Annotated in this window: 52 protein-coding genes (2 of these 52 only partly in view); 22 read left to right on the top strand and 30 right to left on the bottom strand. The window is 64.8% G+C overall.

From position 1 onward, the window contains the following. The 8 genes from pyrC to ACSQ27_RS15435 form a co-directional block, all read right to left on the bottom strand. Positions 1-645: the 5' portion of a dihydroorotase gene (gene pyrC / locus ACSQ27_RS15470; protein ID WP_436156392.1), read on the bottom strand. It extends 423 nt beyond the left edge of the window; only the first 645 of its 1068 coding nucleotides appear in the window; it begins with the start codon at positions 643-645; its stop codon lies off the left edge, out of view. Between the two features lie 165 nt (positions 646-810). Further along, positions 811-1548: an amino acid ABC transporter ATP-binding protein gene (locus ACSQ27_RS15465; RefSeq protein ID WP_431098314.1), complete on the bottom strand. Its 738-nt coding sequence runs from the start codon at positions 1546-1548 to the stop codon at positions 811-813. 52 nt (positions 1549-1600) lie between these two features. Continuing rightward, positions 1601-2290 (bottom strand): amino acid ABC transporter permease, encoded by a 690-nt coding sequence (locus ACSQ27_RS15460; protein WP_436156391.1) that lies wholly within the window; start codon positions 2288-2290, stop codon positions 1601-1603. Between the two features lies 1 nt (position 2291). Next, entirely contained in the window at positions 2292-3014 is a 723-nt protein-coding gene (locus ACSQ27_RS15455; protein WP_436156390.1) for an amino acid ABC transporter permease, read from the bottom strand. Positions 3015-3126: 112 nt separating this feature from the next. After that, entirely contained in the window at positions 3127-4017 is an 891-nt protein-coding gene (locus ACSQ27_RS15450; protein WP_436156389.1) for a transporter substrate-binding domain-containing protein, read from the bottom strand. Between the two features lie 242 nt (positions 4018-4259). Further along, on the bottom strand, positions 4260-5666 hold the full coding sequence (locus tag ACSQ27_RS15445; protein ID WP_436156756.1) for an aspartate ammonia-lyase: 1407 nt from the start codon (positions 5664-5666) through the stop codon (positions 4260-4262). 176 nt (positions 5667-5842) lie between these two features. Continuing rightward, positions 5843-6808, bottom strand: a complete 966-nt coding sequence (locus tag ACSQ27_RS15440) for a LysR substrate-binding domain-containing protein (RefSeq protein ID WP_436156388.1) — start codon at positions 6806-6808, stop codon at positions 5843-5845. 371 nt (positions 6809-7179) lie between these two features. Continuing rightward, on the bottom strand, positions 7180-9027 hold the full coding sequence (locus tag ACSQ27_RS15435; protein WP_436156387.1) for an ABCB family ABC transporter ATP-binding protein/permease: 1848 nt from the start codon (positions 9025-9027) through the stop codon (positions 7180-7182). A gap of 48 nt (positions 9028-9075) precedes the next feature. Here ACSQ27_RS15435 and ACSQ27_RS15430 point away from each other — a divergent pair, with 48 nt between their 5' ends. After that, entirely contained in the window at positions 9076-9513 is a 438-nt protein-coding gene (locus tag ACSQ27_RS15430; RefSeq protein ID WP_436156386.1) for an acyl-CoA thioesterase, read from the top strand. Between the two features lie 3 nt (positions 9514-9516). Here the strand turns inward: ACSQ27_RS15430 and ACSQ27_RS15425 are convergent, their stop codons facing one another. From ACSQ27_RS15425 to ACSQ27_RS15415, 3 genes are read right to left on the bottom strand one after another with little or no spacing between them, the layout of a single operon-like run. Beyond that, positions 9517-10314: a crotonase/enoyl-CoA hydratase family protein gene (locus ACSQ27_RS15425; protein WP_436156385.1), complete on the bottom strand. Its 798-nt coding sequence runs from the start codon at positions 10312-10314 to the stop codon at positions 9517-9519. Beyond that, entirely contained in the window at positions 10311-10685 is a 375-nt protein-coding gene (locus ACSQ27_RS15420) for an AtuA-related protein (RefSeq protein WP_436156384.1), read from the bottom strand. The genes ACSQ27_RS15425 and ACSQ27_RS15420 overlap by 4 nt, the downstream gene beginning before the upstream one ends. Further along, entirely contained in the window at positions 10682-12067 is a 1386-nt protein-coding gene (locus ACSQ27_RS15415) for an acyclic terpene utilization AtuA family protein (protein WP_436156383.1), read from the bottom strand. The genes ACSQ27_RS15420 and ACSQ27_RS15415 overlap by 4 nt, the downstream gene beginning before the upstream one ends. Positions 12068-12176: 109 nt before the next feature. On the opposite strand from ACSQ27_RS15415, the gene ACSQ27_RS15410 reads away from it, so the two are divergent. From ACSQ27_RS15410 to ACSQ27_RS15375, 8 genes are all read left to right on the top strand, one after another. Next, complete coding sequence (locus tag ACSQ27_RS15410; RefSeq protein WP_436156382.1) at positions 12177-13052, top strand: branched-chain amino acid ABC transporter permease; 876 nt, start codon at positions 12177-12179, stop codon at positions 13050-13052. Positions 13053-13059: 7 nt separating this feature from the next. Next, a complete protein-coding gene (locus ACSQ27_RS15405) occupies positions 13060-14136 on the top strand; it encodes a branched-chain amino acid ABC transporter permease (protein WP_436156381.1) in 1077 nt (358 codons plus the stop codon). Continuing rightward, positions 14133-14930, top strand: a complete 798-nt coding sequence (locus ACSQ27_RS15400; RefSeq protein WP_436156380.1) for an ABC transporter ATP-binding protein — start codon at positions 14133-14135, stop codon at positions 14928-14930. Before ACSQ27_RS15405 ends, ACSQ27_RS15400 begins: the two co-directional genes overlap by 4 nt. Then, positions 14927-15724: an ABC transporter ATP-binding protein gene (locus tag ACSQ27_RS15395; protein WP_436156379.1), complete on the top strand. Its 798-nt coding sequence runs from the start codon at positions 14927-14929 to the stop codon at positions 15722-15724. Before ACSQ27_RS15400 ends, ACSQ27_RS15395 begins: the two co-directional genes overlap by 4 nt. Positions 15725-15727: 3 nt before the next feature. Further along, positions 15728-17581 carry an AMP-dependent synthetase/ligase gene (locus ACSQ27_RS15390; protein WP_436156378.1) on the top strand — a complete coding sequence of 618 codons (1854 nt, stop codon included), beginning with the start codon at positions 15728-15730 and terminating at the stop codon, positions 17579-17581. A 41-nt stretch (positions 17582-17622) separates the two neighbouring features. Further along, positions 17623-18798, top strand: coding sequence for an ABC transporter substrate-binding protein (locus ACSQ27_RS15385; RefSeq protein WP_436156377.1), 1176 nt, complete (start codon positions 17623-17625; stop codon positions 18796-18798). A 249-nt stretch (positions 18799-19047) separates the two neighbouring features. Next, entirely contained in the window at positions 19048-19632 is a 585-nt protein-coding gene (locus ACSQ27_RS15380) for a YdeI/OmpD-associated family protein (protein ID WP_436156376.1), read from the top strand. Positions 19633-19722: 90 nt separating this feature from the next. Continuing rightward, a complete protein-coding gene (locus ACSQ27_RS15375) occupies positions 19723-20274 on the top strand; it encodes an MgtC/SapB family protein (protein ID WP_436156375.1) in 552 nt (183 codons plus the stop codon). Between the two features lie 11 nt (positions 20275-20285). Here ACSQ27_RS15375 and ACSQ27_RS15370 read toward each other — a convergent pair whose 3' ends face one another. Then, positions 20286-20729, bottom strand: coding sequence for a hemerythrin domain-containing protein (locus tag ACSQ27_RS15370; protein WP_436156374.1), 444 nt, complete (start codon positions 20727-20729; stop codon positions 20286-20288). 183 nt (positions 20730-20912) lie between these two features. Between ACSQ27_RS15370 and ACSQ27_RS15365 the strand changes: the two genes are divergently transcribed. Beyond that, positions 20913-21869 carry a complex I NDUFA9 subunit family protein gene (locus tag ACSQ27_RS15365; RefSeq protein WP_436156373.1) on the top strand — a complete coding sequence of 319 codons (957 nt, stop codon included), beginning with the start codon at positions 20913-20915 and terminating at the stop codon, positions 21867-21869. Positions 21870-21887: 18 nt separating this feature from the next. On the opposite strand, the gene ACSQ27_RS15360 is transcribed toward ACSQ27_RS15365, so the two are convergent. After that, positions 21888-22631, bottom strand: coding sequence for a class I SAM-dependent methyltransferase (locus ACSQ27_RS15360; protein ID WP_436156372.1), 744 nt, complete (start codon positions 22629-22631; stop codon positions 21888-21890). A gap of 469 nt (positions 22632-23100) precedes the next feature. Here ACSQ27_RS15360 and ACSQ27_RS15355 point away from each other — a divergent pair, with 469 nt between their 5' ends. The 6 genes from ACSQ27_RS15355 to otsA are packed head-to-tail and all read left to right on the top strand — an operon-like array spanning position 23101 to position 29563. Then, positions 23101-23784 carry a glutathione S-transferase family protein gene (locus tag ACSQ27_RS15355; RefSeq protein WP_436156371.1) on the top strand — a complete coding sequence of 228 codons (684 nt, stop codon included), beginning with the start codon at positions 23101-23103 and terminating at the stop codon, positions 23782-23784. A 12-nt stretch (positions 23785-23796) separates the two neighbouring features. Further along, complete coding sequence (locus ACSQ27_RS15350) at positions 23797-24102, top strand: NIPSNAP family protein (protein WP_436156370.1); 306 nt, start codon at positions 23797-23799, stop codon at positions 24100-24102. A 45-nt stretch (positions 24103-24147) separates the two neighbouring features. Beyond that, the gene (locus ACSQ27_RS15345; RefSeq protein ID WP_436156369.1) at positions 24148-25443 is read left to right on the top strand and encodes a multifunctional CCA addition/repair protein; all 1296 of its coding nucleotides are present in this window, start codon (positions 24148-24150) and stop codon (positions 25441-25443) included. 57 nt (positions 25444-25500) lie between these two features. Next, positions 25501-26328 carry a trehalose-phosphatase gene (gene otsB, locus ACSQ27_RS15340; RefSeq protein ID WP_436156368.1) on the top strand — a complete coding sequence of 276 codons (828 nt, stop codon included), beginning with the start codon at positions 25501-25503 and terminating at the stop codon, positions 26326-26328. Further along, the gene (locus ACSQ27_RS15335) at positions 26325-28184 is read left to right on the top strand and encodes a glycoside hydrolase family 15 protein (protein ID WP_436156367.1); all 1860 of its coding nucleotides are present in this window, start codon (positions 26325-26327) and stop codon (positions 28182-28184) included. The genes otsB and ACSQ27_RS15335 overlap by 4 nt, the downstream gene beginning before the upstream one ends. Beyond that, positions 28181-29563 (top strand): alpha,alpha-trehalose-phosphate synthase (UDP-forming), encoded by a 1383-nt coding sequence (gene otsA / locus ACSQ27_RS15330; RefSeq protein WP_436156366.1) that lies wholly within the window; start codon positions 28181-28183, stop codon positions 29561-29563. The genes ACSQ27_RS15335 and otsA overlap by 4 nt, the downstream gene beginning before the upstream one ends. Before the next feature lie 650 nt (positions 29564-30213). On the opposite strand, the gene ACSQ27_RS15325 is transcribed toward otsA, so the two are convergent. The 8 genes from ACSQ27_RS15325 to cadR form a co-directional block, all read right to left on the bottom strand. After that, entirely contained in the window at positions 30214-30705 is a 492-nt protein-coding gene (locus ACSQ27_RS15325) for a thioesterase family protein (RefSeq protein ID WP_436156365.1), read from the bottom strand. Beyond that, positions 30702-31877, bottom strand: a complete 1176-nt coding sequence (locus tag ACSQ27_RS15320; protein ID WP_436156364.1) for an acyl-CoA dehydrogenase family protein — start codon at positions 31875-31877, stop codon at positions 30702-30704. Before ACSQ27_RS15320 ends, ACSQ27_RS15325 begins: the two co-directional genes overlap by 4 nt. Beyond that, complete coding sequence (locus ACSQ27_RS15315; protein ID WP_436156755.1) at positions 31874-33808, bottom strand: acetyl/propionyl/methylcrotonyl-CoA carboxylase subunit alpha; 1935 nt, start codon at positions 33806-33808, stop codon at positions 31874-31876. Before ACSQ27_RS15315 ends, ACSQ27_RS15320 begins: the two co-directional genes overlap by 4 nt. Positions 33809-33836: 28 nt before the next feature. Continuing rightward, positions 33837-35015 (bottom strand): acyl-CoA dehydrogenase family protein, encoded by a 1179-nt coding sequence (locus tag ACSQ27_RS15310; RefSeq protein ID WP_436156363.1) that lies wholly within the window; start codon positions 35013-35015, stop codon positions 33837-33839. 31 nt (positions 35016-35046) lie between these two features. Beyond that, complete coding sequence (locus ACSQ27_RS15305; protein ID WP_436156362.1) at positions 35047-36660, bottom strand: acyl-CoA carboxylase subunit beta; 1614 nt, start codon at positions 36658-36660, stop codon at positions 35047-35049. Further along, a complete protein-coding gene (locus tag ACSQ27_RS15300) occupies positions 36657-37541 on the bottom strand; it encodes an SDR family oxidoreductase (RefSeq protein ID WP_436156361.1) in 885 nt (294 codons plus the stop codon). Before ACSQ27_RS15300 ends, ACSQ27_RS15305 begins: the two co-directional genes overlap by 4 nt. Further along, on the bottom strand, positions 37538-38269 hold the full coding sequence (locus ACSQ27_RS15295; protein ID WP_436156360.1) for a TetR/AcrR family transcriptional regulator: 732 nt from the start codon (positions 38267-38269) through the stop codon (positions 37538-37540). The genes ACSQ27_RS15300 and ACSQ27_RS15295 overlap by 4 nt, the downstream gene beginning before the upstream one ends. Before the next feature lie 74 nt (positions 38270-38343). Beyond that, positions 38344-38880 (bottom strand): Cd(II)/Pb(II)-responsive transcriptional regulator, encoded by a 537-nt coding sequence (cadR, locus tag ACSQ27_RS15290; protein WP_436156359.1) that lies wholly within the window; start codon positions 38878-38880, stop codon positions 38344-38346. A 93-nt stretch (positions 38881-38973) separates the two neighbouring features. Between cadR and ACSQ27_RS15285 the strand changes: the two genes are divergently transcribed. Both ACSQ27_RS15285 and ACSQ27_RS15280 read left to right on the top strand, forming a co-directional pair. After that, complete coding sequence (locus ACSQ27_RS15285; RefSeq protein ID WP_436156358.1) at positions 38974-41226, top strand: heavy metal translocating P-type ATPase; 2253 nt, start codon at positions 38974-38976, stop codon at positions 41224-41226. Between the two features lie 267 nt (positions 41227-41493). Further along, complete coding sequence (locus ACSQ27_RS15280) at positions 41494-43341, top strand: calcium-binding protein (RefSeq protein WP_436156754.1); 1848 nt, start codon at positions 41494-41496, stop codon at positions 43339-43341. A gap of 7 nt (positions 43342-43348) precedes the next feature. Here ACSQ27_RS15280 and ACSQ27_RS15275 read toward each other — a convergent pair whose 3' ends face one another. From ACSQ27_RS15275 to ACSQ27_RS15245, 7 genes are read right to left on the bottom strand one after another with little or no spacing between them, the layout of a single operon-like run. Next, the gene (locus tag ACSQ27_RS15275) at positions 43349-44416 is read right to left on the bottom strand and encodes an ABC transporter substrate-binding protein (protein ID WP_436156357.1); all 1068 of its coding nucleotides are present in this window, start codon (positions 44414-44416) and stop codon (positions 43349-43351) included. 54 nt (positions 44417-44470) lie between these two features. Continuing rightward, complete coding sequence (locus tag ACSQ27_RS15270; RefSeq protein WP_436156356.1) at positions 44471-45628, bottom strand: NAD(P)/FAD-dependent oxidoreductase; 1158 nt, start codon at positions 45626-45628, stop codon at positions 44471-44473. Next, positions 45625-47007, bottom strand: coding sequence for an FAD-dependent oxidoreductase (locus tag ACSQ27_RS15265; protein WP_436156355.1), 1383 nt, complete (start codon positions 47005-47007; stop codon positions 45625-45627). The genes ACSQ27_RS15270 and ACSQ27_RS15265 overlap by 4 nt, the downstream gene beginning before the upstream one ends. Further along, positions 47004-47327, bottom strand: a complete 324-nt coding sequence (locus ACSQ27_RS15260) for a (2Fe-2S)-binding protein (protein WP_436156354.1) — start codon at positions 47325-47327, stop codon at positions 47004-47006. The genes ACSQ27_RS15265 and ACSQ27_RS15260 overlap by 4 nt, the downstream gene beginning before the upstream one ends. Further along, positions 47324-48118: an ABC transporter permease gene (locus ACSQ27_RS15255; RefSeq protein WP_436156353.1), complete on the bottom strand. Its 795-nt coding sequence runs from the start codon at positions 48116-48118 to the stop codon at positions 47324-47326. Before ACSQ27_RS15255 ends, ACSQ27_RS15260 begins: the two co-directional genes overlap by 4 nt. Before the next feature lie 10 nt (positions 48119-48128). Continuing rightward, positions 48129-49019 carry an ABC transporter permease gene (locus ACSQ27_RS15250; protein WP_436156352.1) on the bottom strand — a complete coding sequence of 297 codons (891 nt, stop codon included), beginning with the start codon at positions 49017-49019 and terminating at the stop codon, positions 48129-48131. Continuing rightward, positions 49016-50086: an ABC transporter ATP-binding protein gene (locus tag ACSQ27_RS15245; RefSeq protein ID WP_436156351.1), complete on the bottom strand. Its 1071-nt coding sequence runs from the start codon at positions 50084-50086 to the stop codon at positions 49016-49018. Before ACSQ27_RS15245 ends, ACSQ27_RS15250 begins: the two co-directional genes overlap by 4 nt. Before the next feature lie 208 nt (positions 50087-50294). Here ACSQ27_RS15245 and ACSQ27_RS15240 point away from each other — a divergent pair, with 208 nt between their 5' ends. Further along, positions 50295-51116, top strand: a complete 822-nt coding sequence (locus ACSQ27_RS15240; protein ID WP_436156350.1) for an IclR family transcriptional regulator — start codon at positions 50295-50297, stop codon at positions 51114-51116. A gap of 114 nt (positions 51117-51230) precedes the next feature. Here ACSQ27_RS15240 and ACSQ27_RS15235 read toward each other — a convergent pair whose 3' ends face one another. Continuing rightward, complete coding sequence (locus tag ACSQ27_RS15235; RefSeq protein WP_436156349.1) at positions 51231-52142, bottom strand: LysR family transcriptional regulator; 912 nt, start codon at positions 52140-52142, stop codon at positions 51231-51233. 80 nt (positions 52143-52222) lie between these two features. On the opposite strand from ACSQ27_RS15235, the gene ACSQ27_RS15230 reads away from it, so the two are divergent. The 3 genes from ACSQ27_RS15230 to amaB are packed head-to-tail and all read left to right on the top strand — an operon-like array spanning position 52223 to position 56007. Continuing rightward, the gene (locus ACSQ27_RS15230) at positions 52223-53251 is read left to right on the top strand and encodes a DUF1338 domain-containing protein (protein ID WP_436156348.1); all 1029 of its coding nucleotides are present in this window, start codon (positions 52223-52225) and stop codon (positions 53249-53251) included. Continuing rightward, the gene (locus ACSQ27_RS15225; protein ID WP_436156347.1) at positions 53248-54465 is read left to right on the top strand and encodes a PLP-dependent aminotransferase family protein; all 1218 of its coding nucleotides are present in this window, start codon (positions 53248-53250) and stop codon (positions 54463-54465) included. Before ACSQ27_RS15230 ends, ACSQ27_RS15225 begins: the two co-directional genes overlap by 4 nt. A 30-nt stretch (positions 54466-54495) precedes the next feature. Further along, positions 54496-56007, top strand: a complete 1512-nt coding sequence (gene amaB / locus ACSQ27_RS15220) for an L-piperidine-6-carboxylate dehydrogenase (protein ID WP_436156346.1) — start codon at positions 54496-54498, stop codon at positions 56005-56007. An 80-nt stretch (positions 56008-56087) separates the two neighbouring features. On the opposite strand, the gene ACSQ27_RS15215 is transcribed toward amaB, so the two are convergent. Continuing rightward, positions 56088-56303: the final stretch of an enoyl-CoA hydratase gene (locus ACSQ27_RS15215; protein ID WP_436156345.1), read on the bottom strand. The gene runs 582 nt beyond the window's last position; only the last 216 of its 798 coding nucleotides appear in the window; the start codon falls outside the window, past its right edge; the stop codon is at positions 56088-56090.

Raw genomic sequence — 56303 nt, 5'->3', positions numbered from 1 at the left:
GAAAATCGCGTTGCGGTTGTAAAGCAGGTGGTGGGCGGTGACCGTGGCTCCGGTGAAGGGGCCGGCGTCGCGCACATAATGCGCCGCTTCCCGCGTGGTGATGTGCTCGAAAACGATCTTGAGTTCAGGGAAATCGCGGCGCAGCGGAATCAACTGGGTGTCGATGAAAACGGCCTCGCGGTCGAACAGGTCGATGTCGGAGGAGGTCACTTCGCCGTGCACCAGCAGCAGCAGGCCGGCTTTCTGCATGGCTTCCAGCGTCTTGTAGGTCTTGCGCAGGTCGGTCACGCCGGCGTCGCTGTTGGTGGTGGCACCTGCCGGGTAGAGCTTGGCCGCGACCACGCCGGCGTCTTTGGCGCGGGCAATTTCGTCGGGCGGCAGGTTGTCGGTCAGGTAGAGCGTCATCAGCGGCTCGAAGCGCACGCCGGCCGGCACGGCGGCCTGGATGCGCTCACGATAGGCCACGGCCTGGGCGGCGGTGGTGACCGGCGGGCGCAGGTTGGGCATGATGATGGCGCGGCCGAATTGCGCCGCCGTGTGCGGCACCACGGTGAGCAAAGCCTCGCCGTCGCGCACGTGCAGGTGCCAGTCGTCGGGGCGGGTGAGGGTCAGGGTCGTAGCGGGGGTGCGGGTGGCGGAAGTCATGGCCTGAATTGTCGCACCGCCGGGCATCCCAAGCGCTTTTCCACGGCCCGCCTGGCGCCAAGCCGCCCGGAAACGCTCTGCTCCCACACAGCGCCGCCATGAAAAAAGCCCCGCATGCGGGGCTTTTTTGTTTCTTCTTCTTTTTTGCAGTTGCGGTGATCTCTCTCAGTGCGACAGGATCTTGTTGAGGAAGTCCTTGGTGCGCGCCTGGCGGTTCTCGGGATGGTTGAAGAACTCGTCTTTTGAGCAATCTTCCAGGATTTTGCCGCCCACGTCCATAAAAATCACGCGGCTGCCGACCTTGCGGGCAAAACCCATTTCATGGGTCACCACCATCATGGTCATGCCTTCGACGGCCAGGCCCATCATGCAATCCAGCACCTCGCCGACCATTTCGGGGTCGAGCGCGGAGGTGGGTTCGTCAAACAGCATGGCGATAGGGTCCATGCTGAGCGCCCGGGCAATCGCCACGCGCTGCTGCTGGCCGCCCGACAGCTGGCCGGGGAATTTGTCCTTGTGCGCCATCAGGCCCACGCGGTCCAGGTACTTGAGGCCGTGCTTTTTGGCTTCGTCGGGCTTGCGGCCCAGCACCTTGACCTGCGCCAGCGTCAGGTTTTCGGTGACGCTCAGGTGCGGGAACAGTTCGAAGTTCTGGAACACCATGCCGACGCGGCTGCGCAGCTTGGGCAGGTCGGTCTTGGGGTCGTGCACGGCCTTGCCGTCGACGAAGATCTGGCCCTTCTGGAAGGGCTCCAGCGCGTTGATGGTCTTGATCAGGGTGGACTTGCCGGAGCCGGAAGGCCCGCAGACCACGACCACTTCACCCTTTTTGATGCTGGTGGTGCAGTTGTTGAGAACCTGCACGTCGCCGTACCATTTGGAAACTTCTTTCAACTCAATCATCTTCTTCTCCAGTGTGCTCTTTGAGGTTTGCCCGCTGCGATGCGCGGCGCTCTCAGCGAATGATGGCGATTCTGCTGTTCAGGCGCTTGACCATGAAGGACAGCCCGAAGCAGATCACGAAATAAACCACGGCGGCCAGCAGGTAAGCCTCTTCAGGGCGGCCGTAAATCTTGCCGGCGGTGCTGAAACCCTTGAGCAGGTCGTAAGCGCCGATGGCATAGACCAGCGAGGTGTCCTGGAACAGGATGATGGTCTGCGTCAGCAGGATGGGCACCATGTTGCGGAAGGCCTGCGGCAGGATGATCAGCTTCATGTTCTGCGCGTAGCTCATGCCCAGGGCGCGCCCGGCATTGACCTGGCCGCGCGAGATGGACTGTATGCCCGCGCGCATGATTTCGCTGAAGTAAGCGGCCTCGAAAGCGACGAAGGTGATGATGGCCGAGATTTCGGCGCGGTAGTTGGAGCCCCAGCTGCCGAAGGTCGTGTAGAACGACGCCGGCACCAGCAGGAAGAACCACAGGATCACCATGACCAGCGGCACGGAACGCATGCCGTTGACGTAGATGGTCGCGGGGACCGTCAGGAAGGATTTGCCGGAAAGGCGCATCAGGGCCAGCACGGTGCCGAAGATGATGCCGCCTATGGTGGCGATGATGGTCAGTTCTATGCTGAAAATAAAACCCTTGACCACGAACTGGGAGATCATGTCCCAGTTCAGGAAACTCATGTCGAGTCCAAGCATGTCAGTGACCTCCGCCCGTTGAGCCGGCGACGACGAAGCCGGGGATTTGCACCCGCTTCTCGACGAAGGCCATGACGCGGTTGACCGCGAAGGCCGAGACGGCGTACAGCGCCGTCACCGCCAGGTAGATTTCAATGCCGCGCGAGGTTTCTTCCTGCGCCTGCATGGCGAACATGGTGAGTTCGGCGATGGACACCGCGAAAGCCACGGAGGAATTCTTCAAGAGGTTCATCGACTCGCTGGTGAGCGGCGGGATGATGATGCGAAAGGCCATCGGCAGGATGACGTAGCGGTAGGTTTGAAAGGTCGTGAAACCCATGGCCATGCCGGCATAACGCTGGCCGCGCGGCAGCGCCTGGACACCCGCCCTGACCTGCTCGGCGATACGCGCCGAGGTGAAAAAGCCCAGGGCGAACACCACCAGGATGAAGCTGGGCAGCTCCTTCATGGCGGGGAAAATCTTGGGAACCACAAAGTACCAGATGAAAATCTGGACCAGCAGGGGAACGTTGCGGAACAGCTCGACCCAGGCATTGGCGAAACGCACAAGCCAGGGGCTGTTGGGCAAAGTGCGCAGCGTGCCGATGAGCGCGCCGCACAGCATCGCGATCACCCAGGATGCGCCGGCGACGGACAGCGTCCAGCCCCAGGCATCAAACATCCACTGCAGGTAGGTTCGACCGCTACCGTCATCATTCAAAAATACCTGCCAATCCCAAGTCATCACGGCTCCAGCAAATGGTTGTTATGTTGTTTTCCCTGCAACGCTAACGGTAAACGTGAAACCCCGCCAGTGCAAGGCGACCGGCGGGGTTGTTCAATTTACCTGCCCGGAATTACTTCTGGACGTACTCTTCCATTGGCTTGTCGTTCGGGTTGTCCCAGGCGGCCTTGGTGCTGGCGCTCAGGGCCAGGCCGACCTTGGTGTTCTTCGGAGGAATCGGCGACAGGAACCATTTGGTCCACAGCTTGTTCATCTCGCCCGACTTGATCATGCCCTTGACCGTGTCGTCGGCCAGGCGCTTGAGCAGGGGGTCGTCCTTGCGGATCATGATGGCGATGGGCTCGACGCTGAGCACTTCACCGACGATCTTGAAGTCGGAAGGCTTCTTGGCGGTGGCGATGTTGCCGGCCAGGATGGAACCGTCCATCACGAATGCATCGGCGCGGCCGGACTCGAGCAGCAGGAAGCTGTCGGAGTGATCCTTGCCGAAGATTTCCTTGAACTCGACGCCGGTGGCGCGCTTGTTCTTGCGCAGCGTCTGCACGGAGGTGGTTCCGGTGGTGGTGGCCACGGTCTTGCCGCTCAGTTGGGCCACCGAGGTGATGCCGGAATTGGCCTTCACGGCGATGCGGACTTCTTCCACGAAGGTGGTCACGACGAAAGCCACGTCTTTCTGGCGGGTCGCGTTGTTGGTGGTGGAGCCGCACTCGATGTCGACGGTGCCGTTCTGCACGAGGGGGATGCGGTTCTGCGACGTCACGGGCTGGTATTTGATTTCCAGCTTGCGTTCAGCGGCTTTTTCGAGGCCGGCCAGGATGCGCTGGCAGATTTCGACGTGGTAGCCGGTGTACTTGCCGTCACCCAGGGTATAGGACAGCGCGCCGGAAGAATCGCGAACGCCCATGGTGACAACGCCGGAAGCCTTGACTTTGGAAAGGGTATCGGCGAATGCTGCGCCGGTGGCGAGCAGAGCGACGGACAAAGCGACGAGTTTGAGTTTCATGGAATCTCCTGTAATGAATGAAACGGTTAGCGAACTATTTTAGAGAGATGGTACCCGGGGCTAGCCTAGGTTTACCCGGCCTCTAAGACGGGGAAAACGAAGTGTTTGCGAAGTGTTTGGGACGATAGTTGCCGGCGAACCCGGGGAAGCCTTGGCAATTCCTGGGGTTTTCCAAAGTGGTGCACGCATGAAGAAGTCCGGAACTATACGGCAGATGTAAGCAGTCTTTGTGCCAGCGGCCGTCAGGCAAGCAGCGGCAGAGGCTGGGTGAGCTTGTCAGGCACCAGCAGGGCCTCGACTTCGGCTTGCGTCATGATGCCCAGCGATTCCGCGATCTCGGCAATCGGCGCACCGGTGGCGATCGCCGTCTTGGCAATCAGCGCGGCTTTTTCGTAGCCGATGATCGGATTGAGCGCGGTGACCAGGGTGACCGATTCGCGCACGCGTTTGGCCAGCAGTTCGCGGTTGGCCTCGATGCCGGCCACACAATTGGTTTGTAGCGTGAGGCAGGCCTGGCTCAGGTGTTCGATGCTCTTGAAAAGGCTCCAGCCCATGATGGGCTCGAAGGCGTTGAGCTGCAGCTGGCCGGCCTCGGAAGCCATGGTCACGGTCATGTCGTTGCCTATCACTTCAAAGGCGACCTGGTTCATGACCTCGGGGATCACCGGGTTGACCTTGCCGGGCATGATGGAAGAGCCCGCCTGGCGCGGCGGCAGCCGGATGTCGCCGAAGCCGGCCTGCGGGCCGCTGGAGAGCAGGCGCAGGTCGTTGCAGATCTTGCTGAGCTTGGTGGCCACGCGCTTGAGCACGCCGGACAGCTGGACGAAAGCGCCGGTGTCCTGCGTGGCTTCGATCAGGTTGGCGGCTTTTTCGACCGGCACGCCGCACTCCTCGGCGAGGTGGCGGCAGACGATGTCGGCATAACCGGCCGGCGCATTGATGCCGGTGCCTATGGCCGTGGCGCCCAGGTTGATTTCCTGGATCAGCGCGCGCGCTTCGCGCAGGCGGGCCTCGTCCTCGCCGATCATGACCGCGTAGGTCAGGAATTCCTGGCCCAGTGTCATGGGCACGGCGTCCTGCAGCTGGGTGCGGCCGATTTTCAGCACATCGCGGAACTCATGGGCCTTGGCTTCAAAGCCGGCACGCAGGATGGCCATGGAAGCCAGCAGGCGCTCGAGGGCGAACCACAGGGCGATGCGCACGGCCGTGGGGTAGACGTCATTGGTGCTTTGCGAGGCGTTGACGTGGTCGTTGGGGTGCAACACGTCGTAGCGGCCTTTTTCCAGGCCCAGCTTTTCCAGCGCGAGGTTGGCGATGACCTCGTTGGCATTCATATTGGTGGAGGTGCCGGCGCCGCCCTGGATCACGTCGACCACGAACTGCTCGTGATACTGGCCGGCAATGAGTTTTTCGCAGGCGCTCATGATGGCGGCCGCGCGCCTGGCATCCAGCGCACCGAGCTGCTGGTTGGTGCGCGCCGCGGCTTTTTTGACGAAACCCAGCGCGCGTATCAGGTCGGGCATGGCCGAGATGCGGGTGCCGGAAATCGGGAAATTTTCGACCGCGCGCGCCGTGTGCACACCCCAGTAAGCCGCAGCGGGAATCTGCTTTTCACCGAGGAAGTCGTGCTCGGTGCGCGTGGCCGCCACCGGGGTGGGGACGGGCTCGGCAAGCGGGGTGAAAGAAGAATCAGGGGGCACAGGCAACCATCAAAATTTGGACGTCACGAACTGTAAGTTTGCGGGTTTGAAAACACCAATGCTGTTTCAACGATCTTCTATGCATTTTTCTTATAACCACTTAGGGTTACTACTAGTGCACCTGCCTAGCCCTGTCGCGCGGCCGGGGCCGCACCTCCCCGCGAGGCGATCTTTTCCTTGTTGGTCTGCGCCTGCAGGTAGCTCCACAGGGCCTGGGCATGGCTTTTGGCGGAATCCTTGGAGGTCGGCCGCTCGCGGTAGACGCGCACGTCCATGGTCATCTCCAGGTTGCCGCCGGCGCTCACGAGTTTTTTGGCCCGCAGCTCCTTTCTGACGGCGCTGAGCGGCAAAAACGCGATGCCGTGGCCTTCCAGGGCCATGGCCTTGAGCCCTTCGGCCATGTCGGTCTCATAAACGCGGTCCAGGTGGATTGCGGTGCTGGACTGCTTGAGGATCATGTCCACCATGCGGCCCAGGTAGGCGCCGGGCGCGTAGCCCAGGTAAGGCAGGGGCTGGCCGGGCCGCCCCGGCAGGCTGTACTCGGGGTCGCCCGCGGCCGTGGCCCGTACGAAAGGCGCCAGCACTTCCTGGCCCAGCGACACCATTTCGTAACGGTCCGGGTCCAGCTGGAAAGGCTGGGAGTCATGGTGGTAGGCGATCAGCAGGTCGCAGCTGCCTTCCACCAGGCGCAGCACCGCGTCGTGCACATTGAGCGCGATCAGCCGGCTTTTGATGGGACCGAACTTCTCGCGCAGGCTGCTGACCCAGGCCGGGAAAAAAGTGAAAGCCAGCGTGTGCGGCACGGCGAATTCGATGACGTCCTGCCCGGCTGAAGTGTGGCCGCGCAGCATGGCACGGGTGGACTGCAGGCCCTGCAGCATTTCCAGCGACTGGCTGTACAGGGTTTCGCCCGCAGGCGTCAGGCGCGTGGGGTAGGAACTGCGATCGACCAGGTCGGTGCCGGCCCAGGCCTCCAGCGCCTGGATGCGGCGCGAAAACGCCGGCTGGGTGACGTGACGCAGTTGGGCAGAGCGGCTGAAACTGCGGGTTTCAGCCAGACTGACGAAATCTTCCAGCCATTTGGTTTCCATAGACCTAGCGACCGCGGTTGGACGCGCCCGAGTGGGCCGTCATGGCGTGCGCCGGCAAGGCGCGACGAGGCAGCAGGCACATGCCTGCAAGGAGGAGCAACGCCGCCGGCGTGCGCCAGGGCGGCTCAATCGGGGGCGTAGCGCTCTCAACTCCAGGTCGGAAGCGTTCAAATTGACTGGCGTGAGTGCTCATGCAGGCTCCAAAAAGGCGATCCAGCGGTCAACCGTGGCCGCTGGGTCTCCTGATTATGCGAGGCCGTGAAGCATTTTGACCTACGGGGATTCCCATGGCAGGACGATGGAGCGGCATTCGCTGTAAATACCGTCCTCGAAATGTCCTCAGGAATACAAACTTGCTCGCGATGCGCTGCTCAAGCCTCGGGCGAACTCTGCTGCAGCGCCCACATGCGCGCATACGCGCCTTCGGTCTCGAGCAGCTGCGCATGCGTTCCGCGCTCAACGATGCGCCCACCGTCCATCACCAGGATCTCGTGCGCGTCGACCACGGTGGACAGGCGGTGCGCGATCACCAGGGTGGTCTTGTTCTGTGCGGCAGCGCGCAGTTCGGTCTGGATGGCGCGCTCGTTGGCCGAGTCCAGCGCCGAGGTGGCCTCGTCAAAAATCACCACCGGCGGGTTCTTCAGCAGGGTGCGGGCGATCGCCACGCGCTGCTTCTCGCCACCCGAGAGTTTCAGCCCGCGCTCGCCCACCATGGTCTGGTAACCCAGCGGCGTGGAGGCGATGAAGCCGTGGATGCGGGCCGAACGCGCGGCTTCCTCCACCTCTTCGTGGGTGGCGCCCGGCTTGCCGTAGGCGATGTTGTATTCCACCGTGTCGTTGAACAGCACCGTGTCCTGCGGGACGATGCCAATCGCCTGGCGTACGCTGGACTGCGTGACCTGCTTGATGTCCTGGCCGGCGATGGTAATGCGGCCCTGCTGCACGTCGTAAAAACGGTAGAGCAGCCGCGCCAGCGTGGACTTGCCGGCCCCCGAGGAACCGACCACCGCCACGGTCTTGCCCGGCGGGATCTCGAAGCTCACGTTGTGCAGGATGGGGCGCGCCGGGTCGTAGGCGAAGTTCACATTCTCAAAACGCACTGCCGGCGATTCACCGATGACCAGGGCTTTGGCCCCGGGCAAATCGGCGATTTCACGCTCTTTTTCCATCAGCGCGAACATCTTGTCGAGGTCGGTGAGGCTTTGCTTGATTTCGCGGTAGATCACGCCCAGGAAACCCAGCGGGATGTAGAGCTGGATCATGAAGGCGTTGACCATTACCAGGTCACCCAGCGTCATGTGGCCGTCGACCACGCCCTGCGTGGCGCGCCACAGCATGGCCACCAGCCCGATGGCGATGATCAGCTGCTGCCCGGCGTTGAGCAGGCTCAGGGTGTTCTGGCTCTTGATGGCGGCGCGCCGGTAGCGCAGCAGGTTTTCGTCGTAGCGGGCGGCCTCGAACTCCTCATTGTTGAAGTACTTGACGGTCTCGTAGTTGAGCAGCGAATCGATGGCGCGGCTGTGGGCCGACGAGTCCAGCTCGTTCATGGTCTTGCGGAACTGCGTGCGCCATTCGGTCACCGTGACGGTGAAGAAAATGTAGAACACCAGCGCGATGCCGGTAATACCGGCGAACCAGACGTCAAACTTGACGGCCAGCAGGGTCAGCACCAGCGTGACTTCAATCAGCGTCGGGATGATGCTGTAGAGCGAATACGAAATCAGCGAATGCACGCCGCGCGTGCCGCGCTCGATGTCGCGCGTCATGCCGCCGGTCTGCCGCTCCAGGTGAAAGCGCAGGCTCAGCGCGTGCAGGTGGCGGAACACCTCCAGCGAAATCCGCCGCGCCGCGCCCTCGGTGGCCTTGGCAAACACCAGTTCGCGCAGTTCGGTGAACAGCGTGGTCGACAGGCGCAGCAGCCCGTAAGCCAGCAGCAGTGCCACCGGCACCACCAGCACGGCCTGTGCGTCGCCGGGCTTGAAGTTCATCGCGTCGACCAGGTTTTTCAGCAGCAGCGGAACGCCGACATTGGCCAGCTTGGCGCCCACCATGAAGCTCAACGCCGCCAGCACGCGCCATTTGTAGTCCCACAGGTAGGGGAAAAGGCGTTTGAGGGTGTCCAGGTCGGAGCGCGGGGGCGCCGGCGCCTTGCCGGCGCCCGGCACGGGCGTGGCGGGCACGGCAAGGGAAGAATCGGCGGCGGAAGCTCGGGAGCGCATGAGGGACAATCGTGAGGGTTGTTGTAATAACTTTTTCAGATTGTGCCTATGTCTACCGAATCAAGCGCCCCTACGGACATTCACGCCGAAGACGCCCTGAACGTCCATCTGCCCACCGACAAGGAGCTGGTGCTCAAGGTCATCCCCATGCCGGCCGACTGCAATGCCAACGGCGACATCTTCGGCGGCTGGGTCATGGCCCAGGTCGACCTGGCCGGCTCCGTGGTGCCGGCCCGCCACGTCGACGGCCGGCTGGCCACGGTGGCGGTCAACCAGTTCATCTTCAAGCAGCCGGTGCGCGTGGGCGACATCCTGTCGTTTTTCGCCGGCGTGACACGTATAGGTACCACCTCCATCACGGTCCAGGTCGAGGTCTACGCCGAACGCTTCCGCGCCCAGGGCCGCTACATCAAGGTCACCGAGGCCAGCCTGACCTACGTGGCGATCGACGATTTCGGGAAGCCGCGAAAAATTGCCAAGCCCTGAGGCCTACTCAAACTCGCCGTGCCGGCCCTGCCCGCCCGCAAAGCGCGCGGCGCCGGCAAAGGCATCGGGCAGGCGCTGTTTTCCGCGCTCCCATTCCTGGTGCAGCGCCTCCTCCCATCCCAGATCCCATTGCCGGTAGGCGCTGAGCCGGTCGGCCCGCATCGTGGCCTGCGGAAAGCGGCTGAGCTGCTGTGCCAGCGCCACCGCGGCATCGCGCGCGCCGCCTTTGGGTACGACACGGTTGGCCAGACCGATTTGCAAGGCTTCAGCCGCCTCCACCTTGCGCCCGGTCAGGATCAGGTCCATCGCACGGCCCATGCCGACCAGCCGCGGCAGGCGCACCGTGCCGCCGTCGATCAGCGGCACGCCGAAACGCCGGCAGTACACGCCGAAATAGGCGTCTTCCTCCATCACGCGCATGTCGCACCACAGCGCCAGTTCCATGCCGCCGGCCACCGCCGCGCCGCTGACGGCGGCAATCACCGGCTTGGACAGCAGCAGCCGGGACGGCCCCATGGGCCCCGGCGGGTTTTTATCGCCGGGCGAAAAGTCGAGCCGATCCACAACCTGCTCACCGCCGGCTTGCGCGGCCAGCCGGGCGCCGGCCTGTAAATCCCAGCCTGCGCAGAAATGGCCGTGCGCGCCGTGGAACACCGCCACATGCGCATCCTCATCTTCATCAAAGGCGACAAAAGCTTCATGCAACGCACGCGCCGTCACGGCATCGACCGCGTTGCGCACCTCGGGCCGGTCCAGCGTGATCACGGTGACCTGCCCTTGCTTCAAAACATGGATGCTCACGGTGCCTCCGGCCACCAGCCGACACGCGGCGCGGCGCCGGCCTCGGCGAACTCGGCGGCGCTGACTTCGATCTCCATGCGCAGCAAGGCCGCCGCCATGGCCTTGCCGAGGTTGTCCATGCGCAGGTTGCGCGCCCCGCCGCCCTGCAGCGCCCCTTGCAGCACCAGCTTGAGCGCCAGGATGTTGGGCAGGGTCCAGCATTGCACCGTGCCGGGCAGCCAGGGCGCGAAGTGCGCCTGCACACGCTCGGCCGTGACTTCGCGTTCCATCAGGCGATAACCCGCCTCGTTCCAGGCAAACAGGCCGAAGTCCACCCAGTCGGCCTTGTCGCCGCTGCGCGCATGCGCGAGCTTCACGAGTTGCACTTTCATGAGCTCAGTACCTCCACCTGCACCCCGGCCTCGACCGCCTGCCGGTCCAGCAGTGCGGGCCAGATGCCCAGCAGTTCGCTGCTGTTGTTCAGGCCGTGAAAGCCGCAGCTGTAGGCCGGGCCGCTCAACGCCATCCAAGGAAACAGCCGGCCGAAACCGTCGGCCATCGCCTTGTCCTGCGTGCGCACCACCATGCGCACCCAGACCTCGTTGAGTTCGGCCAGCGCTTCGGGCGCGGGCAGGGGCGCCAGCGGGCCGTGCGCCGAGTTGAGCCCCGGGAACTCGACGAAGAACTCGTCATGCGGCATGCGCTTGTCGGCCAGCTGGGCCTTCACCATGGAAACCGCCGCCTGCGCCTTGTCGTACGCATCGGGCCAGCTGAAGCCCCAGGTGACTTCAGCCTTGTAGCCGTCGCGAAAGCCGCCCACCAGCTTGAGCTGCGCGGGCCGCGGATGGCCGCGCGCGCCCGTCATGCGCACCTGGTCGTGGCCCAGGTCTTCGAGGTTCACCTCCGACAGGTCCAGCACCACGTCGGGCGAGACATAGCGTGTGGGATCGTGCACTTCATAGAGCAGTTGCTGGCGCACCGTGTCAAAGTTGATGCGCCCGCCGGTCCCCGGCGCCTTGGTGATCAGCGCAGCGCCGTCTTCGCTAACTTCGGCAATCGGATAGCCGATATGGGCCAGGTCGGGAATAGCCTTCCAGGCCCCTTGGCTGCCGAAGTTGCCGCCGCTGCCCTGGCCCGAACATTCGAGCAAGTGCCCCACCGCCAGGCCCTGGGCCAGCCGGTCCAGCGCGGGCTGCGTGGCGGCGTCCTCGAGCTTCCAGCCGAATTCATGCACCAGCGGTGCGAGGAACAGCGCCGCGTCGGCCACGCGCCCGGTGACGACGATATCGGCGCCCTGCTGCAGCGCCGACACGATGGGCCGCGCACCCAGGTAGGCATTGGCGAACACCATGAGATCCCGCACGGTCTCGAAGGGCTGGGCGTTGAACAGGTGCGGCGGCGCCAGCGCCGCCAGCCGCGGCAGCACGTCATCACCGCTGACTACCGCGATGCGCGCCTTCCAGCCCTTGGCTGCGAACGCCGCGCGCAAAGCGGCGGCCGCGCCTGCGGGGTTGAGCCCTCCGGCATTGCAGATGAATTTGACGCCGCGCGTTTGCATCAGCGGCCAGAGCGTCATCAGCATGGGCACCACGTCGCGCGCATAACCCAGCGATGCATCGCGCTGCCGGTCTTTTTGCAGGATGGCCAGCGTCAGCTCCGCGAGGTGGTCGCTCGCGATGTAGTGCACCCCGCCGCGCTCAATGCTCGCCGCCACCGGCGCCCAGGCATCACCGTAGAAACCGAGGCCTGCGCCTATCCGGACATTTCGTCTCATGTAAGGGATTACGCTTGATCGCCAAGGCGACACGTATTCGGAACAACCCCTAGCGACAGACCTCTAGGTGACAGCTATAACCAAGTCTCATCACAGGGGAGACCGCTACGTGCAATTCCTGCAGCTGCTCATCAGCGGCATCGCCCAAGGCTGCATCTACGGATTGATCGCGCTGGGTTTTGTCCTGATCTACAAAGCCACCGAGACGGTCAGTTTTGCACAGGGTGAGCTGATGATGCTGGGCGCCTTCGTCGGCCTGGCCTGCATGACGCTGCTGGGTTTTCCGTTCTGGCTGGCCGTACTCAGCGCGATTGCCGGCATGGCGCTGTTCGGCATGCTGCTCGAGCGCCTCGTGATACGCCCCATCCTCGGCCAGCCCGCTTTTTCCATCGTCATGCTGACCATAGGCGTGGGCTACACGGCGCGCGGCCTCATCACCATGATTCCCGGCATAGGCACCGAAACTTACGTGCTGCCGGTGCCCTACAAAGACCAGATCTGGACCGCCGGCACGCTGGTCATCAACGTCGAGCAGGTCGCCATCATCGCCAGCACGGCGGTGCTGTGCCTGGCGCTGTTCGCGCTCTTCAGGTACAGCAAGCTGGGCATCGCCATGCAGGCGTCCTCGCAAAACCAGCTGGCCGCCTATTACATGGGCATTCCGGTCAAGCGACTCAACGGCCTGGTCTGGGGCCTGGCCTCCGCCGTGGCGGCGATTGCCGGCCTGCTGCTGGCGCCCATCACCTTTGTGCACGCCAATATGGGTTTCATCGGGCTCAAGGCCTTTCCGGCCGCGGTGGTCGGCGGCTTCGGCAGCCTGCCGGGGGCCATCGTCGGCGGGCTGGTCATCGGCCTGGTCGAATCGTTCTCTGGCTTTTACCTGCCTGACGGTTTCAAGGACATCGCCGCGTATGTGGTGGTGCTCATCATGCTGATGGTCAAGCCCAGCGGCCTGTTCGGTGAAAAACTGCGCAAAAAGGTTTAACCAATACATGCGCTTTATCTTCAAGACTGATTACGGCCAGGACCTCAACCTCGCCAAACACCCAGGCCATGTGTTCTGGTACGGCACGCTCATGCTCCTGCTGCTGGCCGCGCCCTGGCTGGTCGCCGAATACTGGCTTGCGCAGCTGACCTTTGTGATGATTTACGCGATTGCCGGCCTGGGCCTGATGCTGCTGGCGGGTTTCACCGGCCTGTTCTCGCTGGGCCATGCGGCCTTCCTGGGCGTGGGCGCCTACACCCAGGCCGTGCTGACGAACGCGGGCCTGCCCTTCCCCATCGCGCTGGCCTGCGCCGCCGGGCTCTCGGCCGCGGTGGGCCTGGTCGTGGGCCTGCCGGCGCTGCGCGTCAAAGGCATCTACCTGGGCATGGCCACACTGTCCTTTGGTTTCATCGTCGAAGAGGTGTTCGCGCGCTGGGAAAGCGTGACCGGCGGCAATGCCGGCATCCACATCAAGGTCCCCGACATGTTCGGCTGGAAGCTGGCCAGCGGCGAGTCCTTTTATTTCCTCTGCCTCGTCATCACCGTGGTTTCCACGTTGGCCATCCTCAACCTGTTGCGCTCACCCACGGGCCGGGCCTTTGTGGCGATACGTGATTCCGAGATCTCCGCGCAGAGCATGGGCATACACCTGGCGCGCTACAAGACGCTGTCCTTCGCGCTGTCGGCGGCGCTGGCCGGCGTTGCCGGCGCCCTGTATGCGCACAAGCTGCAGTTCATCTCGCCCGACCAGTTCAACATCCTGCAGTCCATAGACCTGCTGCTGATGATCGTCATCGGCGGCGTAGGTTCGGTGCACGGTGCCTTCCTGGGCGCCATCTTCCTGATCTCGATGCCTCAGGTGATCGCCCTCAGCAAGGACTACCTGCCCGCTGCCATAGGCCAGGCGCCCGGCCTGCAGGCGGCCGTTTACGGCATCGTGCTGATTGCCTTTGTGCTGTTCGAGCCAATGGGGCTCTATGGCCGCTGGCTCAAGATCCGCACCTACTTCCAGCTCTTTCCCTTCTACCGCAAGGGCCTGTTCAAGCGGCAGAAATCCTTCCAGAAGTCGGATCGACTCAAATGAGCACGACACTCCTCTCCGCGAAAAACCTCAGCGTGCGCTTCGGCGGCGTGCTGGCCGTCAACAAGGTCAGCTTTGACGTGAAAGAGGGCGAGGTCTTCACGCTGATAGGCCCCAACGGCGCGGGCAAGACCACGGTGTTCAACCTGATCAGCCGTATCTACACGCCGACCAGCGGTGAGATTGAATACCGCGGCGAAAAGCTCACGGCCCAGCCGCCGCACAAAATCGCCGCGCTGGGCATCGCGCGCACCTTCCAGAACATCGAGCTGTTCGAGCATGCCACCGTGCTGCACAACCTGCTGATAGGCCGGCACACGCACCGGCAGACCGGCCTGCTGCACGACCTCTTTTTCACCGCCAAGGCGCGCGAGGCCGAACTCAAGGCGCGCGAAAAGGCCGAGCAGGTGATCGACTTCCTCGACCTGCAGCACCACCGCGACTCCATGGTGGCGGGACTACCCTACGGCGTGCGCAAGGTGGTGGAGCTGGCGCGCGCGTTGTGCACCGAACCCCGGCTGCTGCTGCTCGACGAACCGTCTTCCGGCCTCAACGTGGAGGAAACCGGCGACATGGCCTTCTGGATACAGGACATCCAGCACGAGCTTGGCATCACCGTGCTGATGGTTGAACACGACATGTCCCTGGTCTCGCGCGTCTCCGACCGTGTGCTGGCCATGAACCAGGGCGAAGTGCTGGCCGTGGGCACGCCGCGCGAGGTGCAGAACGACCCCGGTGTGATCGAGGCTTACCTCGGGTCGGTCGATGAAGTCTCATCACTCAGGAGAGCAGCATGAGCGCGGCGCCGCCTCCCGTCAGCGACCAGCCGGTGTTGAAGCTGCTCAACGTCGAGAGCGCCTACGGCCCGATCAAGGCCATACGCGGTGTGAGCCTGCAGGTGCGGCGCAGCGAGATCGCTACCGTACTGGGCTCCAACGGCGCGGGCAAGTCCACCATCCTCAAGACCATCTCGGGCATCCTGGACCCGCGCAAGGGCTCCATCGACTTCAAGGGCCAGGACATCACGGCGCAGGACCCGGCTTTCATCGTGCAGCAGGGCCTGAGCCATGTGCCCGAGGGTCGCGAGGTGTTCCCGCTGCTCAGCGTGCGCGACAACCTGCTGATGGGCGCCTACACCCGCAAGGACCGCGACGGCGTGGCGCTGGACATGGAAGCGGTCTACGGCTACTTTCCCATCCTGAAGGAGCGCGCGCTGCAGGATGCCGGCCTGCTGTCGGGAGGCCAGCAGCAGATGCTGGCGATCTCGCGCGCGCTGATGGCCTCGCCCGACCTGATCCTGCTCGACGAACCCAGCCTGGGCCTGTCGCCCAAGCTCACCAAGGAAATTTTTGAAATCGTGGTGCGCATCAACCGCGAACGCGGCACCACGATTTTGCTGGTCGAGCAGAACGCCAACATGGCGCTTAACGCCTCCGACTACGGTTATGTGCTCGAGAACGGCCGCATTGTGATGGAAGACACCTGCGCCCGGCTGCGCGAGAAGGACGACATCAAGGAGTTCTACCTCGGCATGAAAGAGGACGGCGTGCGCGGCGAGCGGCGCTGGAAGAAGAAAAAGACCTGGAGATAGAAAATGAGCAATCTCTGGGACCTCAGCCATATCCAGCCCGAGCATGCCATCGTCATGCCGGGCGACACCATTCCCGCCGTGTTCTGGAACGCGGTGGAACGGCGCGGCGGCAAGACCTGGATGCGCCAGAAGAAGCTGGGCATCTGGCGCAGCTGGAGCTGGACCCAGACCGGCGATGCGGTGCGCGAGATCGCGGCCGGCCTGCTGAGCCTGGGCTTTGCGCGCGGCGAGTGCGCCTCCATCCTCTCCAACACCATCATCGACTGGGTGCTGGCCGACATCGCCGTGCTGAGCTGCGGCGGCGTCTGCAGCGGCATCTACCCGACCGACGCCGCCTCGCAGGTGCATTACCTCTGCGAAGACTCGCGCACCACGTTGCTCTTCGTCGAGGACGACGAACAGCTCGACAAGGCGCTGGAAGTGCGGCCGCAACTGCCGCTGCTGCGCCAGGTGATCGTGTTCGACATGGAAGGCCTGCGCGAACTGGACGACCCGGGCGTGATGAGCCTGGACGCGCTGCGCGCGCTGGGCCGCGGCTACCTGGCCGGACATCCCGATGCAGTCAAGGAGCGCGCCGCCGCGTGCCGGCCCGAGGACCTGGCCATCCTGGTCTACACCTCGGGCACCACCGGCAAACCCAAGGGCGCCATGCACAGCCAGCACGGGCTGGTGTTCACCGCACGCGGCTACAACACGCTGGTGGCGCAGGATGAAAACGACGAACGCATGTGTTTTTTGCCGCTGTGCCACATCGCCGAACGCATGGGCGGCGAGTATTTTTCGCTGTACGCCGGGGCCAAACTCAACTTCGTGGAAAACCCCGAGACCATTCCCGAGAACGTGCGCGAGATCGCGCCCACGGTGTTCACCGCCGTGCCGCGCGTGTGGGAAAAGTTCTATTCCGGCGTGATGATCGCACTCAAGGAAGCCAGCTGGCTGCAGCAGGCCGCCTATGCCTGGAGCATAAGCGTGGGCATGCGCATCGCCGACACCGTGCTGGCGGGCCGGCCCGTCGGCGCCGCGCTCAAGCTCCAGTTCACGCTGGCGCGCTGGCTGGCGCTCAACAACACGCGCAAGCTGATCGGCATACACCGCGCGCGCTTTTGCGTCACGGGCGCGGCGCCGATTTCGCCGGATCTCGTCAAGTGGTACATGGCACTGGGCGTGCCCATGCTCGAAGTCTGGGGCATGACGGAAACCTGCGGCGCCGCCAGCGGCGTGCCGGCCAGCCGTATGAAACCCGGCTCCATAGGCCCGGCCGCCGGCTACAACGAGATGCGCCTGGACCCGGCCACCGGCGAAATCCTGGTGCGCGGCCCCAACGTCTTCATGGGCTACCTGAACCAGCCCGAAAAGACGGCCGAAACCATCGACACGGAGGGCTGGCTGCACACCGGCGACGTGGGCGTGGTGGACGAGGAAGGCTATTTCAGGATCACCGACCGGATGAAGGACATCATCATCACGGCCGGCGGCAAGAACGTCACACCCAGCGAGCTCGAGAACGAGCTCAAGTTTTCGCCCTACGTCACCGACGCGGTGGTCATAGGCGACAAGCGTCCCTACCTCACCTGCATCATCATGATCGACCAGGAAAACGTCGAGAAATTCGCCCAGGATGCGGACATACCCTTCAGTAATTACGCCAGCTTGACGCGGGCGGCCGAAGTGCAAGAATTGATCCAGTCGGAAATCGACCGGGTCAACAAGAAGTTTGCGCGGGTCGAGCAGATCAAGAAATTTTTCCTGCTCGACACGCAGCTCACGGCGGAAGACGAAGAACTCACGCCGACCATGAAGCTCAAGCGCAAGCTCGTAGAACAAAAATACGCCCCGCACATCGAGGCCATGTACTGATCACCTGGACTGAGTGGATAAAAACCTTAAGGAGACAAACCATGAAACTGACATCAAGCACCGCCCTTTCCGCGCTGGCCTGCGCCGCCGCCCTGTCGGCCGCGCCTGCGTGGGCGCAAAGCCAGGGCGTCGGCAAGACCGAAATCACGCTGGGCTCCATCCAGGACCTGTCGGGGCCGCTGGCGGGCTTCGGCAAGCAGATACGCAACGGCATGACCTTGCGCGTCGACGAGCTCAACGAGCAGGGTGGCATCAACGGCCGCAAGATCAAGCTCATCGTCGAGGACTCGGGCTACGACCCCAAGAAAGCGGTGCTGGCGGCGCAAAAGCTGGTCAACCAGGACAAGATCTTCGCCATGGTGGGCCACCTGGGCACGGCGCAGAACCTGGCCGCCATGCCGGTGCAGTTCGAGAAAAACGTCATCAACTTCTTCCCGGTGACGGCCGCCCGCGAGATGTACGAGCCCTTCCACAAGCTCAAGTATTCCTTTGCCGCCACTTACTACGACCAGATGAAGGCCGCCGTGCCCAAGCTGGTCAAGGAAAAGAACGCCAAGAAGGTCTGCTCCATGTACCAGGACGACGAGTTCGGCCTGGAAGTACAGCGTGGCGCGGACGACGGCCTCAAGACCATCGGCATGACCATGGTCGAAAAAACTTCCTTCAAGCGCGGCGCCACCGACTTCTCGTCACAGGTCGCCAAGCTCAAGGCCTCCGAATGCGACCTGGTGGTGCTGGGCACCATCATCCGTGAAACCATAGGCGGCATAGGCACGGCGCGCAAGCTGGGCTACAACCCGGTCTTCCTGGGCTCCAGCGCGGCCTACACCGACCTGATCCACAAGCTGGGCGGGAAAGCCATGGACGGCCTCTACGCGACCATGACGGTACAAAACCCCTACCTGGACGAGGCTTCGCAGCCGATCCGCTTCTGGGCCAACAAGTACAAGACCGCCTTTAACGAAGACCCGACGGTGTTCTCCGTCTACGGCTACACGGTGATAGACAGCTTCATACGCGCCTCGCAGAAAGCCGGCGCCAGCCTGTCGACCGACAGCTTCATCAAGGCCATGGACACCATGGTGATCCCGGCCGACATTTTCGGCAGCTCCGAAGCCAAGTTCGGCCCGCAAAAACGCCTGGGCAACAACCAGTCGCGCCTGTCGCAGTTGCAGGATGCGCGCTGGAAAGTGGTGTCGGACTACATCACGCACTGAGCGTTGCCCAGCGACGTTTGAAAACCGCCTCCGGGCGGTTTTTTTATGGCGACGCTCAATAAGTCCCCGCGATGCGGCGCGCCCTGCATGGGGATGGGATGCAAGGCGCAAACCGCAGTCCATAGCCGTAGCTATGGCGAGGATTTGCAACGCCGCAGACCGCCCCAGGCAGGGATGCGCAGCGCGCGCGGGACTTGTTCAGCGTGGCCCTGGCCTTGCCGCTGGAGGGCGCGCCCGGCACAATGCCGCATGCCCGCCTCACCCGACACCCTGGACACGCTGCACTGTAAAACCACGAAGAGCTGGGCCACCTGGCTGAAAAAGCACCATGCCAGCAGCCCCGGCATCTGGCTGCAGATCGCCAAGAAGGATTCGGGCATCGCCTCCACCACCCATGCCGAGGCGCTGGAAGAGGCCCTCTGCCAAGGCTGGATAGACGGCCAGCGCAACGCACTGGATGCGCAGTTCTTCCTGCAGAAGTTCACGCCGCGCCGCGCGCGCAGCACCTGGTCCAAGATCAACTGCGACAAGGCCATGGCGCTGATCGCATCAGGCCGTATGCAGCCCGCGGGCCTGGCCGAGGTCGAGCGCGCCAAAGCCGACGGCCGCTGGGACGCGGCCTACGACGGGCAAAGCAAGATCACCGTGCCCGACGACCTGGCGGCCCTGCTGGCCAAGAAGCCCAAGGCCAGGGCGTTCTTTGAGTCGCTCGACTCGCGCAACCGCTTCGCCATCCTGTTCAGGCTGCAGACCGCCAAGAAAGCCGAAACACGCGAACGCCGGCTCGTGCTTTTTTTCGGCATGCTGCAGCGCGAGGAAAAAATCCATCCCTGAGGGCAGGCGGGGCTTCTGCTGACGCGGTGGAGCGGAGAAGGTACATTGGCAAGCCCCGTCCACAAACTGAACAAGTGAAAAGGAGCCCGCATGGCGTCCAGCTGGTGGCAGCAAATCGGCGAAACCATCGCCTCGGAGTTCTCGGATTTACCCGACGCCGAGCAAGCCACCCGCGTCATGCTGCGCCTGGTGCTGGCGGCCTTGCTGGGCGGCCTGCTCGGCATAGAGCGTGAACAAAAGGGCAAGGCCGCCGGTGTGCGCACCCACATGCTGGTGGCCATGGGCGCCGCGATGTTTGTGCTGGTGTCGGCGCAAACCGGCATGCTGAGCGCCGACCTGAGCCGTGTGATTCAAGGCATCGTCGCCGGTGTTGGCTTCCTGGGCGCGGGCGCCATCCTCAAAGGCCACATCAAGGGCCACAGCGACGACGAAGAACAGGTCAAAGGCCTGACGACCGCCGCCGGCATCTGGCTGACCGCGGCCATAGGCGTGGCGGCCGGCATGGGTCGCGAAGCGACGGCGGTCCTGAGCACCTTGCTGGCGCTGGGAATTCTGGCGGTGGTGCCGAGGCTGGTGCGGCTGGTGGAAAAACCCGAGCCGCTGCTCAAGCCGGATGAAGGCACCCACACGGACAAGCCATAAGCCGGGCCTGCTCAGTCTTTAGTGCGCTGAGAAACGAATTCACCCTCGTAGCCCTTGGCCAGCGAGAGCTTCTCGGCCTCGCTCAGCACCTTGCCCGCGAGCTGGAAAATGCCCTGCTCCTCGTCCTCGAGGTGATGGTGGATCTTGTGGTGCAGCTCCTTCGCGGTGGCCAGCCAGCCCGGCGAGCTGAAGTCGGTGTTCGCCAGCGTTTCCACCAGCTTGTCCATCTGGTGGTGTTCCGCGATGCCGTGCCGCGAAGGCTCCTGCGTCATGTCGTGCGCGATCAGCGGGACATAAAAAAATCGCTCTTCAGCCGCCGCGTGCGCCGCCAGCTCGCGCCTGAGTTCCTTGAACAGGGAATCCCGGTCCGGGCTGTCGCCTTGTGTCTTGATCAGGTGGTCGGCCAGGGCTCGCTGGGTGTCGTGGCTGGTTCTCAGTGCTTCAAAGATATTCATCCGGAAAGTATGCGGACAGCGCCGGCCGCCACGTGTAGGCCAAGACCGGATTCCACGGAGGGCCTCCAGCGCTATCAAGTTGATAGCCGCCAACCCGCACTCCGCCTTCACTCCGGCCTCGCAAGGGCTTTCGGAACATTTCACCGGCAGCGACCCGCGGCAAAAGCGCTAAATTAGGGGCCTATGAACAAAATCCTGCTCCTGGGCGGCACCGGCTTTGTCGGGCGCCATGTCTGTGAAAAACTGGCGCAGCGCCAGTGCCGCGTCACCGTCGTCACGCGGCGGCAAAGTAACGCACGCCACCTGCAGATGCTGCCGCTGGTCGATGTGGTCGAAGCCGACGCCCACGACAGCAGTTCGCTGGCGCCGCTGCTGGCAGGCCACGACGCCGTCGTCAACCTGGTCGCCATCCTGAACGGCTCGCAGGCCGCCTTCGACAAGGCGCATGTGCAGCTGCCGCTGGAGCTGGCCCGCGCCTGCGAAGCCAGCGGCCTGCGACGCATCGTCCACATCAGCGCGCTGGGCGCTTCGCCCGGCTCGCCGTCCATGTACCAGCGCAGCAAGGCGCGCGGCGAGGCCGTGATGCTCAGCACCGGGCTGGACGTGACCGTGCTGCGGCCCAGCGTCATCTTCGGCGCCGAAGACAAATTCCTCAACACCTTCGCGCGGCTGCAACGGATGTTCCCGGTGATTCCGCTGGCTGCCGCCAATGCGCGTTTGCAGCCCGTGTGGGTGGAGGACGTGGCGCAGGCCATCGTGCACTGCCTGCAGGATGCCGACACCGTGGGGCAGATTTACGAAGCCTGCGGGCCCGGGGTGTTCACTCTGCGCCAGCTTGTGGAACTGGCGGGCCGCTACGCCGGCGTGAACGGCGGCAAGGGCCGGCCGGTGATCGCGCTGCCCGCCGCGCTGGGCCGCCTGCAGGCACGGCTCATGGAACTGGCGCCCGGCGAACCGATGCTCAGCCGCGACAACCTCGACGCCATGGCCAGCGACAACGTGGCCACCGGCAAGCTGCCCGGCCTGCAGGCGCTGGGCATACAGCCGGCATCGCTGGAAGCCGTAGGGCCTTCCTACCTGGGCGAACAGGGCCTGCGCAGCGGGCTGACGGCCAAGCGCAAGACGGCGGGAAGGTTTTAAGGGCGCATACCCCGAAGGCTAGCGCTTGATGACCAGGCCCTGGCCCGTGGGGAGCGGCATCACGCGGTATTGCCGCTCGTCGAACCAGGCGTCCTCGGCGAGTTTCTGCCCGCGGTAGGCACCGGACCATTCATAGTCGTCGAGGATCAGGATGCCGCCCGGGACCATGCGATCGAACAAATGCTCCAGTGCCGCGATCTCGGCAGGCGCCTGGTTCAGGTCGATGTGCAGGTAGGCAATGCGCTCCGGGCAACCGCTCGCAAACACGTCGGGGATTTTTCCCCTCATGACCTGGACCTGGGGATAGGGCATGAATTTTTCGCAGACACGCGCATACAGGCCTTCGCCGTGTTCCGGCATGGCATGGTTGAGCATGTTGCCGTCATGCTCGAAGAGGTCGTAGCACCAGAAGGTCTTCGGGAACGCGGGGCCTCCGAGGTAGTCGATGACTGTTTTGACGCCCACCCCGGTGTAGGCGCCGCATTCAACGAAATCCCCGTCCAGTTGCACGCAATGGTAGGCCGCACAAGCCAGCACATAGCGCCGCCATACGATGGCTTTGTCGGAATCGCTCTCGACATTGTCTTTCCACGCCTCCAGGAAGGGGCCGTCATCGAACATGGACAGGTTGCGCACCCAGGTCAGCAGGTTGTCGGCGAAGTAATAGCCGCCCTCCAGCTTCTGGGTCACAGCCTTCATGCTTTCGGTCACCGCACGGTCGTCAGTCGTACCCCAGAAAATGGGGAAAAAGAAGCTGGGCACTTTGCCTTTTTCAGGTGCTGAGTACTTCGGAAGAAAGGGAAGCGGGCCGGAAACGGCCTGTTTTGGGGAGGAGCCCCCGCGGCGCCGCCGGAACAAGCCACCCAGCAGCGCGCGCAGTACATCACCCAGAATCATGGTTCAACCTCATTTTTTACCGGCGCAGCAGGCTGCTGGCGGTGTTGACGGTGCGCTTACTGTAGCGTGATTTCGCCAGACAAAAGCCTTTTCCCCGGCATCAGCTGCCGCACCCAGTGCCATCCCAGCAGGGGCCGCGGGACCGGCTTCGCCAGATCGCAGGCGCCGCCCCCTCGAGGGGGGAACAGGCTACACGCAGTGAGCCTGGACGGGGGTGGGAGGATAAGGCATCAATTTTTCGGTTTTTTTGCATCAATGGCGCGCCGGCGGGGCGGTAGCATCGCAAGTCGTTTCATTTTGACCTTCACCATCATCACCAGCGGACGGGGACCCCATGCTCAAGCTCTACATCGGCAATAAAAACTACTCCTCCTGGTCCATGCGCCCCTGGGTGCTGCTCAAGCAGGCCGGCATTCCCTTTGAAGAAATCAAGCTGCGCTTCGACTCCTTCGACGCCAACTCGAGCTTCAAGGAAAAAATCGGCGGCGTGAACCCGACCGGCCGGGTGCCGGCGCTGGACGACGGCGGTTTTGTGGTGTGGGACACGCTGGCCATCGCCGAATACCTGGCCGAACGCTTCCCCGAGAAAAAGCTCTGGCCGCAGGACGTGAAGGCGCGCGCCCGGGCGCGCAGCGTCTGCGCTGAGATGCACAGCGGCTTCGGCGCGCTGCGTTCGGCCTGCCCCATGAACATCGAGGCCGACCTGTCGGACATGGGCCAGCTGATCTGGCGCGACAAATCGGCCGTGCGCGCCGACGTGCAGCGCATCGTCGAGATGTGGACCGAGCTGCTGGAGCAACACAAGGGGCCGATGCTGTTCGGCGAGTTCAGCATCGCTGACGCATTTTTTGCACCCGTCTGCATGCGCCTGAGCCGTTATGCCCTGCCCGTGCCGCCGGCCATCGGTGCCTACATGCAGCGTGTGGTCGCCCTGCCCGGCGTCAAGGCCTGGATAGACGATGCGCTCGCCGAAAACGATTTCCGCGAGTTCGAAGAGCCCTACCGCGTCAAGCGCTGAACAGGAGGCCGCATGGTCACGATTTATCTGCGCTACGTGCTCAACACCGCAAAACTCAAGGAGTTCGAGCACTACGGCAAGCTGTGGATCCCGCTGGTCGAAAAATTCGGCGGCCGGCACCACGGCTACTTCATGCCCAGTGAAGGCGCCAACAACATCGCACTGGCCCTGTTCACCTTCGACAGCCTGGCGGCCTACGAGAGCTACCGCCAGCGTTCGTTTTCGGACCAGGATTGCCTGGCGGCGTTCAAGTACGCCGAAACCACGGGCTGCATCATCAGCTACGAGCGCAGCTTCTTCCGGCCGGTTTTCTCCTAAGTTGCTGGCCCGGTGTACCCAGCCACTAGCCGCTAAACTGCCTGGATGCAGATTTACATGGTCGGTGGCGCGGTGCGCGATGCCTTGCTGGGCTTGCCGGTGCAGGACCACGACTGGGTGGTCGTGGGAGCCACGCCCGAAGAACTGGCCGCCCAGGGCTACCTGCCCGTGGGCAAGGACTTCCCCGTCTTCCTGCACCCCGAGACCCGCGAAGAGTACGCGCTGGCCCGCACCGAGCGCAAGACCGCGCGCGGCTACCGCGGTTTTGCGGTGCATGCCGAACCCGACGTGACGCTGGAGCAGGACCTGGCGCGGCGCGACCTGACCATCAATGCCATCGCGGCGCCCGCCCGCGGCGACGGCGCACCCGGCACATTCGAGCCCGACTTCTCAGCGCTGATAGACCCCTTCGGCGGGCAAAAAGACATCCAGGCCAAAGTCCTTCGCCACGTGACCGATGCTTTCCGAGAAGACCCGGTGCGCATCCTGCGACTGGCCCGTTTTGCTGCCCGCTTTCCCGATTTTTCAGTCGCGCCCGAGACCCTGGCGCTGATGCAAGGCATGGTGGCCGCCGGCGAAGCCGACGCGCTGGTGCCCGAACGCGTGTGGCAGGAGCTTGCGCGGGGGCTCATGGAGGACAAACCCTCGCGCATGTTCGAGGTGCTGCGGGCCAGCGGCGCGCTGGACAAACTGCTGCCCGAGGTGGCGCGCCTCTGGGGCGTGCCCCAACCCGCCAGCCACCACCCCGAGGTCGACACCGGCATCCACCTGATGATGGTGCTGGACATGTCGGCGCAGCTCAAGGCGCCCCTGGCCGCGCGTTTTGCCTGCCTGTGCCACGACCTCGGCAAGGGCACCACGCCGGCCGACGTCCTGCCGCGCCACATCGGCCATGAAGAGCGCAGCGCCCGGCTGCTCAAAGACGTGTGCGAACGCCTGCGGGTGCCGGTGGACTGCCGCGAAACCGCCGACGTGGTGGCGCGCGAACACGGCAACGTCCACCGCAGCGAAGCCCTGAACGCCGCCTCCACCGTGCGCCTGCTGGAGCGCTGCGATGCGTTTCGCAAGCCCCGGCGCTTTGCCGACATCCTGCTGGCCTGCGAATGCGACGCCCGCGGCCGCCTGGGCCTGCAGGACTCACCCTACCCGCAACGCACGCACCTGCTCAAGGCCCTGGCCGCGGCCCAGGCGGTGGAAACACAGCCGCTGGCGCTGGCGGCGCAGGCGCAGGGTCGCGACGGCAAGCAGGTGGGCGATGCCATCCGCAAGGCACGCATCAAAGCGGTGCAGGACAGCCTCCCCGGCACCGCGGCAGGGTCGCCGCCGCCCGCCCCTATGTGAGAAAAAGCGAAACCGGCCTACAGCGGCACGGATGGGCTCCTGCTAAGGTAAATGGCGATGCATTTATCACCTTCCCCATCGCCGTCCTCGGCTTCATCGCGCTTGCCGCTTCCTGGGTCCTTGCCGGCCATAGGCCCGCAAACCGCCCTCTTCCTCGACTTTGACGGAACCCTGGCCGACCTGGCGCCCGAGCCCGACGCGGTTCGTCTGGTGTCGGGCGTCATCCCGGCCCTGCTCAGGCTTTCGGGCCAGCTTGGCGGCGCGCTGGCGATTGTCTCGGGCCGCCGACTGGCCGACCTGGACGGTTTTCTTTCGCCCTTGCAACTTCCGCTGGCCACCGAGCACGGCGCGCAGCGCCGTGATGTCCATGGCCGCATCGCCAGCCTGGCCGAGCCGGACCTGAGCGAACTTGCGCGCCGCGCCACCGAGTTCGCGGCCCACCACGACGGGCTGCGCGTCGAGATCAAGCTGGCGGCCGTTGCGCTGCATTACCGCCACGCCCCTGAACTGGAATCGCTGTGCCTGCAGCTGATGCAGGAGGCCGCGGACCAAACGCCAGGTGTCGAACTGCTGCACGGCAAATTCGTTTTTGAAGTCAAGCCCGCCAACGTCAGCAAGGGTTTGGCGATCAGGGCTTTTATGGGCGAAGCACCGTTTTCCGGCCGCCTGCCGCTGTTCGCCGGCGATGACACCACCGACGAAGCCGGCTTCGCCGCCGTCCAGGCCATGGGCGGCGAAGGTATCAAGGTTGGCGAAGGCGCCACCGTCGCGCGCCACCGCTGCGCATCACCCGACGCGCTGCGCGAATGGCTGCACGCGGCCTTCGACGGCAGGTCCCGGGAGACCGACGATGCACCAACTGCCACGCCAGAAAGCCGTCCATGAGCGTCGCCGCCGATTCCCTGCACTTTGAGCCGCCCGCCAAGCCATCCCTGGCCATGGGCGTGATCGGCAACTGCGGGTTCAGTGCGCTGATCGACGCGCGCGGCCGCATCGTCTGGTGCTGCCTGCCGCGCTTTGACAGCGACCCGGTGTTCAACGCCCTGCTCGAGCCGCAGCCCGCGCCGGACGACGCGACCCACCCCGGTGTACAAGACTCGCAATCGAGTGCCTTCGCCATCGAGATCGAGGACTTCGCCGAAGCCAGGCAGTGGTACGAACCCAATACCGCCGTGCTGCGCACCCAGCTGTTCGACAAGCAGGGCCAGGGCATAGAGATCACAGACTTCGCGCCTCGCTTTTTCAGCCGCTCGCGCTTTTTCAGGCCCATGACGCTGGTGCGCCGCGTCAAGCCCATCCACGGCGCGCCGCGCATACGCGTGGTGCTGGACATCCGCTTCGACTGGGGCCGGCGCAAACCCCTGATCACCCAGGGCAGCAACCACCTGCGCTACGTGGGCGACGAACTCACGCTGCGCCTGAACACCGATGCGTCGATTTCGCACCTTCTGTCAAAGCAGCCCTTCGTGCTGACGCGCGAGCACAATTTTTTGCTCGGCGCCGACGAATCACTGCCCGACGGCGTCGCCGACACGGCCCGCCTGTTTGAGCAGGAAACCATTTCCTACTGGAAGAAGTGGAGCCAGCGCCTGCACATTCCACTGGAGTGGCAGGAGGCCGTGATACGCGCAGCCATCACGCTCAAGCTCTCGCTGTTCGAGGACACCGGCGCCATCGTCGCGGCCATGACCACCAGCATTCCCGAAGCGCCCGGCAGCCAGCGCAACTGGGACTATCGCTACTGCTGGCTGCGCGATGCTTTTTTTGTGGTGCGCGCGCTCAACAGCCTGTCGGAAGTCGGCACCATGGAGGACTACCTGCGCTGGCTCAGCAACGTGGTGGTGCAGTCCAAGGGCGGACACATCCAGCCGCTCTACGGCATAGGCCTGGAGCGCGAGTTGCCCGAATCCATCATGGTGCACCTGGGCGGCTACCGCGGCATGGGCCCGGTGCGCGTCGGCAACCAGGCCCAGGAGCACTTCCAGCACGACGTCTACGGCAACGTGATCCTGGGCGCGGCCCAATCCTTTCACGACCACCGGCTGCTGCACCGCGCGGGCATTGCCGAATTCAAGCGGCTTGAAGACGTCGGCGAGCAGGCCGTGCACAACTACGACAAACCCGACGCCGGCATGTGGGAGTTGCGCACACGCGCGCGCATCCACACCTCCTCGGCCCTGATGTGCTGGGCCGCCTGCGACCGGCTGGCCAAGATCGCACTGGTGCTCAAGCTGCCGGAACGCGCCGATTACTGGCGCAAGCACGCGGCGGTGATGCAGGAACGCATCCTGCGCGAATCCTGGAGCGAGGAACGCCAGTCCTTTGCCGAAAGCTTCGGCGGGCGCGACCTCGACGCCAGCGTGCTGCTGATGATTGAAGTGGGTTTTATCGACCCCAAAGACCCGCGCTTCATCGCGACGGTAGATGCACTGGAAACCCATTTGTGCGACGGCCCTTATATGCGCCGCTACGAGGCACCTGACGATTTCGGCAAGCCCGAAACCGCCTTCAACATCTGCACCTTCTGGCGCATAGACGCGCTGGCCCGCATAGGCCGCAAGGAGCAGGCCCGCGAGATCTTCAACACCATGCTGGCCGCACGCAACCACGTGGGCCTGCTGTCGGAAGACACGCATCCCGTGACCGGTGAAATGTGGGGGAATTTTCCGCAGACTTATTCGATGGTCGGCATCATCAATGCGGCCGTGAGGTTGTCCACGCCCTGGGAATCCCAGGTATGAGTCGGCTTGTGGTCGTCTCGAACCGCGTGGCCGACCCGCGCAAGGCCGCTGCCGGCGGTCTCGCCGTAGCGCTCGGCGATTCGCTGAACGCCACGGGCGGCCTGTGGTTCGGCTGGAGCGGCAATGTCATCGAAGGCGGCGCGGCCGGCGAAGGCGAGCTGCACGTGCAGCAGGCCGGCAACGTCAAGCTGGCGACGGTGGACCTGTCGGCCGAAGACCATGCAGGCTACTACCTGGGCTACAGCAACGGCGTGTTGTGGCCGGTATTCCATTACCGGCTGGACCTGGCGCGTTTCGACACCGGTTTCATCGAGGCCTACCGCCGCGTGAACCGGCTGTTTGCGCACAAGCTGATGTCCCTGCTCCAGCCCGACGACATCATCTGGATCCACGACTACCACCTGATTCCCATGGCCGCCGAGCTGCGCGCCATGGGCTGCAACAACCGCATCGGTTTTTTCCTGCACATTCCGCTGCCGCCGCAGCAGATACTGGCCGCCATTCCGCAGCACGAGTGGCTGATGCGCGCCTTGTTCGCCTACGACCTGGTGGGCTTCCAGAGCGAAAACGACTTGCTGCATTTCTCGCGCTACGTGCAGGCCGAGGCCGGCGCGGTGGCGCTGGGCGGCAACCGCTTCAGGGCCTTTCACCGCACCGTGCGCGCGGGCGCCTTTCCCATAGGCATAGACGTGGACGAGTTCGCGGCGCTCACGCACGCGCAGGACGCCCGCGACATGTACGAGCGCATGAAAGAAGAGTATTCGCGCCGCAAGCTGCTGCTGGGCGTGGAGCGGCTCGACTATTCCAAGGGCCTGCCGCAACGTCTGAAGACGTTTGAAACCCTGCTGAAGAAATACCCCGAAAACATCCGCAGCGCCACGCTGATCCAGATCGCCTCGCCCAGCCGTGAAGACATGGGCACTTACACCGACCTGCTGCAGGAACTCGAAAGCCTGTGCGGTGCCACCAACGGCAACTTCGGCGAACTTGACTGGATGCCGATACGCTACATCCACCGCAACGTGGCGCGCAAGCGCCTGCCGGGCCTGTACCGCGTGGCACGCGTGGCGCTGGTCACGCCGCTACGCGACGGCATGAACCTGGTGGCCAAGGAATTCATCGCCGCGCAGGACCCGGCCGACCCCGGAGTGCTGGTGCTGTCGCGCTTTGCGGGCGCGGCCGAGCAGTTGGAAGACGCGCTGCTGGTCAACCCCTACGACATCGACGGCACCGCCGACACCATACAGCGTGCGCTGCAGATGCCGCTGGAGGAGCGGCAGGCTCGGCATCAGAAATTACTTAAAAACATTCGTGAGCATGATGTGCATTGGTGGAGGAGGGAGTTTCTTAATGCCCTCGGGTATGAGGGGCCTGCTTAGTTGAGGCCTGTTCTTGCTCAGGCCTTTGCGCTCTCCTCTGAGGGTTGCTGGCCGGGGTTGCCCGGCGGCAAGTAACTTTCTTTTGCTTCGCCAAAAGAAAGTCACCAAAGAAAAGGCGACCCGCAGTCTGGGTCCCTACGCTTCGCTTCGGGCAACCTGCGGTGCTCGAGCCAAGCGGGGTCCGGCTAAACTCGCTTCGCTCAAACAACGCCGGCCCTGATCCGCTTGTCTCTGCGCTCCTCGGCCCAGCCAGGACGGGGCAATCGGGATCGGGGACAGAAGACAGAAATACCAAGAACCAAAAAGACAAATACAAACAAGGACTCGCCAAGGCGAGTCCTTGTGGTTTTCAGTATTTGGATTTGGTATTTCTCCCCCACCCTTGTGGATGCGCCGAGGAGCGCAGGTTCAGGCGGATCAGGGATCGCGTTGTTTGAGCCGAAGGCGAGTTTAGCGAGACCCCGCCTGGACCGAGCACCGCAGGTTGCCCGTAGCGAAGCGGAGGGACGCAGCAACCAGGGTCGCCTTTTCTTTTGCTTACTTTTCTTTTGGCGAAGCAAAAGAAAAGTGAGTAGCCGCCGGGCTACCCCCGGCCAACAGCCCACAGCAAAGAGCACAGAGGGAGCGCGGACAGCCGGAGCAAGACCCGGCTAAGAAACGATATAAGCCCCAGCCCCGGTAGAAAACAACTTCCCATCAGCCCCCAGAAACTCCATCCGCGTACTCGCCACCCGCGAACCAAGCCTCATCACCTCAGCCCGAAGCTCAAAATAATCCCCAATCCCAGGCCGAAGATAGTCGATGCGCAAATCTATAGTCCCCAGCTTGGCAAAACGCTGCAGCCGCTGCAGCGGCGTCTCATCCATATGGCGGGCACCTATCGCCGCCATCACCGCAAGCCCGCCCATGGCGTCCAAGCCTGCGCTGATCACACCCCCGTGGATGCGGTTGTGCGCGTAGTGGCCTATCAACTCGTTGCGCATGTCGATGCGGGCCGTCACCCTTTCAGCCGTCACCGAGGTGATCTTCAGCCCCAGCAGCTTGTTGAAGACAATCTTTTCCTCGAACAAGTTCTTGAGTGCGGCGACGAAGTCCGGCTCGAATTCGATCGCACCGGTGGGTATAGGCTGGGCTTTGGTCATAGTCCTAATTGTCGTGCAGCGAGGTCTTTCATGATTTCTTCGGCGCCGCCGCCTATCATCATGACCTTGACCTCGCGGTAAATGCGCTCGCTCTTGGTGCCGCGCATATAGCCCATGCCGCCCAGGATCTGCACTGCCTGGTCGGCACAGAACTGCATGGTTTGGGTGGCGTGGTTCTTCAGCAAACAGACCTGGGCCACCCAGCCGGCGCTGCCTGAGGCTTCTTCGCCGGCGTCCGCGCGTGCGGCGAGCGCGTCCGCCCAGGCGCGCGTGGAGGCGATGCGCATTTGCATGTCGACCAGCTTGTGGCGCACCACCTGGCGCTCGACCAGCGCCGCGCCGAAAGTCTGGCGCTGGCGCGCCCAGTCCAGCGCTTCGTCGTAGCAGGCTTCGGCAAAACCCAGCGCCGCCACGGCCAGCGCCATACGCTCGCCGTTGAAGTTGCCCATGACCATACGAAAGCCCGCGCCTTCCGCGCCGATCAGGTGACGGGCAGGCACGCGCACCTTGTCAAAGCGCAGATGCGCCGTGTCCGAACACCACCAGCCCATCTTCTGCAAAGGACTGCGCGACAGGCCCACTGCATCGCCCGGCACCACCAGCAGGGAAATTCCGACCGGCCCCTTGGCCTCACCGGTGCGTACGGCCACGGTCAGGAAGTCGGCGCGCATGCCCGAGGTGATGAACACCTTCTCGCCATCGATCACATAGTCGCCGCCGTCGCGCCGCGCGGTAGTGCGAAGCGCGGCCACGTCCGAACCGCCACCGGGTTCGGTGACGGCGAGTGCCGCGATCTTTTCGCCGCGCAGCACAGGGACGACGACCTCTTGCTGCAGCTCCGGGCAGCCGTGGCGCAGCACCGGCGGCAGCGCGATGTTGTGGGAAAACAGTCCGGCCATCACGCCACCGCTACCGCCGTAGCGGCACAAGGCCAGGGTGACCGCATTGCGCAGCCGCCAGGAGGCCGACGTGCCGCCCAGCACCTCGGGATAGCCCAGGCCCAGCAAACCCAGCTCGGCCGCCCGCGTGTAAAGCGCGCGCGGAAACTCGCCGGCTTCGTCCCATGCCGTGGCATGGGGCGCAATCTCGCGTTCGGCAAAGCGTTGAACGGTTTCGGCCATCGCGGCGATGGCCTCCTGGTCCTCGCCATGGGCCGGGTGCGGCGCGTTCATGCCTCAAACCTCAGCAGTACTTGGCCGGGCGCGGCCTGTTGGCCGGGTTCCACCAGCACGGCCGCTAGCACCGCATCGTGCTGGGCGTTGACCGCATGTTCGAGTTTCATGGACTCGATCACCAGCAGAGTGTCGCCGCGCCGCACAGCCTGGCCGGGGACTGCATGCACGGCGATGACCTTGCCGTTAAACGCTGCGCGCAACTCGCGCGATGCCGCCGCGGCGCCCAAAGCCGCGGCTTCAAAACTCGCATCTTCGAGGAACAGGTCGACGCCGTCCGCCTGCACATGCCAGCGCAAGGAGGCCTGCCCCACGGCGTCCTGAAGACGCACGGCCGCCACGCGCCGCTGCGTGCCACCGATCCGCACCATGGCCGCATCATCAGACCCAGCCGCCATCGCCGCCAACGAGACCTGCCCGCCAATCTCCACCTCCAGGCGCCCCCGGCCCGCTTCGCGCACGCGAAGGTCCAGCACCTGGCCGCGGTGCCGAAACCTGAGCGGTTTGGGAAACGGGCACGGCAAATCGGTGCCAGCCCCAGGGAAAAGCGCCGCGAGTCCCAGCGGCACAAGTGCCTCTTCCTGCGCTTTCTGCAGTCCTGTTCTCAAAGCAGCGCCGTGTTCCGCCAGGAAAGGAATCAGCGCATCGCCGGCCCGAAATACCGGATGCGTCAGGCAAGCGGCCAGAAAGGCGCGGTTGGTCGGCAGGCCCAGCACCTCGGTACACTCCAGCGCCGCGATAAGGCTGTCCACCGCCTCCGCGCGCGTGGCCGCATGCACCACGAGCTTGCCCAGCATGGAGTCATAGTGCGGCGGCACCACCAGGCCATCGAAAAGCGCGTGCTCAAAGCGAACGCCACCCGGCTCGCGAAAGCGCTGGACCGTGCCGGCGTGCGGCCTGAAGTCCTCGTCCTCCGCGCACAGGCGCACTTCGATGGCATGGCCGGTGAACACCACGTCATCCTGTGCCAGCGGCAAGGCCTCGCCCTGGGCGATGCGCAGCTGCCACTCGACCAGGTCCAGTCCGGTGACCGCCTCAGTCACGGGATGTTCAACCTGCAGCCGGGTATTCATCTCCATGAGGAAAAAATCAGCCCCCTCAACCAGGAATTCCACCGTGCCCGCACCCACATAGCCCGCCGCCTGCGCAAGCGCCACCGCGGCGGCGCACATGCGCGCGCGCAAGGCCGCATCGACAGCGGGACTCGGCGTTTCTTCAATAAGCTTCTGGTGGCGCCGCTGTACCGAACAGTCGCGCTCGCCCAGATGGATGCAGCGGCCGTGCGAGTCGGCAAACACCTGCACCTCGACATGGCGCGGGTTCAACAAGGCTTTTTCGATCAGCAGTTCTTCGCTGCCGAAAGCCGACGCGGCCTCCGAGCGTGCGCTGTGCAGGGCCGCCACCAAAGCTTCAGCCGACAACACCAGCCGCATGCCGCGCCCACCACCACCCGCCACGGCCTTGACCATCAGCGGGTAGCCGATACGGCTCGCCTCGGCCTCAAAACGCTGGTCTGACTGGTCATCACCCTGGTAGCCCGGCAGGCAGGGCACGCCTTGCGCCTGCGCCAGCTGTTTGGCGGCGGCCTTGCTGCCCAGTTGCCGGATTGCGGCCGGTGGCGGCCCCACCCAGGTCAGCCCCGCCGCGAGCACCGCCTCGGCAAAGGCCGCGTTCTCGCTGAGGAAGCCGTAGCCGGGATGCACCGCGTCGGCGCCGCTGGCACGCGCCGCGGCAATCAGCTTGTCAATCCGCAAATAGGAATCGGCCGAAGCGTCGCCTCCCAGGGCACAAGCCATACCGGCCTCGCGCACGTGCAAGGCACCGGCATCGGCGTCCGAATAAACAGCCACCGTCCGCATGCCCATCGCATGGGCAGTGCGCACAATGCGGCGGGCGATCTCGCCGCGGTTGGCAACCAGCAGGTTTGTGATTTTTCTTGTCATGCGTCCCGCCCGGTGCTCAGGCGGGTTTCTTGGCGGATTTGGCCACGCCCATGATTTTGGCGATGATGCCCATCATGACTTCGTCGGCACCGCCGCCTATGGAGGCCAGCCGGCCGTCGCGGAACATGCGCGCCACCTTGTTCTCCCAGGTGTAGCCCATGCCGCCCCAGAACTGCAGACAGGTGTCGGGCACCAGGCGGTTGAGGCGCCCGGCCTTGAGCTTGGCCATGGAGGCGAGTTCGGTCACGTCCTGGCCCTGCACGTAAAGCTCGCAGGCGCGGTACGTCAAGGCGCGCAGGCTTTCAACCTCGGTCTTCATCTCGGCCAGCTTGAACTGCACCCATTGCTGGTCGGCCAGCGCGGCTCCGAAAAGCTTGCGTTCATGCGCCCATTCGACCGTCCATTCAATGCAGTTGCTCAGCGACTGGATGCAACTGGCGGCGCACCAGAGGCGCTCCTCCTGGAACTGCATCATCTGGTAGACAAAACCCGAGCCTTCGCTGCCTATCAGGTAGCGCTGCGGCACGCGCACCTCGTCGAAATAGATCAGGCCGGTATCGGACGAATTCATGCCGATCTTTTTGATCTTTTTCGCCGCTTCAATGCCTTTGCGCAGCTTGCCGCCTTCGCGCATGGGCACCATGACCAGGCTTTTGTTCTTGTGCGCCGGCCCTTCGCCGGTATTGACCAGCATGCACATCCAGTCGGCCTGCAGGCTGTTGGTAATCCACATCTTCTGGCCGCTGATCACATAGTCGCCGCCGTCCTTGCGCGCATGGCTTTTGATGGACGCCACGTCGCTGCCCGCGCCGGGCTCGCTCACGCCTATGCAGCCCACGGTGTCGCCGGCAATCGCGGGCGCCAGGAACTCGCGCTTGAGCTCGTCGCTGCCGAAGCGCGCCAGCGCCGGTGTGCACATATCGGTCTGCACGCCGATGGCCATGGGCACGCCGCCGCAGTCGATGTAGCCCAGCGCCTCGGCCATGGCCACGCCGTAGGAATAGTCGAGGCCGGCGCCGCCGTATTCCTCGGGTTTGGTCAGACCCAGCAGACCCAGGTTTCCGAGTTTTTTGAAAACCTCGTGCGCCGGGAATATCTCGGCCGCCTCCCATTCATCGACGTGCGGGTTGATCTCCGCGTCGATGAAGCGCTTGAGGGTTTTCTGGATTTCCCGGTGTTCGTGGGTGTACTGCATTTTTGTCTCCGATCTTTTTTGATGGCGCCGCCTACATGCGCGCCACGCCGAACTGCAGCGGCCTCAGCGGCCGCGTCTCGGCCTGCGCGCAGATGTCCAGGCACTGCACCAGCACGGCGCGCGTGTCGCGCGGGTCTATCACGCCGTCGTCCAGCACCAGGCCCGAGGTGTAGAACACGTCGGCCTGGGCTTCGAACATCGCGACGATCTTGTCGTACTGGGCCTGCGACTGGGCCGGGTCGGGTGCCATGCCCTTGCGCGCCAGCGCCGCCTCGCTGACGATTTGCATGGTGCGCGCGGCCTGATCGCCACCCATGACCGCCGTTTTCGCGCTGGGCCAGCTGAACAGAAAACGCGGCGCATAAGCGCGGCCGCACATGCCGTAGTTGCCGGCGCCGAAGGACGCTCCGCATTGAATGGTGATCTGCGGCACCGTGGCGTTGGTGACGGCCTGGATCATTTTTGAGCCGTGCTTGATCATGCCGGCCTGCTCGCTTTCCTTGCCCACCATATAGCCGGTGGTGTTCTGCAGGTAGATGATGGGATGGCCCAGCTGGCACATCAGCTGGATGAAATGCGTGGCCTTGTTGGCGCCGGCCACGTCAATGGGGCCGTTGTTGCTGAGGATGCCGACCGCATGGCCGCCCAGGGACGCCTGCACGCAGACGGTGGCCGCGCCGTAAAGCGCCTTGAAGGGCAGAAAGTCCGAGCCATCCACCAGCCGCGCGATCAGCTCCTGCATGTCCAGCGGCTGGCGCAGGTCGTCCGGCACCAGGCCCAAAAGATCTTCCACCGGGTACAGCGGTTCACGCGCCGCGCTTGGGCAGGCCACCTGCGCCCATGCGGTGCGCCCCACCACCTCGCGCGCCAGGCCCAGCGCCTCTCGGTCGTCCCCGGCCAGTTGTTCGCCCAGGCCGGACACGGCGGTATGCATAAGCGCACCGCCCAGCTCCTCTTCGGTCGCCACTTCACCGGTGGCGGCCATCAACAAGGGCGGACCGGCCAGGAAAGCGCGCGAGCGATCGCGCACCATGATGACGACGTCGCTGAGGCCCGGCATGTAAGCACCGCCCGCCGTGCCCGAACCATGCTGCACGGTGATGACAGGAATGCCGGCCGCCGACAGGCGCGCCAGGTTGCGGAACAAAGCACCGCCATTCACAAAACCCTCGACCCGGTAGCGCATGAGGTTGGCGCCCGCGCTTTCCACCAAGTGGATAAAGGGCAGTTTGCCCTGCAACGCGATCTCCTGCACGCGGAGGATTTTTTCCAGGCCCATGGCTTGCACGGCGCCGGCTTCTATGCCCGAATCGCTGGCCACCACCATGCAGCGCACGCCGCTGACAAAACCGATGCCGGCCACCACGCCGCCGCCGGGCACCGACTGGGCGGCCTCCTTGCTGTCCTGCAGGTAGCCGGCCAGCGAGCAGAGCGGCAGCCAGGGCGCGCCGGCGTCCAGCAGCAGCGCCACACGTTCGCGCGGCAACAGCTGGCCGCGCTTGTCAAAGGCGGGCCGCGATTTGGCCGAAGCGGCGGCGCTGCGCTCTTCAAGCCCCCGCAGCGCCGTGATGCGCGCCAGCATGGCTTCACGCCGCTGCAAGGCCTGAGGCGACTGCGCATTCCACGCGGACTGGAACAGCGTCATGACTGCAAGACCTTCGGTGCTTGGGAGAGGTGGAAGCCGTCGAAGGGCTTGATGGCCTCACGCTGCAGCGCTTGGTCATCAGGCCGCTGCATGGGCCAGCCCATGCGCACCTGGGGCCTGGCGCCGTCCACGCGCAGCGTGCTGCCGCTGATGAAGTTGGCGGCCTTGCTGAGCAGGAACACCACGGCGGCCGAGGTCTCGCTTTCGGTGCCGAAGCGGCCCAGCGGCACGGTGTTACGCATCTCGCGCAGCATGGGGCCGGCTTCGGGTGGGTAGTGGTCCATGCCGCTGGAGGCGATATAGCCGGGCGCCACCGCGTTCACGCGCACGCCGCTTTTGGCCCATTCAGCCGCCGCGGTTTCGGTGAAGCTCACCATACCGGCGCGCGCCGCACCGCTGTGGCCCATGCTGGGCATGGAGCCCCACATGTCGGCCACGATGTTGACGATGCTGCCGCCTTTGTCCTGCATGGCCTGTAAATAACATTCGCGCGCCATCAGGAAGCCGCCGGTCAGGTTGGTGTTGATGACGGCCTCCCAGCCCTTGGCGCTGATGGCCTCCAGCGGCGTGATGTACTGGCCGCCGGCGTTGTTGACCAGGCCGTCGATGCGGCCCTGGGCCACCACGATGGCGGCGATGGTGGTCTTGACGGCTTCTTCCTGGCGTATGTCGCAAGGGTGGAAGCTGACGCGGCCGCCCTGCGCCACGATCTCGCCGGCCACGTCGTGAAGCTTGGCGACCTGCCGGCCTATCAGCACCACGTGCGCGCCCAGCGCGGCGAGTTCATGGGCGATGCAGCGGCCTATGCCGGAGCCGCCACCTGTCACGACGACGACCTGGCCGGCAAACAAGCCGGGCTGGAAAACCGATTGGTAGCTCATGGCAAAGCCTTTGGTGAAGAAGTCTTTCCCCGCGCCGGGGCGTGGATGAACAGCGCCATGGCCGCGTCGGTGAGGTCGTCCAGCGTGGCGGATTTTTTCGCGTCGAACCACTGCACCGACCAGTTGAGCGCGCCGAACATCAAGAGCCGCGCCAGCTTCACCGGCCCCCTGAGCTGCCCTGCCGCGGCCAGGGCCTGCAGCACGGGCTCCCAGACGGTTTCGTAGTCGCTTTGCAGCTCGGCCAGCAACGTGCGCTGCCGGGTGGTGAGGGAGCGCGACTCGTACAGCATGACCGGGATGAAATCGCTGCCGGGGCCCAGCAGCACACCGAAGTGGTTGCGTATCAGCAGCCGCAGCAAAGCCGGTGCGTCATCGGTGGCCAGGCCGGCCGCCTGCAAGGATGCGGCCTGGCGCTGCAGGGCCGAGCGCATGCCCTCTTCCATCACCGCGTAAAGCAGCGCGCCCTTGCTTTTGAAGTGATAGAAAGGCGAGCCGCTGTGCATGCCGACCGCCGCCGCGATGTCGCGCGTACTGGTGGCGCTGAAGCCCTTTTTCCGGAACAGCCGGGCGGCGGCATTGATGAGCTCGATGCGGCGGTTGCCGTCGTCGCGCTCGTCCAGGGTTTTGCGCGGGCGGCCGCGCGGGCGTTTTTCAGCGTCACCGGCCGCGGTTGTCGAAGCTGATGGAGCGCGTTTGGCTAGGCGCGGGCGCGCGGCGGGTTTTTCCATAAGGACGGACCATAGCAAAACCCGGTATTTTTAGCAAGCAAGCGCTTTGTAAAAATACCGCAGCGCGGCCCGGCTCACTTGCGCGCGCGGCCCGCCTTGCCGCCGGCCGACCCGGCGCCGCCTTCCCTGGCGGGCGCGCCCACCTGCGGGTGCGCGCCGTGGATGTGCGCCGCATGGCCGCGTTCCACAACAGGGGGGCGGTTCTGGCTTTGCCGCAAGGCGGCTCTTTCCAGGCCGCTGAGGATGCCGCAGTCGTCAGCGCCCTGGTCGCTGGCGCACTGCTCGCGCAGCAGCTTGAGGTCTTTTTCCAGCGCCTTGAGTTCGCGTATGCGCGTGGCGACGTGCTTGATGTGTTCGTCCAGCAAGGTATTGACGTCGGCGCAGCTGCCGGCGGGTGCGTCCTTGAAGTTCAGCAGGGTGCGGATCTCGGCCAGCGTCATGTCCAGTGAGCGGCAGTGGCGTATAAAGGCCAGGCGCTGCACATGGCTTTGGTCGTAAATGCGGTAATTGGCGTCGGTGCGCGCGGCTTCGGGCAGCAAGCCCTCACGCTCGTAGTAACGGATGGTTTCCGTCTGGGTTTGCGCGGTTTTGGCCAGTTCTCCGATTTTCATGGCGACCTCCTTGAACATCGTCCCAACATCGCCCTAGGGCCACTCGCCAATGGCGCTTGACTCTAAGGCCGCTACAGGGTTTCCAATTAAGCCATGAAACCTGAAAACATCCCAGTTTCCGGCCCCAAAGGCCCTACCGGCGACTGCTGCGGCAGCGCCCATGCCGCGCACGCAAACCTGCCCGCGGCGGCCGTCCCGGCCGGCGCCGCGGGGCAGCTGTTCCGCATCGCCACCATGGACTGCAGCGCCGAGGAATCAGACATACGCCGCGCGCTGGAGCCCATCAACGGCATCCGCTCGCTCGGCTTCCAGCTGGGTGCGCGCACGCTACGGATAGACGCCAGCGAAGAGGCCTATGCGCCTGCGCTGGAGGCGATACGCCGGGCCGGGTTTGACCCGCAACCGGCTGCGTCCGGCGCCGCGCAAGCCGGCGGCCGCGGCCACGAGGGACATGACCATGACCACAGCCACGACAGCGGCTTTGGCAGCGGTACCACACGCCTCGTCGCCGCACTGGTGCTGGCGGTGGGTGCCGAGGCCGTGTCGTTTTTTGCACCCGACCTGATGCCCTGGAAAATCGCCGGTATGGCGGTGGCGGCCGCGGCTATCGCCCTGGCCGGGCTGGACACCTATAAAAAGGGCCTGGCCGCCCTGCTGCGCGGCAAGCTCAACATCAATGCGCTGATGTCGGTGGCCGTCACCGGCGCTTTCCTGATCGGCCAGTGGCCCGAAGCGGCCATGGTGATGGCGCTCTACGCGATTGCCGAGCTGATAGAGGCCCGCGCTGTGGACCGTGCCCGCAACGCGATCAAGGGCCTGCTGGACATGGCACCCGAACAGGCGCTGATGCAGGGCGAGGGCGGCGCCTGGGCCGTCACCCCAGTGGCCGCCGTGCCGCTGCAGGCACTGGTGCGCATACGCCCCGGCGAACGCGTGCCGCTGGACGGCCTCGTCACCCGGGGCAGCAGCGCCGTCAACCAGGCGCCCATCACCGGCGAAAGCATTCCTGTCGACAAGGAGGCCGGCGACGCCGTTTTTGCCGGCACCATCAATGAAACCGGCGAGATCGAAATCCGCGTCACGGCGGCCGCCGGCAACACCACCTTGGCGCGCATCATCCACGCGGTGGAGCAGGCCCAGGGCAGCCGCGCGCCCACCCAGCGTTTTGTCGACCGCTTCGCCGCCGTCTACACACCGGCCGTATTCGCCATCGCCGTCGCGGTGGCGGTGCTGATGCCGCTGCTCGCCGGAATCACCTGGCAGGATTCGCTGTACAAGGCGCTGGTGCTGCTGGTGATCGCCTGCCCCTGCGCGCTGGTGATTTCCACGCCGGTTACCGTGGTCAGCGGCCTGTCGGCCGCCGCGCGGCGCGGCATCCTGATCAAGGGTGGCACCTACCTTGAACAGGCACGCCTGCTCAAGGCCGTTGCGCTCGACAAGACCGGCACCATCACCGAAGGCAAACCCCAGCTCGTGGACTGGCGTGCCTGGGGCGATGCCGGGGAAGCTTCCCTCACGCAACTGGCTGCCGGCATGGCCGCGCGCTCCGACCATCCGGTCTCTAAGGCGATTGCCGCGGGCCTGAAGGCCGAGGGCGCCGAGGTGCGGGACTTCAAGGCCCTGCCGGGGCGCGGCACGGAGGGCGTCATCGCGGGCCGGCGCCTGGTGCTGGGCAACCACCGCCTGATCCATGAACTCGGCTTGTGCAGCACGGAGCTCGAGGCCGAGCTGGCGCGTCATGAGCAGCAGGGCCGCACCGTGACCCTGCTGGCCGACGAGCACCGTGTGCTGGCCCTGTTCGCGGTGGCCGACACCATCAAGGATTCCTCACGCCAGGCCATCACCGAGCTCAAGGCGCTGGGTGTCACGCCCGTGATGCTGACCGGCGACAACGCCGCCACGGCGCGCGCCATCGCCGCGCAGGCGGGCATTGAAGACGCACGCGGCGACCTGCTGCCCGAAGCCAAGCTCGATGCGATCCGCGAAATGCAGCGGCGCTACGGCACCACCGGCATGACGGGCGACGGCATCAACGACGCGCCCGCGCTGGCCCAGGCCGACATCGGCTTTGCCATGGGCGCGGCGGGTTCCGACACCGCCATGGAAGCGGCCGACGTGGTGATCATGAACGACAACTTGCAACGCGTGGCCGAGACCGTGCGCCTGTCACAGCGCACGCACGCCATCCTGTGGCAGAACATCAGCCTGGCCCTGGGCATCAAGAGCGTCTTCCTGGTCCTCGCCGTGTTCGGCACGGCCACGATGTGGATGGCGGTGTTCGCCGACATGGGCGCCAGCCTGCTGGTAGTAGCCAACGGCCTGCGGCTGTTGCGCCGGCGACCCTGAAGAACTCCTACATCAGAGATATAAAAACGGGCTCAGGGCGAGCCAAGCCTGTGCGCACAGCCGACGTCGGCACTGGCCGCCGTCGGCTGTGCGCATGGACCCATACAAAGGCTCATTGCCCATCTTTCTCATTCAGCGTTGATGACGGCCGCAGCCCGATAAATCGCACAAACATCTTCCGTATGCGGACATTCGTACCGCGTACGCGTGGCGAACTCGAATACCTTGCACTGATTTTCAACTACAGGCAACAGTGTTTTGAAAATCATGAGATTCATTAATCGATTTTTTTCTATCTCACATTGGTTTTTTTCCTTTGCGCTGTTCGTCACGCTTTCCAGTCAAGCTGCGGGACCGGACAACGCACTCAGGACCTACACCCTGACGCCCCCTATTCCCGTGTCACGGTACAACGCGAACTATGTTGAAGACGCCAACCACTTTATCGCTGCGGCCTACAACCTGGAGCGTATCGAGTTTGCCAGCGGCAATTCATTGTTGCTGGCCGACCTCAATGCCGCGCCATTTCGGGGGACCAATGCCGCAGACACCCTCAACGGTACTGCCGGTGGCGAATTGCTTATAGGCGGCAAAGGCGCGGATACGATTTTGGGTGGAGCCGGTAGCGATGTTTACCAATGGAAAAAAGGTGACGGAAACGACATCCTGGTCGACTATGACTGGCAGGCAGGCAACGTTGACACGCTCAAGCTTGTCGATGTTGCCGCAGGCGGTGTGTCGCTCAGCCGTGATGTTTTCAACCTGTACATCACGGTCATCGCCACGGGCGAGAAGATTCAAATATCAAACCACTTCAGCGCTGCGACCTATAACCTGGAGCGTATCGAGTTTGCCAGCGGCAATTCATTGCTGCTGGCCGATCTTAATGCTGCACCATTTCGGGGAACTGACGCGGCTGACACCCTCAACGGCAGTGCCGGCGGCGAACTGTTCATCGGCGGCAAGGGCGCGGACACGATTTCAGGCGGGGCCGGGAACGATGCGTTTCAATGGTCCAGGGGTGACGGCAACGATGTCATCAGCGACTATGACAGGCAGGCGGGCAATGTCGATACGCTCAAGTTCACCGATGTGGCTGCTGGCGGTGTGTCGCTCAGCCGTGATGCTTCCCACCTCTACATCACGGTCATCGCTACAGGCGAGAAGATTCAAATATCAAACCACTTCAGCGCTGCGGCCTACAACCTGGAACGCATTGAATTCGCCAGCGGCAACCCGCTGCTGCTGACCGTCCTGAACGCCGCAGCGGTTCGGGGGACCGACGCGGCAAACACACTCGATGGCACTGCCGGCAGCGACCTGTTCATCGGTGGCAAGGGCGCGGATAAGATCTCGGGCGGGGGCGGTAACGATGTTTACCAATGGAAAAAAGGTGACGGAAACGACATCCTGGTCGACTATGACTGGCAGGCAGGCAACGTTGACACGCTCAAGCTTGTCGATGTTGCCGCAGGCGGTGTGTCGCTCAGCCGTGATGTTGCCAACCTGTACATCACGGTTATCGCCACGGGCGAGAAGCTCCAAATATCGAAACACTTCAGCGCTGCGGCCTACAACCTGGAGCGAATCGAATTCTCCAGTGGTAACCCTTTGTTGCTGGCTGAGCTCAACGCCGCGACATTCCGGGGAACAGCCGGTGCCGACACGATTATCGGAAGCGGCGGCAACGATGTGCTCGACGGCGTGGCCGGCAATGACTTTCTGGTCGGTGGTACTGGCAGCGATATCTACCGGATCGGCCGGGGCTATGGCGCCGACACCCTTCAAGACATCGACTTAACGGCCGGCAACAAGGACGTGCTGCAATTCCTGGGTGGCATCAGCAGCAAGCAGCTGTGGTTCCGCCACACGGGCTATGACCTGGAAGTCAGCATCATCGGAACGGCCGACAAGGCCACGGTGCAGAACTGGTATCTGGGCAGTTTCTTTCACGTCGAACAGATCAAAGCCGGCGACGGCAAGGTGCTGCAAGACACCCAGGTCGAAACCCTGGTGAAGGCGATGGCCGACCTTGCGCCGCCGGTCATGGGGCAGATGGATCTTTCAGCCGCCTATGCGGCCCAGCTGGCACCTGTGCTGGCCGGCTGGCATTAACGGGAAATCAGCGCTCGACCGTCTTGTTCCAGCGCGCGTTCCAGGCCGGGCGGTTTTCGTTGATCACGTCCCAGTCCACGGCGATGGCGGTTTTCATGTACTCGTTCATCTGGGTCACCAGCGCGGCGGCCTTGCCGCTGGCTTTGGTCTTGGGGTTGGACGGGATCTGGTCGCCGAACTCGAGCGCGGCGGCCTGGGCTTCGGGCGACAGCAGGTACTGGGCCAGCTTGTGGGCCAGCGCGGGCTCGCTGTTTTTGGCGATCACACATTCGCCGACAGTCAGCACGGCCGAGCCTTCCTTGGGCTGCACGTATTCCACCGGCAGGCCTTTGTCTTTCAGCACGCCGACGGCGGTGGGCGTGAGCGGGAACATCGCGGCCTCGCCGGTCTGCACCATTTCAGCGAGCTTGGCCGAGCTCGGGATGTACTCGAGCACATTCGGGCCTATGGTGGTGGGCCAGGCCTTGAAGCCGGGCTCCACGTTCTTGTCGTTGCCGCCCTGGATGCGGTTGAAGAGCAGGAAACCGTGCAGGCCGAAGGTCGACGAGGACAGGGACTGGAACACCACCTTGCCCTTGAACTTGGGGTTGGCCATGTCCATCCAGGAGGTCGGCGGCGCCCAGCCTTTTTCGGTGAACATCTTCTTGTTGTAGGCGATGCCGGTCATGCCGATGTTGACGCCGGCGGCCATGTCGCCCTTGAAGCGCGCGGTCGGGAACAAATCATTCAGCGCCGGGCTGGCCTGCATTTTTTCGCACAGGCCCATGCCGATGGCGCGGTACATGATGCCGTCGTCCAGGAACATCACGTGCATCTGCGGGTTGTCCTTGTTGGCCTGGGCCTTGGCCAGGATGTCCGAGGAGGTGCCGGGCACGACCACGACCTTGACGTTGTTGGCTTTCTCGAACGCGCCGAAGACGTGCTCGGTGTAGGTTTTTTCCATGGTGCCGCCGTTCATGCCGATGTACAGCGTCTTGGCCTGGGCCATGGCGTTGCCGCCGGCAAGGCTCGCGGCGAGAACGGCAAGCGACACCGCAGTGGCGCGTGCGGTCAGGAATCGTGGGGAGGTGTTCATGGAAAGCTCCTGGTGGCGTGGGTGAAAAAAGAAATGGCAGTGAAAGGAAGATGGCTAGACAACGGCGGAAGAGGCAAGCACTGTGGTTGTCGCACGCGGGCTTGAAGGAAAACGTTGAATCGAAAAAGCCTCAATCGGCGTGGCGCTGTGGCCTTCGCAGACCAGGTCGGCCAGCACCGCGCCCACGCCCGGCCCCAGCTGGAAGCCGCCGCCGGCAAAACCGAATGCATGAATCAGGCCCGGTGTGGTGGCGCTGGGGCCCAGCACCGGCAGGCGGTCCGGCAGGTAGCCTTCGGTGCCGCTCCAGGTGCGGATGATGTGGGCGTTCTTCAGCGCCGGCAGCAGCTCGACGGTCTGCTGCATCAGGCCGGCCATGCCGCTGCGCTGCGCGCGGGCGCGCTGGTCGTCCAGCGCGTAGCCGCGGCCGCCGCCTATGACGCAGTTGCCGCGCGCCACCTGGCGGGCGTAGACGCCGCCGCCCTCCACGCCCAGGCTCAGGTTCATGAACACGGGCAGCGGCTCGGTCACCGCCATCTCGGGGTGGCCGGCTTCCATGGGTACGGTCTCGCCGAATTGCGCGGCGATGCGGTCGGCCCAGGCGCCGGCGCAGTTGAGCAGGTGTTTGGCGCGCACCTCCAGTGCCTCGCCGGAGCGCAGCACAAACAGTTCGCCATCGTGCGCGACCTCGTCCACGCGGGTCTGCTCGCGGATGTGGGCGCCCAGGTTGCGCGCGGCCAACGCGAAGGCCGGCGACACCAGGCGCGGATTGGCCTGGCCGTCGCCGGGGCACAGCGAAGCGCCGACGGCGGCCCGGCCCAGCCAGGGGCAGCGCTCGCGCAGGGCGCGCGTGGACAGCATCTGCAAGTCCATGCCGAAACCCTGCGAGCGTTCGCGGTAGCTTTCAAGCGAAGCCATGTCGGCCTCGCTGCGCGCGATCTTGAGGTGGCCTGACTGGACGTATTCGCCGTCTATACCGATGAGTTCGGGCAGGCGCGCCCACAGGTCCTGCGCGCGCTGTGACAAGGGCAGCTGGTTCAGCGGCCGGCCCTGCCGCCGCACGCCGCCGTAGTTCACGCCGCTGGAACGGGAACCGCAGAGGTCGCGCTCCAGCAGCACGACCGAAAAACCCATGCGGCGCAAAAACAGCGCGGCCGAGGCACCCATGATGCCGCCGCCCACAATCGCCACGTCGGCGGTGATGCGTTCCATCATGCGGCCTCCTGCTGCAGCGCCGGTGTGGCCGTGGCCGAAAACGGCAGCGGCTTGATGGGCGACTGCCCGCGCAGCCGGCCCACGGCATCGAGCGGCACGCTGCAAGCATGCGCGAGGATCTCTGCCGCCGCCACGCCGCAGGTGCGGCCCTGGCAACGGCCCATGCCGACCCGCGTCAGCGCCTTGAGGCGGTTCATCTCGCGCGCGCCGGTATCGGCCACGCAGCGGCGCAATTCGCCCGCGGTGATTTCTTCGCAGCGGCAGACCACGAGTTCATCGGGTGCGTTGGCCGCCCACTGCACCGGAAACGGGAAGGCGCGCTCCAGCCCCTGGCGGAAAGCCGCGGTGCGCGCCAGCTGCCGCTCCAGCCAGGCCGCGCGTGAGAGGTCGATCCGGTGCCCGGTGTCCGCAAGCAGCGCCAGCGCGGTGCGTTCGCCGGCCCACTCGGCCGCGTCCGCGCCCATGATGCCGGCGCCGTCGCCGGCCAGGTAGACACCGGCCACGCTGGAGCGCCCCACGGCGTCGCGCTCGGGCAGTGCGCCGCGCTGCAGGCCGTCATAAGAAAAGCGGCAACCCAGCAGGTCGGCCAGTTGTGTCTCGGAGCGCAGCGCGTAGCCAAAGCCCACGCCGTCGCAATCGATCTGGTGTTCGCGGCCGGCCTTGCGCCAGTGCAGGGCCTGCACGCGCTCACCGCCTTCGGCGCGGACCAGTTCCACGCCCTGGTGCACGGCAATGCCTTGAGCGCGCAGCCAGCCCAGGTAATACAGGCCCTTGGCCAGCAGCGCCGGCTGGCGCAGCATCACGGGCACGGCGGCGAGCTTGCCCGCGAAGCCGGCGGTGTCCAGCACCGCCGCCACCGTGGCGCCAGCCTTCGCATACTGGTAGGCAATCAAATACAGCAGCGGCCCGGTGCCGGCAAAGACCACGCGCGAACCGATCGCGCAGCCCTGGAACTTGAGCGCCACCTGCGCGGCGCCCAGTGTGTAGACGCCGGGCAGGGTCCAGCCCGGAAACGGCAGCACACGGTCCGTCGCGCCGGTGGCGACGATGAGGTGGCTGTAGGGCAAGATGCTCATGGCACCGTGGTGCAGCAAATCAAGCTTGCCGCCTTCGGCGCTCCACACCAGGGTGTCGGGCCGGTAATCGACTTTGTCCAGGATGCCGGCCATGGCGCGGTGCAGCGCGTCGGCACGCCCGGCCTCAAAACCATACAGCGCCTCTTTGGGCCGCGTAAAACCCGCGGGCGGCTGGCGGTAGATCTGCCCGCCCCAGCGCGGTGCTTCGTCCACCACCACCGGCCGCAGGCCGTGCGCCACCAGCGCCTGGGCCGCACGCACGCCGGCGGGCCCCGCTCCCACGATGACCGGCTGCACGCTCATACCGGCCCCTCCGCGCCTGTCACCAGCCGCATGCCTTCTTCGATGAAGGTGCCGCAGGCACGCAGGCGCTTGCCCGATTCGGTGGCGACCCAGCAGTCCTGGCAGGCGCCCATCAGGCAAAAACCCGCGCGCGGCTCGCCGCTGAATTCGCTGAAGCGCAGTTGCGCGCTGTGCGTGAGCACCGCCGTCAGCACGGTGTCGCCGGCCAGCGCCGTCAGCGGCTGACCGTTGAGCACAAAGCCCACGGGCTTGCGGCCGGCTTCGGCCACGCGCAGCAGCAAGCCCGCGCCTTGACCGGAGGTTTCAGGGGATGGTTTCATTTGTGTCCCACGAGAATCTTGTCAAGGCCGTAGATGCGGTCCAGCACCAGCATGGCCACCGCCGTGAGCGCCACCATGAGCGCCGACACCGCGGCCATCAGCGGGTCTATGGACTCGGTCGCGTACATATACATGCGCACCGGCAGGGTCACGGTCGAGGGCGCGGTGACGAAGATGGACATGGTGACTTCGTCAAAGCTGTTGATGAAGGCCAGCAGCCAGCCGCCGGTGACGCCCGGCAAAATCATGGGCAGCGTGACGCGGGTGAACACCGTCGCCTGGCTCGCGCCCAGCGACAGGGCCGCCTGCTCGGCGCTGCGGTCGCTGCCCTCCACCGAGGCCAGCACCAGGCGCAGCACATAGGGCGTGATGATGACCACATGCGCCAGCGCCAGCCAGAAGAAGCTGCCGGTCGCGCCTATCAAGGAGAAGGTGCGCAGCAGCGCCACGCCCAGCACCAGGTGCGGAATGATCAGCGGCGACAGGAACAGGCCGTTGAGGAAATCACGGCCCGGAAAACTGTGGCGCGCGATCGCCAGCCCGGCCGGGACGGCCAGCACCGTCGCCAGCGTGGCCGAAATCGCGGCCAGCCAGAGGCTGTTCTTGAAGGACTGCACAAAATCGGAATGCGCGAACACCGCACGGAACCAGCGCAGCGAAAACTCCGTGGTCGGAATCGCCAGCGTGTTGCCGGGCGTGAAAGCCACGACGCAGACGATGACCAGCGGCGCCAGCATGAAGGTGATGACCAGCGCATTGAAGAGCAGCGCGAGGGGGCCGTTTCTGGACATGGTGCTCTCCTTATCCCAAAGACTTTTTGTAGGAGCGCTCGAGCACGCGGTTGTAGCTCAGCATGATGGCCAGGTTGGCCAGCAGCAAAGTCAGCGCGATGGCCGCGCCCAGCGGCCAGTTGAGCTCGTGCAGGTATTCGTCATAGACCACGGTGGCCACCATCTTGAGGCGCCGCCCGCCCAGCAGGCCCGGGATCGCGAAGGCGCTGGCGCTCAGGCCGAAGACGATCAGGCTGCCCGAGAGGATGCCCGGCAGTACCTGCGGAAAGATGATGCGGCGCAAGGTGGTGAAGTGCGAAGCCTGCAGCGACAGCGCCGCGTCCTCCACGCCCGGGTCCAGCTTCTGCAGCGAGGTCCACACCGGGATCACCATGAAGGGCAGCATCACGTGCACCAGCGCAATGACCACGGCCGCCTCGGTGTAGAGGATGCGCATGGACGGCAGGCCCACGGCGCGCATGGCCTGGTTGACCACACCCTCGGGGCCCAGCAGCATGCTCCAGCCGAAAGCGCGCACCACCACCGACACCAGCAGCGGCGCCAGCACCACCAGCAGCAAAATCGAGCGCCAGGGGCTGCGCATGCGGCTCAGCACATAGGCTTCGGGCGCGCCCACGAGCACGCAGATCAATGTGGTCAGCGCCGAAATCCACAACGTGCGCCAGAAGATGCCGTGGTAATAGTCGTCCGTCAGCACGGCGGCGTAATGCGCCAGCGTGAAGCTGTTCTTGACGCCGGTGGCATGGTCGAAGACCTGTAAGGACAGCACGGCGGTGAGCGCCAGCGGCACCAGCAGCAGGCAGGCAAACAGCGTGAAGGCCGGCGCCGACAGCAGCCAGGGCGCGCGCGATGCACTGGCCCTTGCCGGCAGCAGCGGCGCGGCAGCGGCGGCGCTGCTCATGCCGGCACCCCTTGCGCGCCGGGCAGCAGGCGCACCTGCTGCGCGGTCCAGTCCAGGCCCACGTTAGCGCCCTCTTCGGCCGGTGCCGTGCCGTCGTTGGGGCAGACCACCGCGAGTTCACCGGCGGCGGTCGACACCTGGTACAGCCACTGGCTGCCGAGGAAGAAGCGCTCGTTCACCGTGCCGCCTAAACGCCCCTGGGCCTCGGGCACCAGGCGGATTTTTTCGGGACGCAGGCTCAGCACCACGGCGTCGCCTTCGGACACGCCGGGCGCCTCGACCTCCAGCGGCACATTGCCGCCGACCTTCACCGTGGCCCAGGGGCCGGCGGCCGTCACACGGCCTTCCAGCAGATTGGCCTTGCCGACAAAACTTGAAATGAAGCGGGTCTGCGGGTGTTCATAGAGCCGGTGCGGCTGGTCGATCTGCGTCACGCGGCCGGCCTCCATGACGACCACGCGGTCGCTGATGGACATGGCCTCGGTCTGGTCGTGCGTGACCATCACGGTGGTGGTGCCGACCTTGCGCTGGATCTGCCGCAGCTCGAACTGCATTTCCTCGCGCAGCTTGGCGTCCAGGTTGGACAGCGGCTCGTCCAGCAGCAGCACGGGCGGCTGTATGACCAGGGCGCGCGCCAAGGCCACACGCTGGCGCTGGCCGCCCGAAAGCTCGCGCGGATAGCGATGGGCATGCGCCTCCAGGTGCACCAGCCCCAGCGCGGCCTTCACGCGTTCGGCGCGCTCCTGTTTGTCGACACGCCGCATCTCCAGGCCGAAGCTCACGTTGTCGTAAACGCTCATATGCGGGAACAGCGCATAACTCTGGAACACGATGCCCAGGCCGCGCGAATTGGGTTTGGCATGCGTGATGTCGCGGCCGTCCAGCGTGACCTGCCCCGAGGTCACCTCGCAAAAGCCCGCGATCATCTGCAAGGTGGTGGTCTTGCCGCAGCCCGAGGGGCCCAGCAGCGAGACAAATTCGCCTTTTTCGACCGACAGGTTCATGTCGGCCACGGCGCGGGTCGCGCCATAGGACTTGTTCACGTTCGCCAGGGTCAAAAAGGACATGGGGAGCACCTCTGCAACAAGGGGGTGGCCAGCGCCGCACAGACAAAACGACGTACAAAACGGTGACACCCTGATGACTTCATGCTATGGCATGTACGAAAAAATCGTCAATAGGTTATTCCGTATAGAGATATCTTTATTTGATTTATTCCGTTTAATGGAATTTATATACACTTAAGTCAATACTGATTCCGCCAAAGGAGAGACCGTGAAAGACGAAGACAATAGCTCCAGCAGCGTGCAGCGCGCTTTTTCCATCATCCGGGCACTGGCCGCGACGCAGGCCAAGGGCGGGCGCATCACCCACGTCGCCAAGGCCACGGGCCTGACCCAGGCGACCACCCACCGCATCCTGAAAAGCCTGGTGGCCGAGCGCGTGGTGGAGCAGGAAGCCGGCTCCAAGCTCTACCGGCTGAGCATCGAATTTTTCGCGCTGGCCGCGCAGGCCGGCAACTCCATGGACCTGCGCGGCCTGTGCCGGCCGTCCATGCTGCGCCTGTGCGCCAGCCTGGGCGACACCATCTTCTTGCTGGTGCGCAGCGGCTTTGACGCGGTCTGCCTGGACCGCAGCGAGGGCCCCTTCCCGATACGCTCCTTCACCGGCGACATCGGCGGGCGCGTGGCGCTGGGCATGGGCCAGGGCAGCCTGGCCATCCTGGCCTTCCTGCCCGAGACCGAGCGCGAGGAAGTGATCCGCTACAACCTGCCGCGCGTGCGCGAGTTCGGCGTCTACGACGAGGTCTACCTGCGCACCGAGATCGAGCGCGTGCGCGAGCTCGGCTATGCCGGGCGCAACACCAACCTGCTGGACGGCATGGCCGGTGTCGGCGTGCCGGTGCTGGACCGCGACGGCCGCGCCGTCGCCGCGCTCAGCGTCGGCACGATTTCCTCACGCCTGAGCCCGGACCGCCTGCCCACGGTGGTCGAATTGCTCAAACGCGAGGCCGCGGCCATAGGCGCGCAGATCAATCCCTTTGACAGCACCTTACGCAGGCCGGCTCAAAGTCTGGCGCCCGCTGACAAAACTTAAGAGCTGCTCACAAAACCCAGCGAAGCGGTCCTGGCTAGGCGCGCCGCCGCAGACAGTGCTCCAGCACGGCAAGGCGGCTGCAACAACGCCAGGAGGGTTTTTGAGCGGCTCCGTTCAGGGCGCAGCCGCCTGCTCGCGCAGCCAATCGCGCAACTGCACCAGCGGCCGCCAGCTGGTTTTCTGCGAGGGCCAGACCAGGTAGTAGGCGAAGTCCGAACTCAGCGAGAGATCAAAGGGCACGGCCAGCGTGCCGTCGGCGATGTCGTCGGCCACCAGGAAGCGCGGCAGCACGGCCAGGCCCAGGCCGGCCTTGACGGCCTGCGCGATCATCGAAAACAACTCGTACTTGGGGCCGGTGCCGGAGCTTTGCGTGTCGGCGATGCCGGCCAGCTGAAACCAGTCGCGCCAGGCGTTCGGGCGCGTGCTCTGGTGGATCAAGGTGAATTTCAGCACGTCGGCCGGCTCGCGGAGTTGGCGTGCCTTGATGAGCGCCGGGCTGCAGACCACCACGCTGTCCTCGCCCATCAGGTATTCGGACTCCGTGCCCGGCCAGTCGGGCCGGCCGTAATGGATGGCGGCATCCAGCCCCGTCAACGAGAAATCAAAAGGCTGCAGGCGCGTCGCCAGGTTCAAGGTTACATGCGGGTGCGCCTTCAGGAAAGACGGCATGCGCGGGATCAGCCACTTGGTCGCAAACGTCGGCACCACACCGAGCTCCAGCGTGCCGCCCTCGCCTTTGGACGAGACCAGGTCCAGCATTGCGGCCTCCAGCGAATCCAGCGCCGGGCTGACACGTGCCAGCAGCGAGCGGCCGGCGTCGGTCAACTCCAGCTGGCGCGGCAGGCGGCGAAACAGGCTCACGTCCAGCTCCTGCTCCAGCCCCAGGATCTGGTGGCTGACCGCGCTCTGGCTCACCGACAGGTCTTGCGCTGCCAGGGTGAAGCTGCCGCGGTGGGCAGCCGCTTCAAAAGCCAGCAGGGCCTGGGTGGAGGGGATTTTTCGGCGCATCGCATGAATATAGCTCATGCCTCCATCGAAATTGATCCTTTGTGCATGCTGCCGAAATTACCGAAAATCCGGCTTTCTACAGCATAAATACCCCTGAAATGACCCATCTCCAGAAGCTGCTCGCTGCCTGCCTTCCGCCCGAGGCCGTCAAAACAATTCATGAACAAATGTACGTTCATCCCGGCCTGCAGCAAGCCCCATCCGGCACCGTGAGCCGCGCAGAACTGGCCCAGGCACTCAATATGGCCTTGTTCCACGGCCTGGTGCAGCGCGTGCCGGCCGGGCAGGACTACATCGCCAGCGACGTGGTGGGCCAGCAGCGCAAGGTGGTGTTCGACCACGGCGCGTTGCGCACCGTGCGCTGGCCCAGCGGCGCTTTGCCGGCCGGCGAGGCGGCCTTCACGCGCGTGCTGCGGCCGCTGGGTTTTGAATTGCAGGGCACCTACCCGCTGCCGCGCCTGAAGATGACGGGCCGGGCCTACAGCCACCGCGATTTCCCCGAAGACATCGCGCAGTTCTTCGTTTCCGAACTGCACCCAGAGCAGTTCTCCGCGCCCTTCCAGTCGGCCGTCACGCGTGTGCTGTCCAGCTCGCGCGACCCACTGGGCCCGCAAGACGTCGCCGACCTGGAGCAGCTCACGCGCGACGGCGTGCTGCCGCTGGCGCAAGCGCTGCGCCTGCTGCCGCAATTGCTGCAATGCTTTGACCGCCAGCACGGTGTGTTCGCGATGGACGACTACGAGCTGCTGCTGGCCGAATCGGCCGAGATGGCCTGGATTTCCACCGAAGGCAATGCCTTCAACCACGCAACCGACCGCGTGGACGACGTGGATGCGGTGGCCGAACGCCAGCGCGCGCTGGGCCGGCCCATCAAGGACAAGGTCGAGGTCTCCGCCAGCGGCCGCGTGCGCCAGACCGCCTTTCGCGCGGCCGGCGTGCAACGCGACTTCATCACCACCGAAGGCCGCGTCTCGCGTGAAGTGCCCGGCTCGTTTTACGAATTCATCACACGCGACGAACTGAACACCGCCGGCGCGGCCAACGACCCGGTGCAGCCGCGCCTGGACCTGGCCTTTGACGCCGGCAATGCCACCGGCATCTTCGGCATGACGGCCGCCCGCGCATGACAGACGCGCGCGGGGCACTGCGCCCGTTGTATGCGCAGGCCAGCGGCTCGCCGATACGCGCCATGCTGGCACTCGCCGGCCAGGAGGGCATGATTTCATTGGCGGGCGGCCACCCCGACCCGGCGCTGCTGCCGGCCGACTGGCTGCGCGAGTCGCTGCTGGAGGTGGCCGGCCAGTTGCAGGGCCGCAGCCTGCAATACGGCGCCACCGAAGGACTGGCCGCGCTGCGCGAAGCCAGCGCGGCCTTGCTGCAGCAGCGTGGCCTCGCGGCACAGGCTGACGGCGTGCTGATCACCACCGGTTCGCAGCAGGCCATAGACCTGCTCGCGCGCGTGCTGGTTGAACCCGGCGAAGGCGTGGCGGTGGAATCCTTTAACTATCCCGCAGCGCTACAGGCTTTTCGTTTCGCGGGCGCGCGCCTGGTCGAAGTACCGACCGACGCGCAAGGCATGGACATCGACAAGCTCGAGCCCATCCTGCAGGCCGACCGCCCGCGTGTTCTTTACGTCGTGCCCAATTTCGCCAACCCGACCGGCGCCGTGATGCCGCTGGCGCGCCGCCTGCGCCTGCTGGAGCTGGCCGCGCAGTATGGCGTGACACTCATCGAAGACGATCCCTATGGCGAACTCTGGTTTGAGGAAGCGCCGCCGCCTTCGCTCGCACAGCTGAACCAGCAGGCCGGCTCGCCCGCGCAGGTCGCTTACATGACCAGCTACTCCAAGGTCGTCGCCCCGGCCCTGCGCCTGGGTGTGCTGCTCGCGCCGGCCGAGATTGTGCGCGGCGTGGTGCTGGCCAAGCAGGCGGCCGACGTGCACAGCGGTTCGCTGGAGCAGCTGACGCTGGCGGCCATGCTGGCCTCCGGGCGCCTGGGCCCGCACCTGGCGGATCTGCGCCCGGCCTATGCCGCCAAAGGCGCAACGCTGGACCAGGCTCTGCGCGCGCATTGCAGCAGCCTGCTGGAGTTTGACAAGCCGCGGGGCGGCATGTTCATATGGGCAAAACTCAACGCCGCCCTGCCCTTGCTGCCCACACAGGCCTGGGTGGACTTCGGCCTTCAACACCAGGTGCTGGTGGTGCCGGGCGCCGCCTTCAGCATCGGCAACAGCGCACAGCCCTGGTTGCGCCTGAGTTTTGCCAACCCCACGCCGGACGCGCTGCGGCAAGGCGCCGAACGCCTGGGCCGCGGACTGCGCGAGCTCGCCATCCCACACTGATTTCAAGACACACCACGAAAGGACTTCACCATGAGTCACGCCAACGACGTTTCATCCCTTTTCAAAGCCCTGGGCCTGAGTGCCGAACTGGCCAGCAAGGCACCTGCGGCTATCACGGTGGCCACGCCCATCGACGGCAGCCAGCTGGCCCGTGTGGCCGTGCACAGCGCCGCCGAGGTCGACAGCGCGCTCAATGCCGCGCACCAGCGTTTCCTTGAGTGGCGCAACGTACCCGCGCCCAAGCGCGGCGAACTGGTGCGCGCCTTTGGCGAAACCGTGCGCCGCCACAAGGCCGGGCTGGGCCAGCTGATCTCGCTGGAGACCGGGAAAATTTTGCAGGAGGGCCTGGGCGAGGTGCAAGAGGTCATCGACATTTGCGAGTTCGCGGTCGGCCTGTCGCGCCAGCTTTACGGCCTGACGATCGCCAGCGAACGTCCCGACCACAAGCTGCTGGAAACCTGGCACCCGGTGGGCGTGGTCGGCATCATCTCGGCCTTCAATTTCCCGATGGCGGTGTTCGCCTGGAACGCCGCGCTGGCCCTGGTCTGCGGCAACACCTTGGCCTGGAAACCTTCGGAAAAAACGCCGCTGTCGGCCATCGCGCTCAACGGCCTGCTGCTACAGACGGCCAAAGAACTCGGCCTGACCACGCAAGGGCTCAGCGAACTGCTGATCGGCGAGCGCGCCACCGGCGAGGCGCTGGTGAAGCACCCGCACGTCAAGCTGGTCAGCGCCACCGGCTCCACCGCCATGGGCAAGAACGTGGCGATTGCCTGCGCCGGCCTGTTCAAGCGCTCCTTGCTCGAACTCGGCGGCAACAACGCGGCCATTGTCTGCCCTTCGGCGAACCTGGAACTCGTGGTGCGCGGCGCGGCCTTCGCGGCGGCCGGCACCGCCGGCCAACGCTGCACCAGCCTGCGCCGCCTGGTCGTGCACCGCTCCATTTATCCTGAACTGGTCAAACGCCTGGTCGCTGTTTTTGAACGCCTGCCCATCGGCAACCCGCTGAAAGACGGCACGCTGGTCGGCCCGCTGATCGACGGCCGCGCGTTTGAAGCCATGCAGTCGGCCCTGGCCGAAGCGAAGAAGCTGGGCGCCACCGTGCATTTCGGTGACAAGCAGCCCGGCGAAGGCTCGGCCCATTATGTGCGCCCCGCCATCGTGGAATTGAAGGAACAAGCCGGCCCCATGCTGCACGAAACCTTCGCGCCCATCCTCTACGTCGTGCCCTATGACAATTTTGAAGAGGCCATCGCCATGAACAATGCCGTGGTGCACGGCCTGTCCTCGGCCGTCTTCACGCAGGACCTGCGCGAAGCCGAGATCTTCACCTCGGCGCGCGGCTCCGACTGCGGCATTGCCAACGTCAACATCGGCACCAGCGGCGCGGAGATTGGCGGCGCCTTCGGCGGCGAGAAAGAAACGGGGGGCGGACGCGAGTCGGGATCGGACTCGTGGAAGGCCTATATGCGCCGGGCGACCAATACCGTCAACTACGGCTCCAGCCTGCCTCTCGCGCAGGGGATTCGCTTCGAAATTTAAAAGCCGCTGGAGCTTGGAAGTAACTCCTTCCCCCGCTGGGGGAAGGAGCAAGAAGTTCAAAGCCCCTTCGGACGCAGACTTCAGACTGCGCTGAAGTCTGGCCGGCGCTTCTCTATGAACGCAGTGAAGGCCTCTTTCGCAGCCGGTTCACCCAGCATGCGCCCAAAACTCGCGCCCTCTTCAGCCATGCGCTCGGCCACGAGAGTGGCGTTGCCTTTTTTCATGAGCCGCTTGGTTTCCATCAGCGCGCTCAGCGGCTTGGCCACCAGTTTTTGCGCCTGCCTTTGTGCCAGCGC

Source organism: Polaromonas sp. LjRoot131 (assembly GCF_964252805.1).
Lineage (GTDB): Bacteria > Pseudomonadota > Gammaproteobacteria > Burkholderiales > Burkholderiaceae_C > Polaromonas.
This window is presented reverse-complemented; position numbering and strand designations above follow the sequence as displayed.

Bases quoted from the DNA above. Each gene is read 5' to 3' on its own strand.
- ACSQ27_RS15405 (WP_436156381.1), top strand. From the start codon at position 13,060: ATGCGCTTTATCTTCAAGACTGATTACGGCCAGGACCTCAACCTCGCC.
- ACSQ27_RS15300 (WP_436156361.1), bottom strand. From the start codon at position 37,541: ATGAGCTACCAATCGGTTTTCCAGCCCGGCTTGTTTGCCGGCCAGGTC.
- ACSQ27_RS15365 (WP_436156373.1), top strand. From the start codon at position 20,913: ATGAACAAAATCCTGCTCCTGGGCGGCACCGGCTTTGTCGGGCGCCAT.
- ACSQ27_RS15225 (WP_436156347.1), top strand. From the start codon at position 53,248: ATGACAGACGCGCGCGGGGCACTGCGCCCGTTGTATGCGCAGGCCAGC.
- ACSQ27_RS15350 (WP_436156370.1), top strand. From the start codon at position 23,797: ATGGTCACGATTTATCTGCGCTACGTGCTCAACACCGCAAAACTCAAG.
- ACSQ27_RS15430 (WP_436156386.1), top strand. From the start codon at position 9,076: ATGTCTACCGAATCAAGCGCCCCTACGGACATTCACGCCGAAGACGCC.
- ACSQ27_RS15275 (WP_436156357.1), bottom strand. From the start codon at position 44,416: ATGAACACCTCCCCACGATTCCTGACCGCACGCGCCACTGCGGTGTCG.
- ACSQ27_RS15355 (WP_436156371.1), top strand. From the start codon at position 23,101: ATGCTCAAGCTCTACATCGGCAATAAAAACTACTCCTCCTGGTCCATG.
- ACSQ27_RS15250 (WP_436156352.1), bottom strand. From the start codon at position 49,019: ATGAGCAGCGCCGCCGCTGCCGCGCCGCTGCTGCCGGCAAGGGCCAGT.
- ACSQ27_RS15235 (WP_436156349.1), bottom strand. From the start codon at position 52,142: ATGAGCTATATTCATGCGATGCGCCGAAAAATCCCCTCCACCCAGGCC.
- ACSQ27_RS15260 (WP_436156354.1), bottom strand. From the start codon at position 47,327: ATGAAACCATCCCCTGAAACCTCCGGTCAAGGCGCGGGCTTGCTGCTG.
- ACSQ27_RS15370 (WP_436156374.1), bottom strand. From the start codon at position 20,729: ATGAATATCTTTGAAGCACTGAGAACCAGCCACGACACCCAGCGAGCC.
- ACSQ27_RS15390 (WP_436156378.1), top strand. From the start codon at position 15,728: ATGAGCAATCTCTGGGACCTCAGCCATATCCAGCCCGAGCATGCCATC.
- ACSQ27_RS15440 (WP_436156388.1), bottom strand. From the start codon at position 6,808: ATGGAAACCAAATGGCTGGAAGATTTCGTCAGTCTGGCTGAAACCCGC.
- ACSQ27_RS15270 (WP_436156356.1), bottom strand. From the start codon at position 45,628: ATGATGGAACGCATCACCGCCGACGTGGCGATTGTGGGCGGCGGCATC.
- ACSQ27_RS15265 (WP_436156355.1), bottom strand. From the start codon at position 47,007: ATGAGCGTGCAGCCGGTCATCGTGGGAGCGGGGCCCGCCGGCGTGCGT.
- amaB (WP_436156346.1), top strand. From the start codon at position 54,496: ATGAGTCACGCCAACGACGTTTCATCCCTTTTCAAAGCCCTGGGCCTG.
- ACSQ27_RS15295 (WP_436156360.1), bottom strand. From the start codon at position 38,269: ATGGAAAAACCCGCCGCGCGCCCGCGCCTAGCCAAACGCGCTCCATCA.
- ACSQ27_RS15245 (WP_436156351.1), bottom strand. From the start codon at position 50,086: ATGTCCTTTTTGACCCTGGCGAACGTGAACAAGTCCTATGGCGCGACC.
- ACSQ27_RS15375 (WP_436156375.1), top strand. From the start codon at position 19,723: ATGGCGTCCAGCTGGTGGCAGCAAATCGGCGAAACCATCGCCTCGGAG.
- ACSQ27_RS15435 (WP_436156387.1), bottom strand. From the start codon at position 9,027: ATGCGCTCCCGAGCTTCCGCCGCCGATTCTTCCCTTGCCGTGCCCGCC.
- ACSQ27_RS15415 (WP_436156383.1), bottom strand. From the start codon at position 12,067: ATGAGACGAAATGTCCGGATAGGCGCAGGCCTCGGTTTCTACGGTGAT.
- ACSQ27_RS15450 (WP_436156389.1), bottom strand. From the start codon at position 4,017: ATGAAACTCAAACTCGTCGCTTTGTCCGTCGCTCTGCTCGCCACCGGC.
- ACSQ27_RS15335 (WP_436156367.1), top strand. From the start codon at position 26,325: ATGAGCGTCGCCGCCGATTCCCTGCACTTTGAGCCGCCCGCCAAGCCA.
- ACSQ27_RS15455 (WP_436156390.1), bottom strand. From the start codon at position 3,014: ATGACTTGGGATTGGCAGGTATTTTTGAATGATGACGGTAGCGGTCGA.
- otsB (WP_436156368.1), top strand. From the start codon at position 25,501: ATGCATTTATCACCTTCCCCATCGCCGTCCTCGGCTTCATCGCGCTTG.
- ACSQ27_RS15255 (WP_436156353.1), bottom strand. From the start codon at position 48,118: ATGTCCAGAAACGGCCCCCTCGCGCTGCTCTTCAATGCGCTGGTCATC.
- ACSQ27_RS15400 (WP_436156380.1), top strand. From the start codon at position 14,133: ATGAGCACGACACTCCTCTCCGCGAAAAACCTCAGCGTGCGCTTCGGC.
- ACSQ27_RS15420 (WP_436156384.1), bottom strand. From the start codon at position 10,685: ATGAAAGTGCAACTCGTGAAGCTCGCGCATGCGCGCAGCGGCGACAAG.
- ACSQ27_RS15395 (WP_436156379.1), top strand. From the start codon at position 14,927: ATGAGCGCGGCGCCGCCTCCCGTCAGCGACCAGCCGGTGTTGAAGCTG.
- ACSQ27_RS15320 (WP_436156364.1), bottom strand. From the start codon at position 31,877: ATGAACGCGCCGCACCCGGCCCATGGCGAGGACCAGGAGGCCATCGCC.
- ACSQ27_RS15345 (WP_436156369.1), top strand. From the start codon at position 24,148: ATGCAGATTTACATGGTCGGTGGCGCGGTGCGCGATGCCTTGCTGGGC.
- ACSQ27_RS15325 (WP_436156365.1), bottom strand. From the start codon at position 30,705: ATGACCAAAGCCCAGCCTATACCCACCGGTGCGATCGAATTCGAGCCG.
- ACSQ27_RS15385 (WP_436156377.1), top strand. From the start codon at position 17,623: ATGAAACTGACATCAAGCACCGCCCTTTCCGCGCTGGCCTGCGCCGCC.
- cadR (WP_436156359.1), bottom strand. From the start codon at position 38,880: ATGAAAATCGGAGAACTGGCCAAAACCGCGCAAACCCAGACGGAAACC.
- ACSQ27_RS15285 (WP_436156358.1), top strand. From the start codon at position 38,974: ATGAAACCTGAAAACATCCCAGTTTCCGGCCCCAAAGGCCCTACCGGC.
- otsA (WP_436156366.1), top strand. From the start codon at position 28,181: ATGAGTCGGCTTGTGGTCGTCTCGAACCGCGTGGCCGACCCGCGCAAG.
- ACSQ27_RS15460 (WP_436156391.1), bottom strand. From the start codon at position 2,290: ATGCTTGGACTCGACATGAGTTTCCTGAACTGGGACATGATCTCCCAG.
- ACSQ27_RS15465 (WP_431098314.1), bottom strand. From the start codon at position 1,548: ATGATTGAGTTGAAAGAAGTTTCCAAATGGTACGGCGACGTGCAGGTT.
- ACSQ27_RS15230 (WP_436156348.1), top strand. From the start codon at position 52,223: ATGACCCATCTCCAGAAGCTGCTCGCTGCCTGCCTTCCGCCCGAGGCC.
- ACSQ27_RS15280 (WP_436156754.1), top strand. From the start codon at position 41,494: ATGAGATTCATTAATCGATTTTTTTCTATCTCACATTGGTTTTTTTCC.
- ACSQ27_RS15310 (WP_436156363.1), bottom strand. From the start codon at position 35,015: ATGCAGTACACCCACGAACACCGGGAAATCCAGAAAACCCTCAAGCGC.
- ACSQ27_RS15305 (WP_436156362.1), bottom strand. From the start codon at position 36,660: ATGACGCTGTTCCAGTCCGCGTGGAATGCGCAGTCGCCTCAGGCCTTG.
- ACSQ27_RS15380 (WP_436156376.1), top strand. From the start codon at position 19,048: ATGCCCGCCTCACCCGACACCCTGGACACGCTGCACTGTAAAACCACG.